54 protein-coding genes, 1 tRNA gene and 1 pseudogene (1 of these 56 cut by a window edge) are annotated in these 55,846 nt (G+C 67.0%); 29 read left to right on the forward strand and 27 right to left on the reverse strand.

The genetic code is table 11. The features are described 5' to 3' along the window. Positions 1–394: 394 nt before the first annotated feature. Complete coding sequence (locus tag G3I17_RS29190; protein WP_239063033.1) at positions 395–1,210, reverse strand: prephenate dehydratase; 816 nt, start codon at positions 1,208–1,210, stop codon at positions 395–397. A 102-nt stretch (positions 1,211–1,312) separates the two neighbouring features. Then, positions 1,313–2,116 (reverse strand): lysophospholipid acyltransferase family protein, encoded by an 804-nt coding sequence (locus G3I17_RS29195; RefSeq protein WP_164600838.1) that lies wholly within the window; start codon positions 2,114–2,116, stop codon positions 1,313–1,315. Between the two features lie 187 nt (positions 2,117–2,303). On the opposite strand from G3I17_RS29195, the gene G3I17_RS29200 reads away from it, so the two are divergent. Continuing rightward, positions 2,304–4,631: a M64 family metallopeptidase gene (locus tag G3I17_RS29200; RefSeq protein ID WP_164600839.1), complete on the forward strand. Its 2,328-nt coding sequence runs from the start codon at positions 2,304–2,306 to the stop codon at positions 4,629–4,631. Between the two features lie 4 nt (positions 4,632–4,635). On the opposite strand, the gene G3I17_RS29205 is transcribed toward G3I17_RS29200, so the two are convergent. The 3 genes from G3I17_RS29205 to G3I17_RS29215 are packed head-to-tail and all read right to left on the reverse strand — an operon-like array spanning position 4,636 to position 6,424. Further along, positions 4,636–5,640, reverse strand: a complete 1,005-nt coding sequence (locus tag G3I17_RS29205; RefSeq protein WP_343238451.1) for an NAD(P)/FAD-dependent oxidoreductase — start codon at positions 5,638–5,640, stop codon at positions 4,636–4,638. Next, on the reverse strand, positions 5,565–5,870 hold the full coding sequence (locus G3I17_RS29210; protein WP_164600841.1) for an FAD-dependent oxidoreductase: 306 nt from the start codon (positions 5,868–5,870) through the stop codon (positions 5,565–5,567). The genes G3I17_RS29205 and G3I17_RS29210 overlap by 76 nt, the downstream gene beginning before the upstream one ends. Further along, positions 5,870–6,424, reverse strand: a complete 555-nt coding sequence (locus tag G3I17_RS29215; RefSeq protein WP_164600842.1) for a TetR/AcrR family transcriptional regulator — start codon at positions 6,422–6,424, stop codon at positions 5,870–5,872. The genes G3I17_RS29210 and G3I17_RS29215 overlap by 1 nt, the downstream gene beginning before the upstream one ends. A 156-nt stretch (positions 6,425–6,580) precedes the next feature. On the opposite strand from G3I17_RS29215, the gene G3I17_RS29220 reads away from it, so the two are divergent. The 6 genes and pseudogenes from G3I17_RS29220 to proB all read left to right on the forward strand — a co-directional run bounded on the left by G3I17_RS29220 (position 6,581) and on the right by proB (position 14,740). Then, complete coding sequence (locus tag G3I17_RS29220) at positions 6,581–7,408, forward strand: TIGR03936 family radical SAM-associated protein (protein ID WP_164600843.1); 828 nt, start codon at positions 6,581–6,583, stop codon at positions 7,406–7,408. A gap of 145 nt (positions 7,409–7,553) precedes the next feature. After that, positions 7,554–10,982 carry an Rne/Rng family ribonuclease gene (locus G3I17_RS29225; RefSeq protein WP_239063026.1) on the forward strand — a complete coding sequence of 1,143 codons (3,429 nt, stop codon included), beginning with the start codon at positions 7,554–7,556 and terminating at the stop codon, positions 10,980–10,982. A gap of 147 nt (positions 10,983–11,129) precedes the next feature. Beyond that, entirely contained in the window at positions 11,130–11,474 is a 345-nt protein-coding gene (gene rplU, locus G3I17_RS29230) for a 50S ribosomal protein L21 (protein WP_164600991.1), read from the forward strand. A gap of 7 nt (positions 11,475–11,481) precedes the next feature. Next, complete coding sequence (gene rpmA, locus G3I17_RS29235) at positions 11,482–11,742, forward strand: 50S ribosomal protein L27 (RefSeq protein WP_020388387.1); 261 nt, start codon at positions 11,482–11,484, stop codon at positions 11,740–11,742. A 180-nt stretch (positions 11,743–11,922) separates the two neighbouring features. Then, positions 11,923–13,314 (forward strand): annotated as a pseudogene (gene obgE / locus G3I17_RS29240) (GTPase ObgE); the annotation flags it as partial. A 304-nt stretch (positions 13,315–13,618) separates the two neighbouring features. Beyond that, complete coding sequence (gene proB / locus G3I17_RS29245; RefSeq protein ID WP_203590930.1) at positions 13,619–14,740, forward strand: glutamate 5-kinase; 1,122 nt, start codon at positions 13,619–13,621, stop codon at positions 14,738–14,740. A gap of 87 nt (positions 14,741–14,827) precedes the next feature. Here the strand turns inward: proB and G3I17_RS29250 are convergent, their stop codons facing one another. From G3I17_RS29250 to G3I17_RS29265, 4 genes are read right to left on the reverse strand one after another with little or no spacing between them, the layout of a single operon-like run. Continuing rightward, positions 14,828–15,238 (reverse strand): universal stress protein, encoded by a 411-nt coding sequence (locus tag G3I17_RS29250; protein ID WP_164600846.1) that lies wholly within the window; start codon positions 15,236–15,238, stop codon positions 14,828–14,830. Position 15,239: 1 nt separating this feature from the next. After that, positions 15,240–16,751, reverse strand: a complete 1,512-nt coding sequence (locus tag G3I17_RS29255) for a tripartite tricarboxylate transporter permease (protein WP_164600847.1) — start codon at positions 16,749–16,751, stop codon at positions 15,240–15,242. Next, complete coding sequence (locus tag G3I17_RS29260) at positions 16,751–17,242, reverse strand: tripartite tricarboxylate transporter TctB family protein (protein WP_164600848.1); 492 nt, start codon at positions 17,240–17,242, stop codon at positions 16,751–16,753. The genes G3I17_RS29255 and G3I17_RS29260 overlap by 1 nt, the downstream gene beginning before the upstream one ends. Then, complete coding sequence (locus tag G3I17_RS29265; RefSeq protein ID WP_164600849.1) at positions 17,242–18,246, reverse strand: tripartite tricarboxylate transporter substrate binding protein; 1,005 nt, start codon at positions 18,244–18,246, stop codon at positions 17,242–17,244. Before G3I17_RS29265 ends, G3I17_RS29260 begins: the two co-directional genes overlap by 1 nt. Positions 18,247–18,401: 155 nt before the next feature. Between G3I17_RS29265 and G3I17_RS29270 the strand changes: the two genes are divergently transcribed. Next, positions 18,402–20,012: a sensor histidine kinase gene (locus tag G3I17_RS29270; RefSeq protein ID WP_203590931.1), complete on the forward strand. Its 1,611-nt coding sequence runs from the start codon at positions 18,402–18,404 to the stop codon at positions 20,010–20,012. Beyond that, positions 20,009–20,686, forward strand: a complete 678-nt coding sequence (locus G3I17_RS29275; protein ID WP_164600850.1) for a response regulator — start codon at positions 20,009–20,011, stop codon at positions 20,684–20,686. Before G3I17_RS29270 ends, G3I17_RS29275 begins: the two co-directional genes overlap by 4 nt. A 154-nt stretch (positions 20,687–20,840) precedes the next feature. Here the strand turns inward: G3I17_RS29275 and G3I17_RS29280 are convergent, their stop codons facing one another. Next, positions 20,841–21,497 (reverse strand): GntR family transcriptional regulator, encoded by a 657-nt coding sequence (locus G3I17_RS29280; RefSeq protein WP_164600851.1) that lies wholly within the window; start codon positions 21,495–21,497, stop codon positions 20,841–20,843. A gap of 74 nt (positions 21,498–21,571) precedes the next feature. Here G3I17_RS29280 and G3I17_RS29285 point away from each other — a divergent pair, with 74 nt between their 5' ends. The 5 genes from G3I17_RS29285 (at position 21,572) to G3I17_RS29305 (ending at position 26,192) form a co-directional block, all read left to right on the forward strand. Then, a complete protein-coding gene (locus tag G3I17_RS29285) occupies positions 21,572–22,696 on the forward strand; it encodes an Ldh family oxidoreductase (RefSeq protein WP_164600852.1) in 1,125 nt (374 codons plus the stop codon). Then, positions 22,693–23,013, forward strand: coding sequence for a putative quinol monooxygenase (locus tag G3I17_RS29290; protein WP_164600853.1), 321 nt, complete (start codon positions 22,693–22,695; stop codon positions 23,011–23,013). The genes G3I17_RS29285 and G3I17_RS29290 overlap by 4 nt, the downstream gene beginning before the upstream one ends. Next, positions 23,010–23,423 (forward strand): cupin domain-containing protein, encoded by a 414-nt coding sequence (locus tag G3I17_RS29295; RefSeq protein WP_164600854.1) that lies wholly within the window; start codon positions 23,010–23,012, stop codon positions 23,421–23,423. The genes G3I17_RS29290 and G3I17_RS29295 overlap by 4 nt, the downstream gene beginning before the upstream one ends. Next, a complete protein-coding gene (locus tag G3I17_RS29300) occupies positions 23,420–24,787 on the forward strand; it encodes an aldehyde dehydrogenase family protein (RefSeq protein WP_164600855.1) in 1,368 nt (455 codons plus the stop codon). The genes G3I17_RS29295 and G3I17_RS29300 overlap by 4 nt, the downstream gene beginning before the upstream one ends. Before the next feature lie 169 nt (positions 24,788–24,956). Continuing rightward, positions 24,957–26,192, forward strand: a complete 1,236-nt coding sequence (locus G3I17_RS29305; RefSeq protein WP_343238460.1) for a glutamate-5-semialdehyde dehydrogenase — start codon at positions 24,957–24,959, stop codon at positions 26,190–26,192. Here the strand turns inward: G3I17_RS29305 and G3I17_RS42280 are convergent. Then, positions 26,182–26,976 carry a 4'-phosphopantetheinyl transferase superfamily protein gene (locus G3I17_RS42280; protein ID WP_164600857.1) on the reverse strand — a complete coding sequence of 265 codons (795 nt, stop codon included), beginning with the start codon at positions 26,974–26,976 and terminating at the stop codon, positions 26,182–26,184. The two genes, G3I17_RS29305 and G3I17_RS42280, sit on opposite strands and share 11 nt — an antisense overlap. Continuing rightward, positions 26,973–27,845 (reverse strand): winged helix-turn-helix transcriptional regulator, encoded by an 873-nt coding sequence (locus G3I17_RS29315; protein WP_343238452.1) that lies wholly within the window; start codon positions 27,843–27,845, stop codon positions 26,973–26,975. The genes G3I17_RS42280 and G3I17_RS29315 overlap by 4 nt, the downstream gene beginning before the upstream one ends. Before the next feature lie 64 nt (positions 27,846–27,909). On the opposite strand from G3I17_RS29315, the gene G3I17_RS29320 reads away from it, so the two are divergent. Next, entirely contained in the window at positions 27,910–28,647 is a 738-nt protein-coding gene (locus tag G3I17_RS29320; protein ID WP_203590932.1) for an MFS transporter, read from the forward strand. Here G3I17_RS29320 and G3I17_RS29325 read toward each other — a convergent pair. After that, on the reverse strand, positions 28,562–29,017 hold the full coding sequence (locus G3I17_RS29325; RefSeq protein ID WP_164600859.1) for an Lrp/AsnC family transcriptional regulator: 456 nt from the start codon (positions 29,015–29,017) through the stop codon (positions 28,562–28,564). The two genes, G3I17_RS29320 and G3I17_RS29325, sit on opposite strands and share 86 nt — an antisense overlap. Before the next feature lie 349 nt (positions 29,018–29,366). Between G3I17_RS29325 and G3I17_RS40085 the strand changes: the two genes are divergently transcribed. From G3I17_RS40085 to G3I17_RS29345, 5 genes are all read left to right on the forward strand, one after another. Next, entirely contained in the window at positions 29,367–29,525 is a 159-nt protein-coding gene (locus G3I17_RS40085; RefSeq protein ID WP_203590933.1) for a hypothetical protein, read from the forward strand. A gap of 17 nt (positions 29,526–29,542) precedes the next feature. Next, entirely contained in the window at positions 29,543–30,163 is a 621-nt protein-coding gene (nadD, locus tag G3I17_RS29330; RefSeq protein WP_343238453.1) for a nicotinate-nucleotide adenylyltransferase, read from the forward strand. A gap of 26 nt (positions 30,164–30,189) precedes the next feature. After that, entirely contained in the window at positions 30,190–30,651 is a 462-nt protein-coding gene (rsfS, locus tag G3I17_RS29335; protein WP_164600860.1) for a ribosome silencing factor, read from the forward strand. Beyond that, a complete protein-coding gene (locus G3I17_RS29340; RefSeq protein ID WP_164600861.1) occupies positions 30,648–31,292 on the forward strand; it encodes a histidine phosphatase family protein in 645 nt (214 codons plus the stop codon). Before rsfS ends, G3I17_RS29340 begins: the two co-directional genes overlap by 4 nt. Positions 31,293–31,641: 349 nt before the next feature. Beyond that, positions 31,642–31,714, forward strand: a tRNA-Ala gene (locus G3I17_RS29345). A 192-nt stretch (positions 31,715–31,906) separates the two neighbouring features. Here the strand turns inward: G3I17_RS29345 and G3I17_RS29350 are convergent. The 3 genes from G3I17_RS29350 to G3I17_RS29360 all read right to left on the reverse strand — a co-directional run bounded on the left by G3I17_RS29350 (position 31,907) and on the right by G3I17_RS29360 (position 33,502). Next, positions 31,907–32,359 carry an Imm1 family immunity protein gene (locus G3I17_RS29350; protein WP_164600862.1) on the reverse strand — a complete coding sequence of 151 codons (453 nt, stop codon included), beginning with the start codon at positions 32,357–32,359 and terminating at the stop codon, positions 31,907–31,909. A 16-nt stretch (positions 32,360–32,375) separates the two neighbouring features. Beyond that, a complete protein-coding gene (locus tag G3I17_RS29355) occupies positions 32,376–33,065 on the reverse strand; it encodes a DddA-like double-stranded DNA deaminase toxin (protein ID WP_203590934.1) in 690 nt (229 codons plus the stop codon). Positions 33,066–33,241: 176 nt separating this feature from the next. Further along, positions 33,242–33,502, reverse strand: coding sequence for a hypothetical protein (locus G3I17_RS29360; RefSeq protein WP_164600863.1), 261 nt, complete (start codon positions 33,500–33,502; stop codon positions 33,242–33,244). Positions 33,503–34,015: 513 nt separating this feature from the next. Here G3I17_RS29360 and G3I17_RS29365 point away from each other — a divergent pair. Next, positions 34,016–35,209, forward strand: coding sequence for a helix-turn-helix transcriptional regulator (locus tag G3I17_RS29365; protein WP_164600864.1), 1,194 nt, complete (start codon positions 34,016–34,018; stop codon positions 35,207–35,209). Next, positions 35,206–35,748, forward strand: coding sequence for a flavoprotein (locus tag G3I17_RS29370; RefSeq protein ID WP_164600865.1), 543 nt, complete (start codon positions 35,206–35,208; stop codon positions 35,746–35,748). Before G3I17_RS29365 ends, G3I17_RS29370 begins: the two co-directional genes overlap by 4 nt. Here G3I17_RS29370 and G3I17_RS29375 read toward each other — a convergent pair. Next, on the reverse strand, positions 35,745–37,388 hold the full coding sequence (locus G3I17_RS29375; protein WP_164600866.1) for a DUF6119 family protein: 1,644 nt from the start codon (positions 37,386–37,388) through the stop codon (positions 35,745–35,747). The two genes, G3I17_RS29370 and G3I17_RS29375, sit on opposite strands and share 4 nt — an antisense overlap. Positions 37,389–37,996: 608 nt before the next feature. Next, positions 37,997–38,836 carry a replication initiator gene (locus G3I17_RS42285; RefSeq protein WP_343238461.1) on the reverse strand — a complete coding sequence of 280 codons (840 nt, stop codon included), beginning with the start codon at positions 38,834–38,836 and terminating at the stop codon, positions 37,997–37,999. A gap of 66 nt (positions 38,837–38,902) precedes the next feature. Between G3I17_RS42285 and G3I17_RS29380 the strand changes: the two genes are divergently transcribed. After that, on the forward strand, positions 38,903–39,280 hold the full coding sequence (locus G3I17_RS29380) for a hypothetical protein (RefSeq protein ID WP_164600867.1): 378 nt from the start codon (positions 38,903–38,905) through the stop codon (positions 39,278–39,280). Positions 39,281–39,597: 317 nt separating this feature from the next. On the opposite strand, the gene G3I17_RS29385 is transcribed toward G3I17_RS29380, so the two are convergent. The 5 genes from G3I17_RS29385 to G3I17_RS29405 all read right to left on the reverse strand — a co-directional run bounded on the left by G3I17_RS29385 (position 39,598) and on the right by G3I17_RS29405 (position 44,488). Then, positions 39,598–40,764 carry an extracellular solute-binding protein gene (locus tag G3I17_RS29385; RefSeq protein WP_164600868.1) on the reverse strand — a complete coding sequence of 389 codons (1,167 nt, stop codon included), beginning with the start codon at positions 40,762–40,764 and terminating at the stop codon, positions 39,598–39,600. 64 nt (positions 40,765–40,828) lie between these two features. Next, positions 40,829–41,266: a DUF6069 family protein gene (locus G3I17_RS41785; protein WP_164600869.1), complete on the reverse strand. Its 438-nt coding sequence runs from the start codon at positions 41,264–41,266 to the stop codon at positions 40,829–40,831. A gap of 56 nt (positions 41,267–41,322) precedes the next feature. Beyond that, complete coding sequence (locus G3I17_RS29395; protein ID WP_164600870.1) at positions 41,323–42,759, reverse strand: HAMP domain-containing sensor histidine kinase; 1,437 nt, start codon at positions 42,757–42,759, stop codon at positions 41,323–41,325. Further along, on the reverse strand, positions 42,759–43,451 hold the full coding sequence (locus G3I17_RS29400; RefSeq protein ID WP_164600871.1) for a response regulator transcription factor: 693 nt from the start codon (positions 43,449–43,451) through the stop codon (positions 42,759–42,761). The genes G3I17_RS29395 and G3I17_RS29400 overlap by 1 nt, the downstream gene beginning before the upstream one ends. 233 nt (positions 43,452–43,684) lie before the next feature. Next, positions 43,685–44,488, reverse strand: coding sequence for an alpha/beta fold hydrolase (locus G3I17_RS29405; RefSeq protein ID WP_164600872.1), 804 nt, complete (start codon positions 44,486–44,488; stop codon positions 43,685–43,687). A 70-nt stretch (positions 44,489–44,558) separates the two neighbouring features. Here G3I17_RS29405 and G3I17_RS29410 point away from each other — a divergent pair, with 70 nt between their 5' ends. From G3I17_RS29410 to G3I17_RS29425, 4 genes are all read left to right on the forward strand, one after another. Next, on the forward strand, positions 44,559–45,206 hold the full coding sequence (locus G3I17_RS29410) for a helix-turn-helix domain-containing protein (RefSeq protein ID WP_203590935.1): 648 nt from the start codon (positions 44,559–44,561) through the stop codon (positions 45,204–45,206). Between the two features lie 167 nt (positions 45,207–45,373). Next, entirely contained in the window at positions 45,374–46,192 is an 819-nt protein-coding gene (locus G3I17_RS29415; protein WP_164600873.1) for an ATP-binding cassette domain-containing protein, read from the forward strand. Next, positions 46,189–46,950 (forward strand): ABC transporter permease, encoded by a 762-nt coding sequence (locus G3I17_RS29420; protein WP_164600874.1) that lies wholly within the window; start codon positions 46,189–46,191, stop codon positions 46,948–46,950. The genes G3I17_RS29415 and G3I17_RS29420 overlap by 4 nt, the downstream gene beginning before the upstream one ends. A 62-nt stretch (positions 46,951–47,012) precedes the next feature. After that, complete coding sequence (locus G3I17_RS29425; RefSeq protein WP_164600875.1) at positions 47,013–47,873, forward strand: DUF4097 family beta strand repeat-containing protein; 861 nt, start codon at positions 47,013–47,015, stop codon at positions 47,871–47,873. Here the strand turns inward: G3I17_RS29425 and G3I17_RS29430 are convergent. Together G3I17_RS29430 and G3I17_RS29435 are read right to left on the reverse strand one after the other, a co-directional pair. Further along, entirely contained in the window at positions 47,843–50,983 is a 3,141-nt protein-coding gene (locus tag G3I17_RS29430) for a BTAD domain-containing putative transcriptional regulator (protein WP_203590936.1), read from the reverse strand. The two genes, G3I17_RS29425 and G3I17_RS29430, sit on opposite strands and share 31 nt — an antisense overlap. Positions 50,984–51,058: 75 nt before the next feature. After that, the gene (locus G3I17_RS29435; RefSeq protein ID WP_164600877.1) at positions 51,059–51,664 is read right to left on the reverse strand and encodes a TetR/AcrR family transcriptional regulator; all 606 of its coding nucleotides are present in this window, start codon (positions 51,662–51,664) and stop codon (positions 51,059–51,061) included. Positions 51,665–51,729: 65 nt separating this feature from the next. Here G3I17_RS29435 and G3I17_RS29440 point away from each other — a divergent pair, with 65 nt between their 5' ends. Then, positions 51,730–52,638 (forward strand): oxidoreductase, encoded by a 909-nt coding sequence (locus G3I17_RS29440; RefSeq protein ID WP_164600878.1) that lies wholly within the window; start codon positions 51,730–51,732, stop codon positions 52,636–52,638. Between the two features lie 906 nt (positions 52,639–53,544). Then, a complete protein-coding gene (locus tag G3I17_RS29445) occupies positions 53,545–54,144 on the forward strand; it encodes a hypothetical protein (protein WP_164600879.1) in 600 nt (199 codons plus the stop codon). 294 nt (positions 54,145–54,438) lie between these two features. On the opposite strand, the gene G3I17_RS29450 is transcribed toward G3I17_RS29445, so the two are convergent. After that, positions 54,439–55,146: a DUF998 domain-containing protein gene (locus tag G3I17_RS29450; RefSeq protein ID WP_164600880.1), complete on the reverse strand. Its 708-nt coding sequence runs from the start codon at positions 55,144–55,146 to the stop codon at positions 54,439–54,441. A gap of 114 nt (positions 55,147–55,260) precedes the next feature. Continuing rightward, positions 55,261–55,846 carry the 3' portion of a sigma-70 family RNA polymerase sigma factor gene (locus tag G3I17_RS29455; protein WP_164600881.1) on the reverse strand. It continues 287 nt past the right edge of the window, so 586 of the gene's 873 nt are visible here — the last part of the coding sequence; the start codon falls outside the window, past its right edge; it ends in the stop codon at positions 55,261–55,263.

The raw sequence follows: 55,846 nt of genomic DNA on the forward strand, positions 1-55,846 counted from the left end.
GCCCGCCGCCCGCCGCCCGCCGCCCGCCGCCCGCCGCCCGCCGCCCACCACCGACCACCACCGACCACCACCGACCACCGACCACCGACCACCGACCACCGACCACCCACCGCCCACCGCCCACCGCCCACCGCCGACCGCCCGCGCCGCCCGCGGCCAGGCTCCACTTTGTGCACGGGCTGAGCGTCCGTCGCCGCGATCCACGCTCACGTCGTGCACAAGGTCGCCCGACCCCTTGCGCCAGGTTTCACTTTGTGCGCGACGTGAGCAACCAGACCCGGGCCAAGTGCTCACGTCGTGCACAAAGTGGCTCGCGGCGCGAGGGGCGCGGCGCGAGGGCGCGGCGAGGGGCGCGGCGGGCGCGCGGGGCGAGGTGGGGGGCTAGTGGTGGGGGCTAGTGGTGCGGGCGGAGGGCCCGGTTGGCGGCTGGTTCGGCGATCTGCTCGCGGAACGGGTGAGCAGGGTAGACGCCGAGCAGGCGGACCTCGACGGAGAAGAAGGCGAGCTCCTCCAGCGCGAGGGCGACGTTCGGGTCCTCGGGGTGGCCCTCGACGTCGGCATAGAACTGGGTCGCGAAGAACGAGCCGCCGAGCTGGTAGCTCTCCAGCTTGGTCATGTTGACGCCGTTCGTCGCGAAGCCGCCCATCGCCTTGTAGAGCGCGGCGGGCACGTTCCGGACCCGGTAGACGAAGCTCGTGATCGTCGGCCCCGAGCCGGCCGCGGGCACCTGCGGCTCGCGGGACAGCACCAGGAACCGGGTGGTGTTGTGGTGCTCGTCCTCGACGTCCTCGGCCAGGATGTCCAGCCTGTAGAGCCCGGCCGCGGCGACCGGCGAGAGCGCGGCGACGGTCGGGTCTTCGAGCTCCGAGACCTCGCGGGCCGCACCGGCGGTGTCGTCGGCGACGACCGTCGACCAGCCGTGCTCACGGATGATCTTGCGGCACTGGCCGAGCGCGTGCACGTGGCTGCGGACGGTCTTGATCGACTCGATCGCAGTACCGGGGGTGGCCAGCAGCTGGAAGTGGATCGGCAGGAAGAACTCGCCGATGATGTGCAGCCCGGAGTCCGGCAGCAGGTGGTGGATGTCCGCCACCCGGCCGGCGATCGAGTTGTCCACCGGGATCATCGCCAGCCCGGCGCGACCAGTGCTGACCGCTTCGAGGGCGTCCTCGAAGGTCGTACAGGGCAGCTGTTCGCGGTCGGGAAACATCTCGGTGCACGCCATCGCCGAATTGGCTCCTGGCTCACCCTGGTACGCGATAGGTCCGTCCACGGTTTCCCAGCCTAGTGCCACCCTGTCTCACCCCTTGACTCAGGTGTCCGACTTGCGGACTTTCTTGGGGGCGCCGGTGGTCGCCCGGCCCTCCAGCGACTTGGCCTTGGTGGCGTACATGTCGACGTACTCCTGGCCGGACAGTTCCATGATCCGGTACATGATCTCGTCGGTGACGGCGCGCAGGATGAGCCGGTCGCCCTCCATCCCCTCATACCGGGAGAAGTCCAGCGGCTCGCCGAACTTGATCGTCGGCGAGGCCAGCGAAGCGACCACCTTGCCCGGGGGAGCGACCACGTCGGTGCCGATCACGCCGACCGGGATCACCGGGACGCGGGCCTCCAGCGCGAGCCGGGCGACGCCGGTCCGGCCCTTGTAGAGCTTGCCGTCGTGGGAGCGGGTGCCCTCGGGGTAGATGCCGAACAGGTCGCCGCGTTCCAGCACCTTCAGGCCGGCTTTGATCGCGCCCTCGGACGCCGAGCCGCCGGACCGGTCGATGGGGACCTGGCCGGTGCCCTTGAAGAAGCCGCGCTGGAACCGGCCCTTGATCCCGGCCCCGGTGAAGTAGTCCGACTTGGCGACGAAGGTGACCCGGCGGCGCAGCACCAGCGGCATGAAGATCCAGTCCGCGTAGGACAGGTGGTTGCTCGCGATGATCGCCGGACCGATCTCGGGGATGTTCTCGCCGCCCTCCACCTTCGGGCGGAAGATGCGCTTGACCGGCGGGCCGACCACGACGTTCTTCAGCACCCAGTAGATGCCCTTGCCATCGCCGTCACCGGCGTTGTCGACCGAGCGCTCCGGCTCCGGCTCGAACTGCGGCGACTGTGCCGGTTCCGTCATCGATGTCCTTTCCTCACGTTTCCCCGAGCCCTCATGATGCCGTACGGCGCCCCGGCCCGCTCCTGGCCGCTGGCAAGTTTCGCCGCGCGGGAACCGCTGACAACTCCGGGGCCGGCTTCGTAGGCTTCTCACGGCGGGCTCGCCGCGAGCCATTCCGGGGCGCTGGGGAACTGGGGAGGGCCGGGTTGTGAGGACTCGTTTCAAGGCCGGACGTCTGATCGCGTTGCTGGGTGTCGCCGCAGCGGCCTTCGGCGGTGTCCCGCTGGCGGCCAGTGCGGGGGAGCCCGCCGCGGCGCCCCTCGTGGCAGGCGCGGCGACGGTGGTGCCGTTGCAGGTGACCGGGCCGGCGTCCTCGCGGTTCAACCTGGTGGTGATGGGTGACGGTTACACGGCCGCCGATCTGCCGAAGTTCCGCGAGCAGGTGGACAAGCACCTGAACGTGCTCTGGAGCATCGAGCCGTTCAAGACCTATCGCAACTACATCAACGTGTACGCCGTCGAGATCCCCTCGCCCGAGAGCGGTGTCGACTGCGACCCCAACCTGACCTCGCCCAAGGTCGACACCCCGCTCCAGATGGGCTTCTGGGGTGGCTGCAACCCGGGGTCCGTCCAGCGCCTCCTCACGGTCAGCGCGACCGCCGCGGCGCAGTACGCCGATCTGGTTCCCGGCACGACCACGGCCAACCGGCAGATTCTTGCTATCGGCAACAGCAACACGTACGGCGGCGCGGGTGGTACCTACGCGACGGCGTCCGGTGGCAACGCGCTCTCCGCGCTGATCACGCCGCACGAGCTCGGCCACTCGCTCGGCGGGCTCCAGGACGAGTACGACTACTACGCTCGCGGCGACCGCGGGGCGGCGTACGAGGGTCCCGAGCCCTCGTCGATCCACCACACGCTGCTGACCGAACAGCAGTTGCTCGACCAGCAGAAGAAGTGGTTCCGCTGGCTGGGGGAGCCGTCCGAATCCGGCGGTCCGATCGGCCGCTACGAGGCGGGCATGTACGCCGGCAGCGGCGTCTGGCGGCCCAGCAAGCACTCGATGATGAAGGTCCTCGGCTACTACTTCGACCAGGTCTCCCGCGAACGCATGACCCAGCGAATCTCCTCCCGAGCCACCCTCATCCAAGCCAGCACCCCACCCGGCCCAGTAACCCCCACCCAGGTCGTCTGGCTCCAAACCCTCCACCCCGCCAGCCACGAGTTGACAGTCACCTGGACCCTCGACAACACCCCCCTCCCCACCAACAACCAACGCTCCATCAACCTGAGCACCGTCCCTCTCACCCCCGCCCCCCACACCCTGACCGCCAAAATCACCGACCCCACCACCTTCGTCCGAGACCCCGCAGTAAAAGCCTCCCCAGCCCTCACCGCCACCCGCACCTGGACCATCACCCCAGCCCCAGCCCCAGCCCCAGCCCCAGCCCCAGCCCCAGCTGCCGCCGCCGTCCAGCCGACTTTCACCACCTCGACCTCTACCGAGCACCCGGTGAATGCGGATGAGGTGGTTTATGTGGAGACGACCCAGTCGGACACCGAGCAGCCCCCGGTCGAGTGGCGGGTCGACGGAGTGGTGACACCCAACCCGGGCAACGACCGCGACCTCCCTCTCGCCCCGCTCAACCTCACCGGCCGCCACACCCTCACCGCCACCACCGGCACGGACACCCGCACCTGGGAGATCGACGGCGCAGGCCCGACCGTCGACCCCACCCTGTCCAAGCCACTCCTCAAGATCACCAAGCCCACCGGCCCGGAGTACATCTACAACGACGCCTTCACGATGGGCCTCAAGGCCACGGACGACAGCGCCGGTTACGTCGTACCGGAGTTCCGCGTCGACGGTGATGGTTGGTACAACTACTACGGCTGGCCCACCGACGCCAACGCCCCCTTCAAGTTCACCGCCGAGGGCACCGAGATCGACCAGCTCGTCTACGGCAAGCTCGGCGCCCCCCGGGTCGTCCCATGGGACAACGTCCCCTCGGGCTACGGCCGCCACCAGGTCGAGTACCGCGCGATCGATGCCCCCGGCAACATCGCCACCCCGGGCCGGTTCGCCGTCACGTTGTTGCGCCCCGCACCGACCTGCACCACCACCATCACCGGCATCCGCAACGGCCCGCTCACAGTGGATTCCGGCGTGACCTGCCTGACCAATGCCACCATCAACGGCCCGGTCGCAGTCCGCGAAGGCGCCTCACTGGTTGCCACCGACACCAAAATCTCCGGCCCGGTCAACGCCACCAAAGCGGCAGACCTCCACCTGCTCCGTACGGCGGTCAGCGGCCCGGTGACCCTCACCGGTACCACCCGAAGCGCAGTCCTGGTCGGTACGACCGTCAGCGGCCCGGTCTCCGTGACCAAGGCGAGCACGTCGGACCCCGTAGTACTGGCCGGCAACACCATCAACGGCCCGCTGACCTGCTCCTCCAACGCGGCCGCACCGAGCAACCTGCAGGCCCCCAACCACGTCTCCGGCCCCCGAGCCGGCCAATGCAGCGGCCTCTGACCGCCTACTCGAAGATGGCCCTGCGCACGGGCGGCACCAATCCGCAGAAGCGGAAGAACCCACGTGCCGTCCGGCGCAGGACCCGGCTCCGGGAAGCCGCCAGTTTCGTGTACCGCTGCGCCTCCGCAGCCGCGCCGAACCCGTGCGCCCGCATGGCCGACTCGTAGCCCCGAACAGCCTCAACCAACGACCGCTCACCGCTCTGTACCGCCGTCAGCGCGGCGCAGAGCGTCCGGGCGTCGAACAGTGCAGCGTTCCCACCAAGCCCGCCGACCGGCGGCATCGGATGGATCGCGTCACCCAACAGCGTCACCGGGCGGCTCTCCCAACCGCTGACTCGCTGCCCGGCGGTGAAATCGAAGCTCTGGATCGACGACGGGTCGGACTCGCCGACCAGCCGCCGGAGGTCGGGATGCCAGCCGCCCAGGCGGGCCAGAACGTGACCCTGCAGGTCGGCCGGCAACGCCGAGCGATGAGCGACATAGGCCCACATCACGTAGTCCGAGTCGGTGGTGTCCGAGGGGTCGCGGCGCCGGAACACCGACGTGAACAGGAAGTCCCGCCGGGGCAGGATCATGTTCTTGCTGCTGGTCAGCTGCACCGGTAGCCAGGCCTCGGTCTCTGGCGTGAGCGCGAGCTTCCCACCGATCCCGATCGCCCGCGGATCGGCGTACCCGGCAGCCGGCAGCAGCTGCCGCCGAACCACTGATCGCACCCCGTCCGCGCCGACCAGTACGTCGCCGGTCGCGGTGCTGCCGTCGTCGAAAGTCGCTGTCACCGCCCCGGATGCAGAGACCTCGTAGCCGGTGAAGACCTTCCCGAAGCGCACGACGGTCCCCAGCCCGGACAACAAGATGGCGCGCAGGCTGACCCGGCTGACCGAGTGCACGGCGCGCACCGGATCCGACGAGTCCGCGTTGCTGTACTCCCGCATCAGCAATCGCAACTGCTCGTCGAAAACCCCATCCCTGGCCCTGGATCGCCTGCTGTAGCGACGAATCGGTCCCACAACGCACTGGGCAGACAGTGATGGAGCGCCTCGCTCCCGACGGGCTCGATGTTCAACCGGTACCCCTGCGTCCGCGCATCGGGTGCGTCGTCGCGCTCGAAGACGGTGACGTCCATACCGGCCCGGTGCAGCCCCTGGGCCAGGCAAAGTCCGCCGATGCCACCCCCGATGACGAGCACTCGAAGGCGGCGCCCGCGATTGTGCTCGTCCCACCCCGCGAGCCGGTCCATCAGCCGGCCAGCCTGAGCGCGAGGGAGCGCAGTACGGCGTCCGCGGTGGCCGGGTTGAGGCTGGCGCCCTTGACCGCGCCGATGATCAGGTCAGCCGTCGTCGTCGCCGGTGTGTCCGGTGCTGCCTGGGCTTCCTCGATCAGCGTGATCAGCGACTTCCGCCACCCCGCTTCGCGGCTCGCCACGAGTTCTGCGACCTCGGGATCGCGCATCGCCCTGAGATCCAGCTCCCGTAGTACGACGAAAAGCTCGGGGTTCTCGGTGATCTTGGCGCCCTGCGTGTGCAGGTGCTCGCGGAGGCGCTCGGCCGGGTCGCCGTCCGCCGGGGTGGCGCGCAACTGAGCGGTCGCGTAGTCGGCGACGGCGGTGATCAGGTCCTGCTTGCCAGGGAAGTAGTGATGGATCGTCGTGTGGTCGATCCCCGCCGCCGCGGCCACCGCGCGCAGCCGCAGCCCACCGATCCCGTGCTCGACGATGCCCTGGAACGCCGCCCGCACCAGCGCCTCGCGACGCTCGACCCCGGCCGCCTGCAGTCCCCGTTTCGTCCCCGCCATCACTTTCCCCTCTCCACCAACCACTTGGTGGAGAGAATGACGGGGGACCGGCCCGGTTGTCAACCACCGCGGCGCCACAGCCTCCCGGTACGCCGGATCGCGCCGAGCTGGGCCGGAGATGCGAGGCGACGGCGGTTCAGCTGCGAGAATGCCGCTGTGGCACCAGTACAGGCTCCGCCGTCCCAGCAGCTCCCCGCGGTCCAGAAGTTGCGGATCCGCTTCGCCAAGCGCGGGCGGCTGCGATTCACCTCGCACCGCGACTTCCAGCGCGCGTTCGAGCGGGCCGTCCGGCGGGCCGAGCTCCCGGTGGCGTTCTCGCACGGCTTCAGTCCGCACCCGAAGATCTCGTACGCCGGTGCCGCGCCGACCGGAGCCGCCTCGGAGGCGGAGTACCTGGAGATCTCGCTCACACACGAGCGCGACGCCGAGCAGGTCCGGGCCGACCTGGACGAGGCATTGCCGCCCGGACTGGACGTGGTCGAGGTGGTCGTCGCCGGGCCGGGAGCGCTGGCCGACCAGCTGGAGGCCAGCGAGTGGCTGATCGCATTGCCAGGCGTGGATCCGGCCGAGGCCGAGCCGGCCGTCGCGGCGTTCCTCGCCCGGGAGGAAATTCTGGTCGAGCGCATGACCAAACGGGGGCTTCGCTCGTTCGATTGTCGGGAGGCCGTTCTCCGACTCACCGTCGGCAGTGAACCGGTGCCGGTTGCGACGTGTGCGATACTGCAAGTGGTGTTACGGCACGGAACCCCGGCCGTGAGACCCGACGATGTTCTCGCCGGCGTACTGCAACTAGCGACGCTCCCGGTGACGGGCCCGGCTCTTCTGACCAGGCTCGCCCAGGGCCCGCTCAGCGCGGAAACCGGCACTGTGGACGATCCGCTCGCTCGTGACCGCGACGCCACCCAGGCGACCGCGACCGGCCAGGCGGTTGACCAGCAGACGCATGTAGCGGAGGGCGACGCCGCCGCTCCAGTAGTGCCCTGAGGGCGCTGCAAGGAGCGGATCCAGAAGGCTTCCGCCGTACCGGATTTGCACCCGGCAGCGGCGAACCGTGACCGCCAGCTGGCAGCGCCGGACCCGTGACAGGGGCCGCAGGGTGCGCCGGAGGGCCTGAGGAGACCCGCACCACATGCTCGACAACGAGCCGACCACCAACGAGGCAGCCGACACGGCCGCCACCGCCCCCACAACCAGGCGCGCTGCCAAGCAGCCCGCCGCCAAGCAGGCGCCGGCCAAGAAGGCGACCGCCCGCAAGCGCACGACCAAGAAGGCTGCTGCGGCCGTCCCGGCTGAAGCCGAGGCCGTCAGCACCCAGTCCGATGCCGAGACCGCTGACCCGGCGCCCGCGCCGGCCAAGAAGGTCACGGCCAAGCGCACGGTCAAGAAGGCGGTCGCCAAGCGCCCCGCCAAGAAGGCCGCCGCGAGCGCCACCACCCAGGACTCGCTCCTGGACACGGGCGACGCCCCGGCCGCCGAGACCGCTGAGCAGCCTGCTCCGGCGCGTACGGCGAAGAAGACCACCACCCGCAAGCGCACCACGAAGAAGGCCGCCGCTGCCCCGCAGCCCGACCTCCTCTCCGCGGACACTCCGCTGACCGACGGCCCAGTAGCCGCCGCCGAGCTCCCCGAAGAGCAGCTGACCGAGGAAGAGCTGGCCGCCGCCGAGGCAGCAGCGGCCGAGATCGCCGCCGCGGAAGCAGCAGCGCTCCTAGCAGCCACCGAGGCTCCGGCTCGTAGGTCGCGCCGCCGCGCTCCGGCAGCCGCTGCCGTGCTGTTCCAGGCTCCGACTGAGGTGCCCGCAAAGGCCGCAGCAACCAGCGCGGTCGAGGCCACGCCGGAAGCCACGCCCGACGAGGCGCCCGCCGGCCGTCGTACCCGCCGTCGTTCCACGGCCGCCGAGCGTGCAGCCGAGGCCGCCGCAACCGCCGAGGTAGTCGAGGTCGAGGCGCAGGAGACCACCGAGGTTGCCGACGAGCAGCCCAGCACGACCCGTCGTCGCCGCAGCCGGCGCACGCGGGACGCCGAAGAGGTCGCCGCGGACCGCGCCGAGCCCGTGCTCGACCAGGCGCGTGACACCGAGGCCGATGACGACACCGACGAGAACGATGCCGAAGCCGACGAGAACGACGGCGAGGAAGGCGAAGCGACCCGTCGTCGCCGTCGCCGCCGTGGTGGCCGTCGCCGCCGCAAGGCCGGTGAAACCGACTCCGACGACAACGCCGACGAGGTCGACGAGTCCGACGAGGACCAGCAAGACGATGACTCCGAGGACGGCGACCAGAACGCCGAGTCCGACGACGAGGCAGAAGGCTCCGGTACTTCGTCGCGCCGCCGCCGTCGCCGTCGTCGCCGCAAGGGCGAGGATGCCGGGATAGCCGCCGACGACCCGGACGAGACGGTCGTCCGCGTTCGCGAGCCGCGCAGCAAGACCGTGAACAACGAGATCACCGCGGTCGAGGGCTCGACCCGCCTGGAGGCGAAGAAGCAGCGCCGCCGCGAGGGCCGCGCCGCCGGTCGCCGCCGCGCGCCGATCGTCACCGAGGCCGAGTTCCTGGCCCGGCGCGAGTCGGTCGAGCGGACGATGGTGATCCGGGTCCGTGGTGACCTCACCCAGATCGCGGTCTCCGAGGACAACGTCCTGGTCGAGCACTACGTCGCCCAGGAGGAGCAGGTCTCGCTGATCGGCAACGTGTACCTGGGCCGCGTCCAGAACGTGCTGCCCAGCATGGAGGCCGCGTTCATCGACATCGGCAAGGGCCGCAACGCGGTCCTGTACGCCGGTGAGGTGGACTGGGCGACCCTCGGTGGCGCCAACGGCCCGCGCAAGATCGAGTCGGTGCTCAAGTCCGGTCAGGCGGTCCTGGTCCAGGTGACCAAGGACCCGATCGGCCACAAGGGCGCCCGGCTCACCAACCAGATCAGCCTGCCCGGCCGTTACGTCGTGTACGTACCGCGCGGCGGCAACGGCGGGATCAGCCGCAAGCTGCCCGACACCGAGCGCAACCGGCTCAAGGGCATCCTCAAGGACATCGTCCCGGACGAGGCCGGCGTGATCGTGCGCACCGCGGCCGAGGGTGCGACCGAGGAGGAGCTGACCTCGGATGTCAGCCGCCTGCAGTCGTACTGGACCGAGATCGACAAGCTGTCGAAGGGTGGCCAGGCGCCCGCGCTGCTGCACGGCGAGCCCGACCTGCTCATCCGGGTCGTCCGCGACCTGTTCACCGAGGACTTCTCCAAGCTCGTCATCTCTGGTGACGAGGCCTACGACCAGGTCAAGGAGTACGTCGCGTACGTCGCTCCGCACCTGGCCGACCGGGTGGAGAAGTGGGACGACGGCAGCTCCGGCGACGTCTTCTCGAACTACCGGATCGACGAGCAGATCAAGAAGGCGCTGGACCGCAAGGTCTGGCTGCCGTCGGGTGGTTCGCTGATCATCGACCGGACCGAGGCGATGACGGTCGTCGACGTCAACACCGGGAAGTTCACCGGCTCCGGGGGAAACCTCGAGGAGACGGTCACCAAGAACAACCTGGAAGCGGCCGAGGAGATCGTTCGCCAGCTCAGGCTGCGCGATATCGGCGGCATCATCGTGATCGACTTCATCGACATGGTGCTGGAGCTCAACCGCGACCTCGTACTGCGCCGGCTGGTGGAGTGCCTGGGCCGCGACCGGACCAAGCACCAGGTCGCCGAGGTGACGTCGCTCGGGCTGGTCCAGATGACGCGCAAGCGGATCGGGACGGGCCTGCTGGAGGCGTTCAGCGAGAACTGCGACCACTGCGGTGGCCGTGGGCTGATCCTGCACGACGAGCCGAAGGAGTCCCGCCGCCGGCAGGACGACGGCCGCGGTCGTGGCCAGCAGCAACAACAGCACTCGCACGACCAGAAGCCCGAAGGCGAAGCCGCCAAGAAGACGAGCCGGAGCCGCAACCGCGGCAAGGGCCGTCGCGACGGTGGCGAGGAAGAGTCGACCCACAACGGCGACGCAGCCCAGCGCCTGGCCCAGATCGCTGCCGCGTCGAACGGCGAGCCGGCTGCTCCGCACGCCGAAACGCCGGCTACTTCGTACGCCGGCTCAACTGCGGAGGGGTCGGCAGCGACTCACTCCCAGGGTGGGGCCGACGACGCTCACGCCGCGAGCGGTCAGCCGCAGGCTGACGCTCACGCCGCGTCCGACGCGCAGGCCGAGCAGGTCTCGGCGGGCGAGGCTGCCGCTGAGGGCGACAAGCCCGAGGGGACGAGCCGTAGGCGCTCCCGTGGGCGGCGCTCGCAGGGCGGCCGGTCGCAGGGCGATCAGCAGGCTGAGCAGGCCGGTGGCGACCAGCCCCAGGCCGCGCAGGACGACCACTCGCAGGGCGATCAGGCCCACGGCGACCAGTCGGAGGGCGACGACGGTGAGAAGGCTCAGCAGAACGGTTCTGGGCGTAATGGGACCCCTCGCCGGCGGCGGAGCAGCCGTGGGCGGGGTAAGGCCGCGGACAGCGGTGACAGTGATTCAGGTAACAACGGATCCGACACCGGAGTGAGCACTCCGGAGCTGGCGTCCACCCCAGTTTGACCCACTCATGACGCGCGCCGTATTCTTGTCTTTCGGCGCGCGTCATGCGTGCCTCCTTTTTTGTGGCACGAGCGTGGGCCGCAGAAATTTGGCGGCCTGTGCAGGCCCCTTGTTAAGACTTCCGAACAATAGAGAGTGAGATCCACGGTGTACGCGATCGTGCGCAGTGGCGGCACCCAGCAGAAGGTCGCCGTCGGCGATGTCATCGAGATCGACAGCCTGACGGACCAGGTCGGCGACAGCGTTTCGCTGACCGCAGTCCTCGTCGTCGATGGCGACACCGTGACGACCGATGCCGCCGCTTTGTCCAAGGTGGCCGTCTCGGCTGAGGTCCTCGGCCGTACCAAGGGCCCGAAGATCCACATCCTCAAGTACAAGAACAAGACCGGTTACCGCAAGCGCCAGGGGCACCGCCAGCACTACACCCAGGTCAAGGTCACCGCGATCGACGCCAAGAAACTGTCTTCTTCCGGCGAGAAGAAGGGGAGCTGATTCAAAAATGGCACACAAAAAGGGAGCAGCGTCGACCCGTAACGGTCGCGACTCCAACGCGCAGCGGCTCGGCGTGAAGCGCTTCGGCGGCCAGCTGGTCAACGCCGGCGAGATCATCGTTCGCCAGCGCGGCACCCACTTCCACCCGGGCACCCTGGTCGGCCGTGGTGGCGACGACACGCTCTTCGCGCTCGCCGAGGGCAAGGTCGAGTTCGGCGTCCGTCGCGGACGTCGCGTCGTCAACATCGTCCCGGCCCCGGCGGAGTAACACCGCCACCCGGTTCGAGTCACAAGCCTTTTCGAAGGGCGGGTCCGCGGAATAGCGCGGCCCGCCCTTCGGCTATGTACAGAGAGCTTTGCGCAGCCAGCTGCGTACGGAGCCTGTCCAGAGGCCGTTCCACAGCAGAAGTAAGTTCTCCCAGCAGGAAGTAGAGATACACCGATGGCGATCCCCAGCTTTGTCGACCGGGTCACGGTGCACGTCACCGGCGGCAACGGCGGAAACGGCTGCGCCTCGGTGCACAGCGAGAAGTTCAAGCCACTCGGTGGCCCCGACGGCGGCAACGGCGGTGACGGCGGCAGCATCATCCTGCGCGTCGACCTCGACCAGACCACGCTCGTCGACTACCACCGCTCCTCGCACCGCTCCGCCACGAGCGGTATGCAGGGCAAGGGCGATCACCAGGCCGGCAGCAGGGGCGGCGACATCATCCTGCCCGTCCCGGACGGCACAGTGATCAGTACTCCGGAAGGCGAAGTGCTGGCCGACCTGATCGGCGCCGGCTCCGAGTACATCGCGGCCGCCGGCGGCAAGGGCGGTCTCGGTAACGCCGCCCTGGCCAGCTCCAGCCGTAAGGCTCCCGGCTTCGCCCTGCTCGGCGAAGACGGTGAAGAGCGCACGATCGTGCTCGAGCTCAAGGTCGTCGCGGATATCGGCCTGGTCGGCTTCCCGAGCGCGGGCAAGTCCTCGCTGATCGCCTCGATCAGCCGGGCCCGCCCGAAGATCGCGGACTACCCCTTCACCACCTTGATCCCCAACCTGGGTGTCGTCGTCGCCGGTGAGCACATCTTCACCGTGGCCGATGTGCCGGGCCTGATCGAGGGTGCGAGCGAGGGACGCGGTCTCGGCCACGACTTCCTGCGCCACGTCGAGCGCTGCGCCGCGCTGGTGCACGTGATCGACTGCGCGACGTACGAGCCCGGGCGGGACCCGCTGAGCGACCTCGACACGATTGAGGCGGAGCTCAAGGCCCACGGCGGCCTGGAGGACCGGCCACGGCTGATCGCCCTGAACAAGATCGACGTGCCTGATGCCAAGGAGATCGCCGAGATGGTCACGGCGGAGCTCGAAGCGCGCGGCCTGAAGGTGTTCTCGATCTCGACGGCGAGCCACGAAGGCCTGGACGGGCTGAAGTTCGCGATGGCCGAGATCGTCGCCAAGCGTCGCGCCGAGGAGGAGAAGCCGGACACCACCCGGATCATCATCCGGCCACGCGCGACCGGTGGCCAGGAGTTCAAGGTCAAGAAGACCCCCGAGGGCGGCTGGCTGGTCCAGGGCGACAAGCCCGAGCGCTGGGTCCGGCAGACCGACTTCACCAACGCCGAGGCGACCGGCTATCTGGCAGACCGGCTGAACCGGCTCGGGGTCGAGCGCGAATTGCTCGAGCTGGGCGCGGTGGCGGGCGACGAGGTGACGATCGGCGACGGCCCGAACGCGGTCGTCTTCGACTTCGCTCCCGAGGTCCAGGCCGGTGCGGAGCTGCTGTCTCGCCGTGGCGAGGACCAGCGGCTGGACGAGGACCGTCCGGCGGCGCAGCGCCGCAAGGACAAGGACTACCAGTACCACGCACTGCGGGAGGGCGAGGTCGAGCGCCCGGCCGACCTCTCGGAGTACGGCAAGGGCTGGGTCGAGGACGAGGTCGACCTGACCCCGGCGGAGGCGAAGGCGGCTCAGAAGGCGGCCGAGAGGCTGGCGCGCAAACAAGCCCGCGAGCAGGCCGCCGCCGACGAACTGGAGTCCGAGCGCCTGTACGCACTCGGCGAGGTCATCGACATCGATGCCGAGAGCAACAACTAACACACACCTGACCGGAGGCCGCCGACGACGCCGGCCTCCTCTCAGCTCCCACTAGTCAGGAACACTGATGCGGGACATGAAACAACGGGTTGAGGTCGTCAAGGCCGGGCGGATCGTCGTGAAGGTCGGTTCGTCGTCGCTCACCCAGCGCGGCCGGATCGATCTCGACCGGCTGCGGCTGCTCGTCGACGCGATCGCCGCGCGGTGCGTCGAAGGTACCGAGGTCGTGCTCGTCTCCTCCGGGGCGATCGCGGCCGGCCTCGCGCCGATGGGCCTGCGGTCGCGACCGCGTGACCTCGCGACCCAGCAAGCGGCCGCTTCGGTCGGCCAGGGCCTGCTGATGGCCCGCTACAGCGACGCCTTCGCCGCCCACGGACTCCGCGTCGGCCAGGTGTTGCTGACCGTCGACGACGTCACCCGCCGAAGCCACTACCGCAACGCCTACCGCACCTTCGCCCGCCTGCTCGAGCTCGGTGTCGTCCCGATCGTCAACGAGAACGACACCGTCGCAACGACCGAGATCCGCTTCGGCGACAACGACCGGCTGGCCGCGCTGACCAGCCACCTCGTCCACACCGACCTGCTCGTGTTGCTCTCCGACGTGGACGGCCTGTACGACGGCGACCCACGCAAACCTGGTACGACGATGATCACCGACGTCCACGGACCCGCTGACCTCAAGCCGCTCCAGATCGGCCGCACCGGCAGCTCCGGCGTCGGCACGGGCGGTATGCAGACCAAGGTCGAAGCCGCCGCAATCGCCACCGAGGCAGGGATCCCGGTCGTACTGACGTCCGCCGCCCGCGTCGGCGAAGCCCTCCGCGGCGACCCGGTCGGCACCCTCTTCCACCCGACCGGCCGCCGCCGCAAAACCCGCCTACTCTGGCTCGCCCACGCGACCTTGGGGCAAGGGCGCCTCCTGCTCGACGAAGGCGCCGTCCGAGCCGTCACAGAACGCCGCAGCTCCCTGCTCCCAGCCGGCATCACCGCCGTCGAGGGCACCTTCTCGGCCGGCGACCCGGTCGACCTCATCTCACCCGCAGGCGCAGTAATCGCCCGCGGCCTGGTCAACTACGACTCCACAGAACTCCCCGACCTCCTAGGCCGCTCCACCCGAGACCTAGCCCGCGAACTCGGCCCAACCTACGAGCGCGAAGTCGTGCACCGGGATGACCTGGTGCTTCTCTGACCTGTCTCGTACATACCGACAGGAAGTAGTCGGCCGTGTGGCCGGTCGCCACGCTCATCGAGGCGGCGGCCGGCCGCGGTATCGGCACTACATCCTGTCGGTATGTACGGGAGACTTCACTGCCAGCACTGGGCATTCGGCTTCCAGGAGGATGGTTTGGGCCTGGCTGCCGAGGATGAGTTTGCCGACCGGGGTGCGGCGGCGGAGGCCGATCACGATGAGTTCGGCGTTCAGCTCGTCGGCCAGCCGGAGGATCTGATCGGCTGCATCTTTGCTCGCCACCAGTTGGGTCAGCTCGTGCTCGACGCCCGACTCCGCGAGCCGCTGTTCGACCGACTGCCACTCGGCATCGGACGCGAATCGCTTGTCCACCAGGGATTCGCCGCGGGACGAGTTCACCACCACGAGCCGTTGCCCGCGCAGCTTTGCCTCGTCGATGGCGCTGTCCAGTGCCGCGACGCCTTCGGGGGTCGGCACGTAGCCGACTACGATCGCCATCTCAGTCTCCTACCTTGGCCAGTTCGGCGGGCTCGCGCTTGCGGAGTCGCGCGACAAGCGGCGGCACCACGAGTACGAGCAGGATCACGAAGTACACGATCTTCGAGAACCACGTGTTGGTGAGTCCGCTGACATGCCCGTCGCTGATCTGCAGCGCCCGGCGCAACTGCTCCTCGGCGGTCGGCCCGAGGATGATGCCGATGATCGCGGGTACTACGGGCAGCCCGAACCGCCGCATCCCGAACCCGAGCGCGCCCAGGATGAGCAGCAGCCACAGGTCGAAGGTCGACAGGTTGGCCGCGTAGGCCCCGATGCTGGCGAAGAACAGGATCCCGGCGTACAGGTACGGCCTCGGGATCCGCAGCAACTTGGCCCACATGGGTGCCAGTGGCAGGTTCAGCAGGAGCAGGATCACGTTGCCGATGAACAGGCTGGCGACGAGACCCCAGACCAGCTCGGGTTGCGTCTGTAGCAGCCGCGGCCCCGGCTGGATGCCGTACCCCTGGAAGGCGCCGAGCATCACCGCGGCGGTCGCGGTGGTCGGGATCCCCAGCGTGAGCAGGGGAACCAGACCACCCGCGGCCGACGCGTTGTTCGTCGCCTCAGGACCGGCGACGCCCTCGATCGCACCGTGACCGAACTCTTCAGGGTGCTTGCTCAGCTTCTTCTCGGTGACGTAGGACAGGAAGGTCGGGATCTCGGCGCCACCGGCCGGGATCGCGCCGAACGGGAAGCCGATCACCGTCCCGCGCAGCCACGGTTTCCACGACCGGCGCCAGTCCTCCCGGCTCATCCGGGCGGCGCCGACGGTGATGATCTCGGCCGGCGTACGGCGCAGGTGGGCCGCGATCCACAACGCCTCGCCGACCGCGAACAGGCCAACCGCGACCACCACGACATCGATGCCGTCGGCAAGCTCCGGCAGGCCGAGGGTGAGCCGTTGCTGGCCGGACGTCGGGTCGATCCCGATGGTGCCGACGAGCAGGCCGATCGCGAGCGCCGCCAGGCCACGGATCTTCGACGAGCCGAGCACGGTGGTGACCGCGATGAAGGCGAGCACCATCACGGCGAAGTAGTCCGGAGCGCCCATCTTGATCGCCAGCTTGACGATCCCCGGCGCGACCAGCGCCAGTGCGAGCGTACCGATGGTGCCGGCGATGAACGACCCGATCGCAGCGGTGGCCAGAGCGGCAGCCGCTCTGCCCTTGCGGGCCATCTTGTTGCCTTCGATCGCCGTCACCACCGACGCGCTCTCACCCGGGGTGTTGAGCAGGATCGAGGTGGTCGAGCCGCCGTACATGCCGCCGTAGTAGATCCCGGCGAACATGATGAACGCCTGGGTCGGTTCGAGCGTGTAGGTGAGGGGGAGGAGCAGCGCGATCGTCATCGCCGGGCCGATCCCGGGCAGTACGCCGATCGCAGTGCCGAGCAGGACGCCGACGAAGGCGTAGAGCAGGTTGGTCGGATGGGCCGCGGTGGCGAAACCGTTCAGCAGTTCGGTGAGCGAGTCCATCAGAGGATTCCCTTGAGGATCCCGACCGGCAGCGCGATGCCGAGGCCGAGGTTGAACAGGTACCAGGTACTGACCGACAGGGCGACCGAGATGATCGCGTTGCGGATCAGGTGCCGGCTGCCGAGCGCGAACGTCGTACCGAAGAACAGCACGGCGCCGGAGACGGGCCAGCCGAGCCGGTCGATCAGCAGGATGTTGGCGACGAACGCGACGACCAGCAGCCCGAGCGTCTTCCAGTCACTGCCTTGCGACAGGTCGACGTCCTCGCCTGCTTCCTGCTCGCCGCGGCCGCCGCGGAGGATGTCCACCGCGAGCAGGACCGCCGTGACGACGAGCAGGATGCCGACCGCGACCGGCACCGTCTTCGAGCTGACCGGGCTGCGGCTCACCAGGTCGGGCAGCCGCGACGCGTCGATCAGGGCCCAGGCGCCGAGGACCAGGAGGAGGAGGGCCACCCCGAGTTCGGAGCGGCCCTGCTTCACGACGCTCATCAGGCGACGAGACCCAGCTCTCGCAGTACGCCGGCGACCCGGTCGTTCTCCGAGTTGAGGAAGGCCTTGAACTCGTCACCGGTCTGGAACGCGTCGGTCCAGCCCTGGTCGGTCAGAGTCTTCTTCCACTGCTCGGAGCCGTGCATCTTGGTGAGCAGGTCGATGTACTGCGCCTTCTTCGCGTCCGGCAGCCCGGGCGGCGCGACGATGCCGCGCCAGTTGGTGAAGACCAGGTCGACGTTCAGGCTCTTCAGCGTGGGCGCGTCGATCCCTTCGACCTTGTCCGCGCTGGTGACGGCGAGGATCTTCACGTCACCGGACTTGGCCTGCTCGGCGACCTCGCCGATACCGGTGGCGGCGAAGGAGACCTTCTTGCCGAGGATCGCGGTCAGCAGCTCGCCGCCGCCGTCGTACGGGACGTAGTTGACGTCCTTCGGCTGTACGCCGACCGCCTTCGCCAGCAGCATCGGGGTCAGGTGGTCCGGGCCGCCCGCGTTGGACGCGCCGCCGACCGGCACCTTGCCCGGGTCGGCCTTCCAGGCCGCCACCAGCTGGTCCAGAGTCGTGTACGGCGAACCCTTCGGTACGACGATCGCCTCGGCCTCCTCGACCATCTTCGCGATCGGGACGGTGTCCTGCAGGGTCGCCTTGGACTTGTTGGTGAAGACGGCCCCGACGACGCCGAGGCCCATCTGCATCAGCAGGTCCTCTTTGCCCTGCTCGTTGACGAGGCGCTGCAGACCGACCGTGCCGCCGGCGCCGGCGGTGTTGAAGACCTCGACGGTGTCGGACAGCTTGGCGTCCTGCATCGCCTTGGCTGCGGCGCGGGCAGTGGTGTCGTAACCGCTGCCGGGGGAGTTGGGGACGAGGATGCGCAGGCCCTTCACCGGGCCGGAGCTGGAGCCGCCCGAGGCGTTGTCGTCGGCGCTGACGCCACAGCCCGCCGCTACGACGGCGAGCGTTGCGACAGCGGTGATACTGGTGAACCACGTCCGTGCTCGCACGGCAGTCTCCTTGCTTTCGGCTTTCGGTGGTGCGGGTTGCCCGTCAGCGTGGCGTGGTCCGGTTACGGTGTCATCGTTACTACCGCAAACTCAGTTGTGTTCATTGTGCTCACGCGATGATGGCGCTCCGGGGCTCTGCCGAGCACAATCGGGGCGTGAAGACCAGGCGACGAGTGGTACTACGGCGGCGGTGGACGCTCGCCGGGCGGATGCTCGCCGTCCAGCTGCTGATCGTGCTGGTCGTCCTGGTCGGCGTCGCGGCGGTCTCGCTGGCGCAGTCGAACGCGCGCTTCCGCGAGACCGAAGGCAATCGTGCGCTCGCGGTGGCGGAGCGGCTCGCGGTGACCGCCGGGGTTCGCGAGGCAGCGGCGGGACGTGGCCCGGAGTTCGTCAGTCAGGCGAAGTCCGTGGTGGAGTCCGGGCGGACCTTCTCCGGTTCGACCTACGTCGTGGTGGCCTTGAGCAACCGCGAGATCATCGCCTCGACCGATCCGCTGCCGCTCACCGGCAAGCCGTTGCTGCAGGAGACCGACGCGTTCCTCGGCCGGTCCTGGGTGGGGCGGGACGAGATCACCGGGGCCGCGCTCGCGATGGCGCCGATCATCAACGCGGAGACCCGCGAGACCGACGGCGTGGTCGCGGTCGGCCGGCAGTATCCGTCGTGGACGGCCAATCTGGCGGCGGCCCGGGCGAATCTGCTGACCTACCTGGGGATCGCGAGTCTGCTGGGCGTGATCGGATCGTTGCTGTTGGCAAGGACGGTGAAGCGGCAGACGCTCGGACTGGAGCCGCGCGAGATCACCGGCCTGGTCGAGCAGCGGGAGGCGTTGCTGCACGGCATCAAGGAAGGTGTGCTTGCGGTCGACCTGGATCGGCGGATCACGATGGTCAACGACGAGGCGGCCCACCTGCTCGGCGTACCGCTCGCGTCTGCTGGCCGTTCCCTCGGGGATATCGATGACACCGGCCGGTTGGGGGAGATCTTCGACGGCACGGACATCGCGACCGATCGGATCCTGCCGCTGCACGGGCGGGTGCTGACCCTGAACCGGATGCCGGTACGTAGCCATGGCCGGCATATCGGGTGGGTCGCGACCTTCCGCGATCGGACCGAGTTGCTCGAGTTGCAGCGCGAATTGGATCTGACCAGGAACACGACCGACACGTTGCGGGCGCAGGCGCACGAGTTCAGCAACCGGATGCATATCGTCAGTGGGTTGATCGAGCTGGGGGAGTACGACGATGTTCGCCGTTATATCCAGCGGGTTGCGGCTGACCAGACCGAATTGACCGCTGGGATCACCGCGCGGGTGGCCGATCCGGCGGTGGCCGCGCTGCTGATCGCGAAGTCGAGTCAGGCGGCCGAGCGCGGAGTGAGTTTCGTCGTCGACCAGGGGACTTGGCTGCCGCGGCTGGACGAGCGGCTCGCGACGGATGTTTCGACCGTACTGGGGAACCTGGTGGACAACGCGCTCGATGCGGCGACGGGTGCGCGGGACCCGTTCGTCGCGGTCGAGGTGCTGGAGGCGGCGGGCGCGGTACGGATCGAAGTACGGGACTCTGGGCCCGGTGTGGACAGTGCGATGCAGAATCGGGTGTTCACGCACGGGTTCAGCACGAAGGACAATGCCGGGGACGATCGGGGGATCGGGCTGGCGCTGGTCCGGGTGATCTGCCGGAAGCGGGGTGGAGATGTGACGGTGCACAACGAGAACGGGGCGGTGTTCGTGGCGACGCTGCCGATGCTCGCCCAGGCGCGCACGTGATCCAGGTCCTCGTCGTGGACGACGACTTCATGGTGGCGCGACTGCACTCGAGCGTGGTCGCATCCCAACCAGGCTTCGAGGTCGTCGGCGCCGCCCGATCCGGTATGGACGCGCTCGCCGCCGTCCGGACCCTGCGCCCCGACCTGGTGTTGCTCGACATCTACCTGCCCGACATGAGCGGCCTGGAAGTGCTCCGCCGCTTCCGCGAGTCATCGTCGGACTACCCCGTCGACGTGATCGTCATCTCCGCCGCCCGCGACCTGGAAACCCTCCGTACTGCGCTGCGCGGCGGCGTCTTCCAGTACTTGGTCAAGCCCTTCGAGGTCGAATCCCTCCGAGCTCGCCTGGAGGACTACGCCGGTCACCAGGCGTCGTTGCACCACCTCACCGAAGCCCAGCAGGACGAGGTGGACCGAGTCTTCCGCACCACCACCACCCGAACCCCACCCCCCAAAGGCATCAGCCCCGAAACCACCACCCTCGTCCTCCGAGCCCTCGCCGAAGCCCCCGAGCCAGACCTCTCCGCCACCGAATGCGCCGACCTCACCGGCCTGTCCCGCAGCAGCACCCGCCGCTACCTCGAACACCTCGTCACCATCGGCCGAGCCGAAATGCACCCCCGCTACGGCGTAGCCGGCCGCCCCGAGCGCCGCTACCGCCTACTCCCCAAGTAACGCGCTCGGAGTGCACCCATCGGCTTTCGTGCATCGCTCCCGTGGGCTGTGCCTACCGACAGGACATAGTCGGTCGTTCGGGCGGGCGCCACGCTCACGGCGGTGGCTGCTGGCCGCTGTACGGGCGGTATGTCCTGTCGGTCGGCACGCGCGTCTAGGGCAGGCGTTCGCCGATGGCGGCCAGGGCTGTGTCTCGGGCGTGCAGGACGTGGGCCTCGGCCAGTTCTCGGGCGCGGGGGGCGTTTCCGGTGATCAGGGCTTCGAGGATTGACTCGTGTTCCTGGAGTGCTGCGGTTCGGCGGGGTTGGGACTGGTTGGTGAAGGCTCGGTAGCGGGCCATCTGGCCGTCGACCTGTTCGTGCAGGCGGGCGGCCCAGGAGTTGGTGGCGATTTCGGCGATCTTCAAGTGGAAGGCGTGGCCGGCGTTCATTGCGTCGTCGGCGATGTCGACCAGGCGGCGATTGCGGGCTATCAGGAGCTTCAGGGCTTCGGCTGACTCGTCTGTCATGCGGGTTGCCGCCTCGGCGGCCATCAAGCCCTCGAGTGCCGCGCGGACGGAGTACAGCTCCTCGATCTCCTCGGGGGATAGCGAACGGACGACCATGCCGCCGGTGGGGAGTTGCTCCAGCAGGTCTTCGGCGAGGAGGAGGCGCAAGGCCTCGCGGAGGGGGGTGCGGCTGACCTGGAGCTGCTGCGAGAGCTCTGGCTCGAACAGGCGCCGGCCCGGGGGCAGATCGAGCGACAGGATGCGTCGCTTCAGCTCGGCGTAGACGACCTGGCCACCGGAGGCGCGTCGCACTCTGTCCGTCATTCGAACTCTCCTTTGCGTACTTGTATACAAGTATGCTTCTCTGACACCAGTCTCGCACGTGATCGGAGCAAGGCATGGTCCAGCTGTCCCCGCCCGGCGCGCTCCGCGCATTCACCTCCGGCGTACTCCGCTCCGAAGGCGTTCCCGCCCCCGACGCCGACCTGCTCGCCGACACCCTCGTCATGGCCGAACTCTGGGGCCACGCGTCCCACGGCATGCTCCGGCTGCCCTGGTATGTCGCCCGCCTCCGCAGCGGCGCCACCCAGCGAGTCACCCGCGTCACCACCGTCCGAGACACCGGCGCCCTGCTGGTGCTCGACGGCGGCCATGGCATCGGCCAGGTCATCACCGACCAAGCGGTCACCCACGGCGTCGAGCGAGCCAAGGCCCACGGGGTCAGCGCGGTCGGCATCCGCAACTCCGGCCACTTCGGCACCGCGGCGTACTTCACCCGGCGAGCCGCCGAGCAAGGCTGCATCGCCCTCCTCTGTACCAACGCCAGCCCCGCGATGGCTCCCTGGGGTGGCAAGCAGAAAAGCATCGGCACCAACCCGTGGTCCATTGCAGCCCCCGCCGGCAAGCGAGGTGTGCTGGTGATGGACCTCGCCAACACAGCCGTTGCCCGAGGCAAGGTCTACCTGGCGGCCGAACGCGGTACGCCGATCCCGCCGGGCTGGGCGGCCGACGCCGAGGGCAGCCCCACCACCGATCCGCGCGCCGCGATCGAAGGCCTGATCCGGCCGATGGCCGGGCCCAAGGGCTACGTCATGTCGTTCATGTTCGACGTCCTGGCCGGCGTCCTTACGGGAAGCGCGTTCGGTGACGAGGTGGCCGGCCCGTACCAGCCGACGGAGACGAGCGGTGCGGGCCACCTCCTGCTCACGATCGACGTCGCCGCGATGGCAGACCCAGCCGAGTACGCCGCGCGGGTGGAAGCCCTCGTCGACGCCACCCGCGATGCCCCCAAAGCCCCGTGGGCCACCGAGATCCTCGTCCCCGGCGAACTCGAGGACCGCAACGCCGAACTCAACAGCCACGGCATCGACCTCGCACCCGCCACCTGGACAAGCCTCGTCACCCTCGCCGCCGAGTCCAACGTCCCCTTGCCGCCAACCAAGGAAGCCGCCCCGCCGACCGAGCAGGCAGCCCTGCCAATCGAGGAAGTCGCCCCGCCGTCAACAGAGGACGTGCCCGCATGATCACTCTCACCGTCTCGTTGCAGGTTCTGCCCGACCATCTCGAGCCGTTCGTCGAAGCGATCCGGACCAACGCCGAGCGTTCCTTCACCGACGAGCCCGGCTGCCTGTCCTTCGACGTCAGCCAAGACCTCACCGATGATCACCACTTCATCCTCAACGAGAACTATGTCGATGAAAAAGCAGTCGAGGAACACCGCTCCACCCAGCACTTCAAGCAATGGCGCGAAGCGGTCGCCCAGCACGTAGTACCGGGGACTCAGGCCAACACCCTGGCGAACCGGCTCTTCCACCACCACAGCCCGGAGGCCGACCGATGAACCTGTTGATCCACCCCGACCAGGTCACGCCGTTCGACCGCGGCAACGGCGTCGTCACGATCCCGTACGTCGGCCGCTGGAACGCCGACGCCAACCGGATCACCACCGGCCAGACCAGCTTCGCGCCCGGTACCGGACTGCCCGTGCACAGCCACAACGTCGAGGAGTCCGTGCTGATCCTCGAGGGCGAGGCGATCGCCGAGATCGACGGCGAGCGCTTCGACCTGGTAGCGGGTGAGGCGACCTGGGTGGAGGCAGGCATCCCGCATCGCTTCCTCAATCGGGGCGACGGCCCGATGCGGATCTACTGGGTGTACGGCGGCCGCGACGTGACGCGCACGATCACGGCGACCGGCGAGACCTTCGAGCACCTGTCCGAAAGCGATCGGGGCGGGCTGACCACCAAATGATCACCACGACCAACCCCGCCACCGGCCAGCCGCTCGCGTCGTACGAGCCGATGACTCCGGCCGCGCTCGAAAACGCCGTCCAGCAAGGCTTCACCACCGCAGCAACCTGGGGTGATTCAAGCCTTGAACTACGCCTTGAATCACTCACCCGATTGGCCGGCGTGCTCCGCGTCGAGTCGCCCCGACTGTCCGCTCTCATCACCGCCGAGATGGGCAAACCGATCGCCGAGGCAGCGGGCGAGATCGAGAAGTCGGCGATCACAGCCGAGTACTACGCGGCGCACGCGCCGGCCATCCTCGCCGATGAGCGGGTCGACGTAGGGGCGGCGAAGGCCTGGATCGCGTACGAACCGATCGGCCTCGTCCTGGCCGTGATGCCCTGGAACTTCCCCGTCTGGCAGGTACTGCGGTTCGCCGTCCCAACCCTTGCCGCAGGCAACGGAGTCCTGCTGAAGCACTCGCCGAACGTGACCGGCTCAGCCCTTGCCCTGCAGCAACTCTTCCTCGACGCCGGCTTCCCCGACGGCTTGATCACTACCTTGATCATCGACGAGGAAAAAGTCCCGTCGACGATCGAAGCGCTGATCGCCGACGACCGGATCGCCGCTGTCACCCTGACCGGCAGCAACCGCGCGGGCGCGGCGGTCGGCGCGGCGGCCGGTCGCGCATCGAAGCACTCGGTCCTCGAACTCGGCGGCTCAGACGCCTTTGTCGTGCTGGCCGACGCCGACCTCGAAGCGGCCGCGACAGCAGCCGTCAAAGCCCGCTTCACGAACTCCGGCCAGAGCTGCGTCTGCGCCAAGCGCTTCATCCTCGAGGAAGCCATCGCCGACGACTTCATCGAAGCCTTTGTCCAAGGCGTGAAGGAACTCCGGCCGGGCGATCCGGCAGACCACTCGACCACCCTCGGCCCGCTGGCCCGCGATGATCTCCGCACGGCCCTGCAACGCCAGGTCGACGAGTCGGTCGCGGCCGGCGCCAAGGTCCTCACCGGCGGCCGGCCAATCGACGGCCCTGGCTACTACTTCGAGCCCACGATCCTCACGAACGTAGCTCGAGGCATGCCCGCCTTCGACGAGGAGACCTTCGGCCCGCTCGCGGCAGTCACCATCGCCGCCAACGCGGAGGAGGCGATCAGCTTGGCCAACAGCACGCAGTACGGGCTGGGCCTTAGTGTCTGGTCGGCAAACCACGGCGTCGAGACGGCCCGCCGAATCACCTCAGGCGCCGCCTTCATCAACGCCATCGTCGCCTCCGACCCCCGCCTCCCCTTCGGCGGTACCAAACGCAGCGGCCACGGTCGTGAACTCGCCACCGCCGGCATCCGCGAATTCACCAACACGAGGACGTACTGGCTGGCCTAGGCAACACCCGTGGGCGAAGGCGATTGGAGAGACTGATCCCCCCCGTCCGGGCGACGATCCACCCCGGCGCCCGCAACAAACCTCCCCAACTCCCGGCCGCGCCGATCGTGGGGTTGAGACGGTTGGGCGGGCTGCGGGTGGGCCGCCCTACGATGGGGTTGTGAGCGAGATCATCGAATTGTGCCGGCAGGCGCGCGAGGCTTCCTACGCGTTGGCCGCGGCATCGCGGGCGACCAAGGACGCAGCGCTGCATGCCATGGCGGCGGCGTTGCGGGCCAATACCGAGCAGATTGTCGCGGCGAATGCGAAGGACGTCGCGGCGGCGCGCGAAGCCGGTACGCCGGAATCGACCGTTGATCGGCTCGCGCTGGACCCATCCCGGGTGGACGCGATGGCGGCCGGGCTCGAGCAGCTCGCCGGGCTGACCGACCCGGTGGGCGAGGTCGTCCGCGGGTACACGCTGCCGAACGGGCTCGAGCTTCGCCAGGTCCGGGTGCCCTTCGGCGTCGTCGGCATCATCTACGAGGCCCGCCCGAACGTCACGGCCGACGCCGCCGGCATCTGCCTCAAGTCGGGCAACGCTGTGCTGCTGCGCGGCTCATCGTCGGCCGCCGAGTCCAACGCGGCGATCATCGCCGTACTGCGCTCCGCCGTGGTCGAGACTGGTCTGCCGGCTGACGTGATCCAAGGCGTGCCCGGCGACCGCGCTGCCGTCAAGGAGCTCATGCAGGCGCGCGGCTTGGTCGACGTACTGATCCCTCGCGGCGGCGCCGGCCTGATCCAGACCGTCGTCTCCGAGTCCACCGTGCCCGTGATCGAGACGGGCGTCGGCAACTGCCATGTGTACGTCGACGCCGAGGCGGACCTCGATCTCGCGCTGACGATCCTACTCAACTCCAAGACCCAGCGCCCGAGCGTCTGCAACGCGGCCGAGTCGCTGCTCGTCCACGCGGACGTAGCGGAGGAGTTCCTGGCGAAGGCGCTGCCCGCGTTGGCGGAGGCGGGTGTGACCGTCCACGGCGACCCGACGATTGTTGCCGCTGGCAAGGACATCGTTGCGGCGACGGAGGAGGACTACGGCACGGAGTACAGCTCGCTGGATCTGTCCGCGGCCGTCGTGCCGGATCTGGAGGCGGCGGTCCAGCACATCCGCAAGTACAGCTCGGCGCACACCGACGCGATCATCACCCGCTCGCAGGCGGCGGCGCGACGCTTCGTGCAGGCGGTCGACTCGGCGGCGGTCGTGGTGAACGCGAGCACCCGGTTCACCGACGGCGGCGAGTACGGGTTCGGCGCCGAGATCGGGATCTCGACGCAGAAGCTGCACGCCCGCGGGCCGATGGGGCTGCCGGAGATGACGTCCACGAAGTACGTCGTGATCGGCGAAGGCCAGATCAGAGCCTGAGCAGCGGTCCCGCGTCGAACGACCGCACCTCGGGGCTCTGCTCCGACAAGATCGCCAGCGCTGCGGCGTACTCCACTCCTGCCTGCAGATCCACCAGCCGCACCGGCCCGTCGTACCCGGCCCATTCCCGCAGCGCGGCCGGCTGATCCGGCGCGCTGACGATCACCTTGCGCAGGTCCGCGCGGATGCCGTCACCGGTCGCCTTCACGACGGCTTCCTTGCGAGTCCAGTACTGCGTGAAGGCGCGGGCGCGGGCCGCTGGTTCGAATCCAGCGAGCTCGGCGGCCTCCACGTCGGACAGGCTCACCGAGGCGAGCGAGTCGGCGTCGATCGCGGGATTGATCAGCTCGACATCGACACCCACCGGCGCCGACGGGTGGAAGGCGACGACGATGCGATCGCCCGAATGCGACACCGAGACCTGCATCCCGTCGACGCTCACCTTGCCGTGCTGGCGGCCGCAATCGGGGCAATTGCGGTCCAGTACGACGTCAGCCGGCGACAGGTCGAGCTTCGTCGCGAGCACCCGCCTGACGATCGTGGCGCCGACCAGGAAGCGGTTCTTGTCCTCGTCGCGCGCATAGGCGGTCAGTCGCTCGACCTCAACCGCGCTGAGCTCACCGACCAGGCCGGGCCGCGCGTCCGCAGTACGGGCCCACCAGACCTCGACCGCCGCGATCCCCGCAGCCGCCGCGCCACCTGCTGCCGCTGCGCCACGTGCTGCGGCGCCACCTGAAGCTGCGGCGCCACCTGCTGCCGCTGTGCCACCTGCTGCCGCCGTCACAGCTGGCGAGCCGTGTCGTAGGCCCAGCTGATCGCTTCGGGGATGTCGGTGATCGGGTAGTGGACGGCCTTGATCTCGCGCGTCGGCGCGACGACCAGCATCAACCGCTTGAGGCGCTCATAGCCACCGGCCCGGAAAGCCGGCAAGCGGAGCGCGGCGGTCAGCGTGAGTTCGGTGTCGGAAAGCAGCACGTGCGGGATGTTCTCCAGTTCGGCGAAGGCCAGTTGCTCGTCCGGACGCTGGGTGCTCACGCCGTGGACTGCGATCTTTGCAGTGGTGAAGTCAGCGGCGCGCTCGGCGAACAACTTGTTCTCCAGCGTGCAGCCCGCGGTCCCAGCGATGGCGTCCCAGCCCTCCGGCAACTTACTCGGCCGGCCGGTCGCCGGATACCCGAAGATCACGGTCGCCCGCGCATCGAGATCCACAACATCCCGCAGTACTGCGCCTGCCGGAAGCTTCAGCCCTTCGGGGATGCGCCGGCCAACCAGCTCGTGGATGCGGTGCGCTGGGGCTTCCTCTGGCGAATTGGTGCCGGTGAGCTCGCCGTCACCAAGGACCCAGCGGTCGCCCCAATCCTGCAGCGCGACGAGGACGGGGAGCAGAGCGCGGCCGCGAGGGGTCAGTTTGTAGGCGTGGCGCGTCGGCCGCTCCTGATAGACCACCCGCTCGACGACTCCACTGTCGCGCAGGCTGCTCAGCCGCTCGGTCAGCACTTTGCGAGAGATCCGCAGCGACTCGGCCAGCAGCTCGAACCGGTCCAGCCCCCGCGCGAGGTCCCGGACGATCAGCAACTCCCACCCATCACCAACCACCCCGAGCGACTGGGCGATCGCACAGTCGGGCTCGGGGGAGTAGCTACTACGCCGCACGACAGCCTCCTCTGCTTGCTCCCACGCTATCCGGCCGAGTAAGTTTCCCTTAGAAACTGACACCGTGGAACTGACTGTACGACGGTCCGGGGCCGTCTCCAGCGTCATCCTCGCCGCCGTGATCTGGCGGTACGTCCCGAGCGCGACGCGAGTGGTGTCCGCCCACGTGTCAGGCGTGTGGCGAGCGCTGCGTCAGGACAAGTCGATCCTGGTACTGCTCGCGTCGATCGTCGTCATCGACACCGTCTATCGCCAGCTCTTCGCGACCCTCCCGCTGCTCCTGCACGATGCGGGCACACCTGCCGTCGCGTACGGCGTACTGATCGGCCTGAGCTCAGTCGTCATCGTGCTACTGGAGGCGCCGCTCGCCATCCGCCTCCGCGACCACCATGCCTCCCGGGTAATCGCCGTCGGCTTCGCTCTGGTTGCAGTCGGCCTTGCAGTCCTGGGCATCTGGCCCGTCCTCTTCGGAGCGGCCCTGGCGGTGGCGGTCATCACCGCCGGCGAGATGCTCTACAAACCCACCGCCACAGCCCAGGTCGTCGATGCGGCTCCCGCCGGCATGACGGGGCGCTTCTCCAGCCTGTACGCCGCAGCCTCGATCTCCGGTATGACCCTGGCCCCCGCGTTGGGTGGTGTCGCCTACCAACACCACCCGCATCTCCTCTTCCCACTGGCGGCGGTCGTTGCTCTTGCCGCCGCCGTAACCGTCTACTTCACGGCCCATCCGGCAGCGGCGCCGGCCTCGCCTCCCAGCGGGTCGACAGGATCACCGTCGTCCGCGTCCGTACGACGCCGTTGATCCGCCGCAGGCTGCCCACCACCGCCTCCAGTTGCGTCACGTCCGCCACACGTACCTTCACCATCAGCTCCTGGTCGCCGGCCACGAACCAGCAGTCCTCGACCGCGGGGATCTCCCGTACGCCCACGACCACGTCATCGGTCTCCACGTCGTCGCGCTGGAACAGCCCGACCAGCGCACTCGTCCCCAGCCCGACCTGGTCCGGCGCGACCACCGCCTGGTAGCCGAGCAGCACGCCACGCTCCTCCAGCCGCTTCACGCGCTCCTGGACGCTCGGCCCTGAAAGCCCCACCACCCGGCCGAGCTCGGCCCAGCTGGATCGCCCGTTGGCGCGCAGCCCCTCGACCAGCTGCCGATCGATCGCGTCCATGCAACCCTCCGTTTACCGCAGATTCGTAGGGAGATCAGCTGATCTACCTTCAATTCGTTTGAGTCCTAGCAGAATTCGGCGTACTATTTCAACTATCGAAGCCACCCGCTCCGAGACCCGCTACGACCTTGTGAAGGAAACATGATCACCCCCGATGTTGCCCGTGCCACTATTGACGAGATGCGCCGTGTCGCTGCGATCCATCAGCGCGACTACGTCGGTCCCTCCGCCTGGCGCCGGCTGCTGACGCGCTACATCCGGCACAGCTGACCCACCTCCCGCGCGACCGGCAGGGCTTCGGGCCCACCGGTCGCGCTCTTGTCGGTGGGCAAGGGATAGGCTTCGCCTCATGTTCGCTACCTTCCTGCCGCAGCTCGTGGCCGCCGAAGAAGCCTCCAAAGAGGCCTCGCACATCTCGCCTTGGTGGTACGGCGGGTTCGCGCTGTTCGTCCTGGTCGTGATGCTGCTCGTCACCGTGATCCTGGGCAAGGGCCGGCCGCACGCCTGAGCGGCTGGTGAGCTGACGTGGATTCCCCGGAGAGGGTGCGACCAGGCCGCCGCCTCGGCGTGATGGGCGGCACGTTCGACCCGATCCACCACGGCCACCTGGTGGCGGCGAGCGAAGTACAGTCGTACTTCGACCTCGACGAGGTGATCTTCGTCCCGACCGGGCAGCCCTGGCAGAAGCTCGACCGGGCCGTCTCGCCGCCCGAGGACCGCTACCTGATGACGGTCATCGCGACCGCCTCGAACCCACGGTTCTCGGTCAGCCGGGTCGACATCGACCGGCCCGGCCCGACGTACACGATCGACACCCTGCGCGACCTGGCCCGGCTCTACCCGGACGCGGAGCTGTTCTTCATCACCGGTGCCGACGCGCTGGCCCAGATCCTCACCTGGCGCGACGTCGACGAGATGTTCAAACTGGCCCAGTTCGTCGGTTGTACCCGGCCGGGGTACTCCTCCCAGGAGTTGCCGCTGGACCGGCTCCCGATGGAGCGGATCACGCTGCTCGAAGTACCGGCACTGGCGATCTCGTCGACCGAGTGCCGCCAACGCGTCGCGAAGGGCAACCCCACCTGGTACCTGGTGCCCGACGGGATCGTCCAGTACATCGCCAAGCGTGACCTTTACACCAACCACTAAGCCTGCATCACTAGCAAAGGACTGCAATGCCAGCCACCGAACGCGCCATCGAGCTGCTCACCGCGGCCGCCGAGGCGGCCCACGACAAGAAGGCCGAGAACGTTCTCGCGTTCGACGTCTCCGAGCAGCTCGCCATCACCGACGCGTTCCTGGTCGCCTCCGCCTCCAACGACCGTCAGGTCCGCGCGATCGTCGACGCGATCGAGGACAAGCTCCGCGAGGACTTCGACGCCAAGCCGGTCCGCCGCGAAGGCGCCCGCGAAGGCCGTTGGGTGCTGCTCGACTACCTCGAGATCGTCGTCCACGTCCAGCACGACGAGGAGCGCAACTTCTACTCCCTCGAGCGGCTCTGGCGCGACTGCCCGGCCATCCCGCTCCCGGGCGCGGACGGCACCATCGCCGTACCGGTCGTCGCCGACCGGTCCGCCGACGAGGACCCGACCCCGGCCTCGGCGCCGTCCTCCGCGCCGTCCTCTGCGGCCGAATGACAGCGGGCCGGCTGATCGTCTGGCGCCACGGCCGGACCGAGTGGAACCTGCAGGACAAGATCCAGGGCCAGGCCGACATCCCGCTGGACTCAGTGGGTGTCGCCCAGGCGCGCGCCGCAGCCGCTCGTCTCGCCTCCCTGGCGCCCACCCGCCTCTTCTCCAGCGACCTCCAGCGCGCGGCAGCGACCGCGGGTGAGCTCGCCGCGCTGACCGGCCTGAAGGTCGAGTACGACGAGGCGTTGCGCGAGATCAACGTGGACGACTGGGCCGGCATGACGATGGACGAGCTGGCCGCCATCCATCCTGAGGCCGCCGCCCGGATCCGCTCCGGCGAGCCACAGCGCCGCGGTACTGCCGGCGAAACCGTCGAAGAGGTAGCCGAACGCTTCGCCCCAGCCCTGGCCCGGGCGATCGAACACGGCGAACCCTCCGACACGATCGTGGTAGCCACCCACGGCCTGGCAGCCCGAGTAGGCATCTGCCTCTTCCTAGGCATCCCCAAAGCCCACTGGCCCGCCTTCGGAGGCCTCTCCAACTGCAACTGGGTCTCGCTACTCCCCGGCCGCCACGGCTGGCGAATCGAAGAGTGGAACGCCGGCTCCCTCCCCGAACCAGTCATGAGCGACGACCACCAACGCTAAATCCCCACACGCCCGCCGCCGTCCGCTCCTGCGTCGCTCCCTGCTCTGGGCGCTCCCACCCACCCGTGAGACGCTCCTGCGTCGCGGCGGTGCCCAGGCGCGGCTTTGCCCACTGCCGGAGGACCGGGAACTCGAAGTGCTCACCTGTGCCCACATGAGCAAACCGGAGGCCCAGTTCCTCCGCCCTCTTCGCGCATCTGCTTCCGCACTCGCGTATCACCGATAGGGACGGCCACCCGCGCCAACCCACCCACCCCAGCCGTGCTCTTCCTCACCCCCGCTCCCACCCCACCCGATTTTTCTTTCCAACCCTCCATCCGCTAATATTTCGGAGTCCGCAAGACACCGCGGGGCTTTGGCGCAGTTGGTAGCGCGCTTCCATGGCATGGAAGAGGTCAGGGGTTCGAATCCCCTAAGCTCCACCGAAAGTAAGCAGGCCGGTCTCCTCAAGAGGCCGGCCTTTTGCTTGTATTGCGACTCCCACGCGCCCGCCGCCGCTCGCTCCTTCGCCGCTCCCAGCTCTGGCCGCTCCCACGCAACTGACTTTTGCCGCTCCTTTGTCGCAGCGGGTGCCAGGGTGCGGCTCGTCTCCTACCGGGTTTTGTCGGAGGTCCTCAGGCGACGTTCACTGGCCAGGCTTGCCATGTGATCGAGGCTGGGCGCTCGCCGCCGCTACGAAGGAAGTCCTTGACCGCCAATCGGATCTGGTCGAGGCACAGTTCGGAGTCGAGAGGAAGGGTTTCCGGATGCCCGGCGTACTCGTAAACAACCTCATCGTGCTGTGCCAGTGCTCCGGCGGCGTACCAAACGCCTGCTGACCCCTCGACCGTTCCGGCGAACTTGATACCGCCAACCTTGCGCTCGGCGTTGATGCCGACCCGAAAATCGTGATCGGGGTAGCCCTGCTCCGTCCGCGGACGCTCGGCCAAGTACAGCGCAGCCATCGTGTGATCGAACGACTCGGCCAACAGATCGTCGACCAACCGCTCAACGTCAGCGTCGGTGCGGATCACGACAGGTCGGTCGTCGTGTTCGTGACGGTAGTAAGCCTCGATGCTGTAGCTCATCTGTCTGCGAGCCTTTCTACTCGGGATAAGTGCGATTGAAGTTGTCCGGGCCGTACACCGTCAGTCGGGCGCCATCGGGAAGAAACCTCCACAGGTTCCGATGACAACCGTACGGGCCGGGGCAGGGCTTGTTGTTGATCGTGATCGTCGCGTCGGTCAGACCCTCTCGACGCATCCGCATGGCGAACTTGACCTCAACATGCGATCCAAGCGTGTCAGCGCCCGGCGCGATCCTGATCCGGTGCTCCTCCATGAACCGATCGACATCAGCGGTGTAGTCGTCAACCCCACTGATCAGGTCATGCTCTTGACCATCGGCATCGACCCAGATGCCGCGGGTCTTGTCTGTCGGATCCCTGGTGGGTAGACGTTCCAGAATCTCGCGGGCAACGGGCTCGAACGCATCGGGATCATCGCTTGCAGGTGCGTTGGTCGGCTTGGGTGCGTCGACGGGGATCGTCCTGCCGCGAGCGGCCGCGATCTTGCCGTGTTTCTCCGGCTTCGACGAGTCCTCGTTCTGCCGGCGCTCCGCGGGAGTTTTCCTCCCAGCAATGCCTGCGGGCCATTGCGAAATGCTTCCACCGGTCGGTTCCGCCGCGCGTCCGCCGCTGACCATCTGCTCGGCCCAGCGACGAGCCGTCTGTGGGGTTTCGGCGAGGTAGTGAGCGGCTTCCTCGCAGCGCCGTGCGGCATCGTCCAACTGCATCGCGGCCATCTGAGCCGCGGGGTTCTTGGACAGGTGGCCGACGTAGCCCGCGTTCTCCCGGCACTTCTGCGCAGTACGGAGCAGGTAGTCCACGACCCTTGGCGCCTCGTCCAAGGCAGCAACCAGCGCCTGAGCCACCCGCTGGAGTTCGGAGGGCATCGCCGTGCCTTGTCCAGCTAGATCCGATCGGCGTAGCTACGGCAGCCTTGCGCCGCAATCTGCAACGATTCAACCGCTTGCTCAAGCGATCGCCCGGCAGCGTCCAGCAGTTCGGAGATATCGCGGTCGGCGCCAGTGGCGGATCCAGCGATGAGAGCCTGCACTTGGGCACCTGTCTGTCCGAACCGCTGCCGATAACCCGACAGGCTGCCTGCGCCTTGCTGGGCCTCGGTCATGAGTTGGTAGAGCTGAGCCTTCAGCCGTTGGACGTCGGACATCTCTGCCTCACTCTCGACTGGCAGGACGCCAGTGCCTCGGCATTGCCATTGCAGATGGTGATCGGGGACTGCACGTAGTGCGGGTCGGTGCATTCGTTACGTGGAACGGCTGGCGCAGAGCGACCTCGCTCGCCACGCCGCGCCAGCCGGCAATTGGGTTTGCATCTCGGGCGGTGATGACCTTCAACTGCCCGCCTCACCGCTCAGTCGGTGAGAGTTGATGGCTCGTCGGCAACGAGGATGCGCGCGCCGATCGCGCTCTCAAAGTGCTCCCTGAAACGTGAAGTCGTCGTCATGAGTGCCCAACGACTGACCCGCCGATCGTCTCGAACTCGCCGGCCCGACATCTCGCACCGTCGTCGGTGCACTCGTGGATCGACCTGGTGTCATGGACTCAGAGTCGGGCGACATGGCCCGTCCACTGCGCAGTCAGCACCTTGCGTACTTTTTTGCGCATTACGACGTCAGACTGACGTTGAATAGAAGCACCACGGTCGCGGAGGGTTGGTCGAGATGCACATCGGAGAGCGAGTCGCGGCGTACCGCAAGCGTCGCGGTATGTCGCAGGATGCCCTGTCCGGCCTTATCGGCATGTCACGATCCTGGCTCTCGCAGGTCGAACGCGGCATTCGGGGCGTCGATCGCCTGTCCACCTTGAATGACCTAGCAACCGTTCTGCGTATCGAGGTTGCCGATCTCATCGGCCGCGACTGGGTACTTGCGCCTGACGCCGGAGAGCAGGTGACGGCTGTGGATGCAGTCCGCAGTCAGCTTGCTGGCTATCACCATCTGTTGGGGGAGCAGGTGACGCCTTGGCCGCTCCCGCAGCTCCGCAACGGCGCTGTCCTGGCGCACCAGGCCTACCAGGCCGCTCGATACCGGTCGGCGACGGCGATGCTTCCCGATCTCATCCAAGCCGCAGACTCGTACGACGGCTACCAGGGCCGCGACGGGCGAGAGACGCACCTTGCGCGCTGCTCGGTCTACTCAGCCGCAGCGAAGCTCCTGACGAAGGTGGGGGAGCACCAGCTCGGCTGGCTCGCCGCCGATCGAGCGACCCATGCCGCCATGGCTGCCGAGTCCAAGACCGCGCAGGGTATGGCCGCCTACCAGGTCGTCTGTGCACTCCTGCGGAGCCAGCGCACCGACGACGCGGAGCGCGTCGCTGTCCGATCGGCAGAAAGCCTCATGCCACTCACGAGCTCCGATGCCCCTGACGCCGTCTCTCTGGCTGGTTCGCTGTGGCTCATCTCAGCAGTGATCGCGGGCCGCCGTTCTGACCGTGCAGCCTCCACCGAGCGTCTGGCGACTGCGGGCCGCCTCTCCGGCCTGCTAGCCCACGATGGCAACCACTGGTGGACGGCTTTTGGACCTACCAATGTCCTGATCCACCAGGCGTCCGTAGCGGCCGAGTTCGGAGACCCTGCCGGTGTCCTGCGGGTAGCAACGGAGATCGACACCGAGACTTTGCCGGCCGGACTCCAAGGCCGCCGCTCCCGCCTGCATCTCGACCTGGCGTGGGCTCAGGCTCAGGCGAAGAACGACATGGAAGCGATCCTCCACCTACAGCAAGCCGAACGAGTAGCCCCCGAGTCGATCCGCTACCACACCATCGCCCGCGAGCTGGTCCGCGAACTCCTCAAGCGCTCCCGCAAACCCACCCCAGCCCTAACCGCAATCGCAACCCGCGCAGGAGTCCTCGCGTGACCAACCGAACGCTCTACATCGTCGTCTGTGGCGCACCCCTCGCGTCACGCACTGCAGACGGCGTCCAGGCCGCCCGCGCCAACGGCTGGGACCCCTACGTCATCCCCACCGACGCAGCTGCTCCCTGGCTGGTCGACCAGCTAGACGGTGCCCCGGTCATCACCGGCAACCGCACGCCAGACCAGCCCAAGCGGACTCCACCCGCAGACGCCGTCGCTGTCGTCCCCATGACTTTCAATACCCTCAACGCCTGGGCCAATGGCAACGCTTACAGCTACCCACTCACGACCTTGTGTGCATCGTTGGGCGCACGAATCCCCACCATCACTGTCCCGTTCGCTAAGCACGATCTTGCTGGCCATCCAGCTTGGCTGGCTTCCTTGGCTGTACTGCGGTATGCGGGGATAAAGGTCTTGGATCCTCATGACGGATCCACATCAAAGGTTGAGCCCGTCGCATCGGGGACCGGTGATCAACTCTCTGCTCAATTCCGCTGGGAGTGGATCTTCGCAAATCTCGACAGAGGCCAAGAGGCCTAGGTTGACTTTCTCTTTTTCTTACGCGGTTTGCGTGTCTTAACCTTCCCGCTTCGATTCGCCTCGTCCTTGACGAAGCCACAGAGCACTGGGACGTCCATGCTGTCCAATGTTCGCAAGCTGCGCCGGAGTGATATCTTCGAGAATAGTGGAAGATTTACAGATCTTTCTGCCGCGTCTTTATGGGTGATGATCGCATACATCACTGAGTAGCGACGGGCTCTAATGGAAGTGACTATCTCGGCTATTTGGTCACCTACTTTGCCGCGATCCTCAACGATCTCTTCGAGGTTCTGGCGTGCTTGAGGGTTGCTTTTGAGTAACTCAGATGAATTCGTGCCTTGGTTAAAGAGATGGCTGAGTTCGCGTGCGCTGGTACCGATCTTTACATGAATAAGCAATGCGCGACCATCCTTGAGAGTAATCAGGTCGCATGGCTCGATATTGGTCGCTCCAGTTGGGCTGATGTCCGTACGATCCAAGCAAACGTAGCCGTCCAACTTGCCGGTCTCTTCGTTGTAGTCACCTTCAAGATGCTCGATGCAGTCACGGAGATCTATGTCTGTGATCCTGGCGTCCAGGTAGGTGGTCAACTCTTCAAGGAATTCTTTCTCAACTCGGTACCAGCTTCCATCTAGGCAGTGATAGGCGGCGGAGTCCCCAGTAAGGGTGGTCTCGAACACAAAGCAGCGATGCGCGCTAAAACTCCGCTTCACATCGTTGTCCGAGTTGATCAACCGCGTCTTGTGTTTCTGTAAGGTCGCGAATACGAGCGTTGCGAAATCGAAGCTATTATCGTTCAGATACTCGTAATATGCTCCGATCGAGACGTCATCGTAGACCTGGCTCGGACCTGCTCCACTAAAATCGGAGAATAGACCATCGCGGTACTCCACCAGATCTGGAATGGCCATCATTACACTGGCCGACTGGCCTTTGATTGCTTCTACCAAGGAATCGTTCAACCCGGTAATAACAATGGGATCTTTTACTGGCTGAATATTTCGAATGCTTGGGAATCTGGTCTGGTATTCAGTGCTCTCGTATAGGCCGACTAGCTCGCCTAGCAGGGCAGCCAAAGAATTCGCGTCTGCGCGAGTGCTCATTCGTAGACTATTTGTGCCTGTCGCGCTTCCGATTTTCTCTTTGTAGTCATCCCGCACTTTTCCTGTAAGCGCCTTCAGGATCGTTGCATCCCCATCGACGTCAAAGAATGTGAGGTCTGAATCGCTTGGCATCTGCGTGCGTTGACGGCGAGCTGAATCGGCAGAAACCGAGTCCGTGTTTCTAATCTTGTCTGGATCTATGCAATTCAAGGTAACCCTTAAGCCGAAATCGTATTCGTAGCTTTCGTCTTTCAGGTGGTTGTAGCTATTCCCGAATGACACTGCGAAATAGCGATTCTCGGCTTCCAGGAAAACGAGGGACCCTTGGAATATCTGAGGAAGATCGTCTTTGAGGTGAAAGTATGCCTTCCACCAAGGCGGCTTTGCCTGGCCTTTGAGGATGAAAACCCGTTTAACCCCTGGAATTGATATTGCTAAATGACTTTCCTCCAGTTTGTGCCCAGGATCCAGCGAGTTGGATGCGTCGTAACCGTTCTTGAGTAGGTAGACAGAGAATGAGTGTGCCTTCTGAGTCATAGTCCCCCTGGAGCGTAAGTGATGACTCCCCAAGCGTGAGTGTGCCAGTCTGTGCACGCAGAGTGAAGGGTCTGAGGCCCTGCTGCCTAGGGTCCGTTGGCACGCTGCTTGTGCATTCCACTCGGGCCTGGTGCAGCCGCGATCGGTGGGGTGCAGTTCAAATAGACAGGCCACAGTCGTCCGAGCTTGACGGCGGCGCGTCAAGGCGAGTGTCTAACTGATGAGTGACCACCGGCGTGTGTTGGTACGGACGATTAGGGACTGTGCAGGACTCAGGGGCCGGATGGGCGGGTCCGGGGTATGGCGCCGCTTAGGCAGCAAAAAGGCAGCGAGCGGGGTGGTTATCGGGGTTCCACTGTGACCACGGGTGGAGCTCTTGCAGGCGTCAACGAACGGTTTCGCAGCTGTTGGTACGGAAGATCCGCCTTCACACCGAAGAGGTCGCTTGGCAGCCGACAGGGCGGGCCGCGCGAGTGTCTAACTGAGTGACAACCGACGCGTATCGACTCGGACGTCGTCGGACTGTGCCGGACTCCGGCTCATCCTCTGGCAGGGCAGCGGGCGGGCCGGGTGTGAATGGCATGGAAGAGGTCAGGGGTTCGAATCCCCTAAGCTCCACAAGCAGGATCCGCAGGCCAGGAGGCACTTTCGCCGCCTGGCCTGTTTTCGTTTGTGAGGTCAGTGGGAGAGATTTGGGAGAACCACTCGCCTCCCACGAGCTTGGCGGCCTGCATCGCCGCTCCTTCGTGCGCCGTCTCGACGGTGTCCTTGATCACAGGCACCCAACTGGAGCGCGCTTTGCGAAGCGCCTTGGGGATGGTCGAGTACTGGCGACTCCTGGTGGAAAAGTGGCCGCCGAAGCCGAGTATGTGTGCCCAACGGTGGAGCCGCCGGTAGGACAGTCGTCCGGAGTTCTTCGCTGCTTCGGCTTCGTTGAGGTCGGAGCTAGGCATCCGAGTCTCCAGCAAGCGTCGACCAATCGGCCGGCATGGGTGTGCTGGCCGGCGTAGCGGCGGACACTGGCATCGGTGAGCCGTGCGGATGAGTGCCCCGTGGCCTCGGCCGCCTTGGTCGCGTATTTGGCGAGGTCCGGCAACGGCGGTCGCGGTGATGACGCCGTGAACGGCTTGCCGCACCGGGCGTACGTCGAGTTGGGTGCCCCATCCGATCAGCAAGGCGTCGGGGTTGTCGGCGGAGACAGGGAACGGAATCGGGTGCCTTCGACCGCTGTACGGGTCGCGGGTGAAGTAGCGCGTAGTCGGCCGACAGGTGGGGTGCGGCGAAGCCGTGGGGTGCGGCGGGATCGACGCCGTCGAGCCGGACGAGGGCGTGGAAGCCTGCACTTCAGTTGGCCGTCGAGCCTGGCGTTCAGGGGGCGATGTATTCCCAAGATCACCAGGAATCCGTAGCCTCAGATGAAAGCGCACGGTGACGCATTCGGGGTACATCAAGTGCCACAGCCACCCAAGTCATATCTATTAGTGACGTCGCGCAGATCCGGGGGGATCAGGCAGATGAGCGCCAGTGAATGGGCAAGCGAGTCAGGCAAAGGACTAGTCGACATCGCCTCCAAAGGTGCAGGGGGCGGTGGGATTCTCGGCTTGATCGCCGGAATCATTGCAAGCCTCATTTACTCTGATCAGCCTGCGAAGGCTTACATCTGCCCACAGGCAGGTGGCATCAAGGTCAGGGTTGAACCCGACGCTCTAGGGCGTCCGCCGTCCGGTTCCATTCTTTGCGACAAGGTCATCAATGGAGGACCTTTTGGCGAGTGGTCGAGTTGGAACGAGGCTGGGTTGCAACTCGGCTTCGCAGTCCTTCTCATCGTATTTGTAGCGGCAGTCTGGATCATGATCGCGCAAATGTCGCCCGAGGAACGAGCGAACATGTAGGCCTCAACTCGCGGTGGACGACGGTGCGGCGGCCGGTTCGGGCGATCCTCGCGGCGGTTGAGAACAGCTGGGGTGCCGCGGTCGGGCTGAAGCCGCTGGCCCTGAGGATGTGTAGCCGCAACCGTTGCGGCTCGGCTATCCGATGGTCAGGTCAGCTTCTCGCGGAACTGTCCACGAGGTTGATAGGCGACCCGGTCCCCGGAGATCGGGGACCGGGTCGCTTTCGTCGTTTTGTGCGGCTGCGCTTGCCTCGAGCGGGGGCTCCGCCACCCCGCCGGTCCGTGACGATGGGGGGTCGCGGAAAGGGTGTTATCCCGTCAGTTGGTGCCGCTGGATGGGTGGATGAATGTTCTGATCAATGCGCGGTAGCGTTCCACCGCGGCGCGATCGCGCAGGAACTCGCGGAAGCCGTTGATCGGGCTGTTGTAGTCGGTGATGTGGCCGGCGGGGACCGTGACGTCGCGGCGACTCGGCCACTGCAGGACAGCGCTCTGTCGTTCCAGCGTCAGTTGCCACGCGAGGTAGAGTTTCGCGGCCGCTGGATGACGCGCCGCGCGGAAGATTGCCGCTGTTCGTGGCCAGCTCATGAACTGGTCCGTCCGCGGCGCAATGTATCGGACGGACTGCCCTGGAGGCGGTGCCAACGACGAGACGTTGGCGAGACTCGCAGTGCGCTGGCCGCTGGCCAGCGCCGCCGTGGTCGCTGGTGAATTCGCGACGATCAGGGGTCGCTGCTCCATAAACCGCTCCATGAATTGCAGACCATATTTCTGCGTCACCAGATAGATCGCAAACAGGACGGCGTCGTCGGCGGTGGGGTCCGGAATCACGATCTTGTCGCGGAACGCAGGCTTCAGAAAGTCGACGGCGTCTCTGGGCATCTCGGCTTCGGAAAGAAGGGCAGTGTTGACGACTCGGCCGAAGGACTGGACGCTGATGCCGATGTAGGTGTCGTCGGGATCCCGGTACTGCTTGAACACCGCTTGTGCGCCCGGCGGCCGGTACGACAGAAGTGCGTTCTTGGCCTTCCAGTGGTCGAAGTCGTACAGGGTCTGCAACTGAACGATGTCCGGTTCCAGACCGCCGAGGGCCAACTGCCGATCGATCAGGGCGCTGTGCTCGGTGCTGTAGCGGACGGTGATAGAGGTGTCGATTCCGGGAAAGGCGGTGGTGAAGGCCTGACGTGTCCGGTCCTCCTGAGTGGGGGAACTCCCGCCGGCCCACACGACAAGGCCGCCGCCCTCGTCGAGCGCGTCGCGGTACAGCTGCTGCAGCTGCGCAGCCGGATCGGCATCGCCGCTGACCACGGCCGGCGGTCGAGGAGCGGCGAGGGCGCCGGTCTGGGCGAATGCCGAGGCGCTCACGCCGACCGCGCCGGCCGCGGCGGTATACCTGAGAATGGCTCGTCGTCCGAAGCTACGCGTCGCCGGATCAGAATTGTTCAACGTGCTCTCCGTTGTCTCGTTGTGGTCGAATCCGCGCACGACAGGATCGAGTGCTGCCGCCGCATTCTTTGAGGTGAAGCAGTTGTGCAGTAAGAAGGCCCGATCAGCGTGCTGGTCGCGGGGGCGCGATCCGGGTCAGGGCGAAGTAGGCGGCCAGTCCGACGACGACGTGCATGACGAGCAGTACGGCGACTCCGGCCGGGGACTGGCCGGTCACCAGCAGCGCGACGTCGGCGAGCATTGATACCGGCACGATGATGACGGCCAGTTTGCGGAGCAGGGCGACCGGCTTGGCGGCTTTGGCTGCGATGGCGGACCAGGCGACCGAGGCGCCGACGATGCTGATGACGGTCAGGAAGATGTAGGCGCCGGGCTGGAAGCCCTTGAAATCACCGGGGACCGAGAAGGCCGACTTGCCGATCAGCGCGAGCAGGGCGTTGCCCAGGCTCGCCACCACGATGGCCAGTACGGCGGCGCAGGCGAGCTTTCCGGGATGCGGGGAGCGAGTGCGAACACCGCCGACCGTGGAGAGGGTAGTCACGCAGAACCTCCTGGGAGTCGCCCGGTTTCTCCGGACACTTCTCCCAGGAAACGGCCTCAGCCTCTGAACGACATCGGTGTCACCTCAGAGTCAGCTGAGAACTCGGCGACAGGGGCCGCGGGAATCATCACCCTGAGCCAGGCTCCGCCGCGATGTGGCACCACTGTCGCGGAGCCCTGGTGGGCGGCGACGATGGCGGCCACGATGCTGAGACCGAGGCCGCTGCCTTCCCCGGTGCCCGCGACGCGATGCCGAGCCGTGTCGGCGCGATAAAAGCGTTCGAACACCTTATCCGCCTGGTCGGGCGCGATACCCGGCCCATGATCGATGACGTCGACAAGTTCGTCGGACCCGTCACGTCGTACCCGTACCTCGGCCGCGGTGCCAGCGGGCGTGTGTGCGCGGACGTTTGCCAGCAGGTTCCCTAGTACCTGGCTCAGCCGATGCTCGTCTCCCACGACCGGATGCGCGCCAGGCTCGATGATCAGCGTCAGCGATCGGTGCGGATCGGCGGCCCTGGCATTCTGTACGGCGGCCGTGACCAGCTCGGCAAGGTCCAGCTCGACCCGGTCGAGCGGACGTCCCTGATCCAGCCGCGCGAGCAGGAGCAGCTCGTCGACCAGGCTGGTCATCCGGTGGGTTTCATCCTCGACCCGCCGCATCGCATCGTCGAGCTGCTCGGGCTCGCTCAGCGCCCCTTTCCGGACGAGCTGCGCATACCCCGTGATCGCGGTGAGCGGCGTACGGAGCTCGTGACCGGCATCGGCGACGAACCGCCGCAGCCGGTCCTCGGCGAGCTGCCGCTGAGTGAACGCGTGCTCGATCCGGCCGAGCATCTGATTCATCGACTGGCCAAGTACGGCGACCTCGGTCGGAGCCCCGGCGAGCTCGACCCGGTGGGACAGCTCCCCGTCGGCGATCCGCGTGGCCGTGGCGGACATCGTGTCCAGCGGCTTGAGCACGAACCTGCTCACTGCGACAGCGAGCGCCACGGCCAGTGCCAGCGCTATCAGCGTGACGGCGAGCTGGATGAGGATCAGCCGGTAGACCACCGCGTCCGACCAGGCCGTGGATTCCGACACCAGCAGGTAGCGCCCGCCCGGGAGGGTGGCGACCTGAATCCGGTGATCCTGCCCTGCGGTGACAGTCACCGGGCCTCCCGTGGCCGCGTACCGCGCGAGGTCTACGACGGACGGTGTCGGCAGCGTCTGTACGGCGCCTGCGTGCGAGAGTTGATTGCCTGTGGCATCGATGACCGCGATCGAGCAGTTGCCCGCCTCGGGCGAGGCCGACAACAGCTGCCCGTCCGGGCCCAGCGTCCGCTGGTTGTCGGACAACGCGATCTTGAGTTGCTGATCGGTCCGCTGGTGCAAGTAGGACCGCAGTGCCGTCACACCGACGATGGCTGCCGCCGCGAGCCCGATCGCGGTCACCGCAAGCACGCCGACCAACAGCCTGCTGCGCAGCGATCGCAGCCACGGTCGCCTCGCCATCAGGTCGCCGTACGGAGCAGGTAGCCGGCTCCGCGAACTGTCCGGATCAGCTGACCGTCCGGCCCGTCCAGTTTGCGCCGCAGGTAGTAAACGTAGGTCTCGACGATGCCCGAATCACCCTGGAAGTCGAATTTCCACACATGGTCGAGGATCTGCGCCTTCGACAGCACCCGGCCCGCGTTGAGCATCAGGTAGTGCAGCAGCTGGAACTCCGTCGCGGACAGGTCCACCAACTCGCCACCACTCCACACCTCATGCGTGTCCGGGTCGAGCTCAACCCGCCCCGCCCGAAGCCGCTCTCCCGCCTGCCGAACACTCCGGCCCCGCTTCAGCAACACCCGGATCCGCGCCACGAGCTCGTCAAGGTCGAACGGCTTGGTCACATAGTCGTCACCCCCAAGGGTGAGCCCGGCAACCTTGTCCTCCCGAGCGTCCCGAGCAGTCAGAAACAGCACCGGCGCGTCTACCCCGTCCCGCCGCAACCGCCGGCAGACCTCGAAACCATCCAGGTCCGGCAGCATGACATCCAGCACGATCACCTCGGGCCGGAATTCGCGCGCCCGGTCGAGCGCCTCGCCACCCGTCGCCGCGGAAGCGACGGCGAAACCGGCGAACCGCAAGGTCGTGGTCAGCATGGCGAGAATGTTCTCCTCGTCATCAACCACCAGCACTCTGGCTTCCGGCATGATCATCTTCCCGTTGGACAGCACTCCAACCCCACGATAAACACCAAACCTCAAAACCAGCTCAGAACTCCGACAGTCGACCGAGCTTTCGACGTACGTGAGGTCACGCAGACCCAACGCCCACTCGGCTAGCGCCGGTCGCCTTCATGGTTGCGATGGTGAGTTTCGAGAGCGTTTGATGGTGAGTTTCGACAGCGCCTGAACCTCTGCGCTGTGGTGATGTGGTTTGTCGTGGTGCCTTAGTCCGTGTAGAACCGCGACAGGAACGGACCTAGGAGTTGTGGATCAGCGACGTGCCCGGCGACCTCGATGGTGAGCCGGTGGGCGTCTGGCAGGCATGCGGCGGCCGCGTCGGCGGCGGCGCCGAAGAAGTCGAACGGCAATCCGGCTGAGTGTGGGTCCACGGTCGCGCCGGTGCTCAGCAGCACAGGCTGAACCACCTTCGCCAGTCGAGCAGCGGGTGGTGGGCCGTCGCCGAGGCAAGCGGCGTCGTACCGCAGCGTCGGCGCGAGCGCCACCAGCGCCGGCCATACCGCGGCCGCTTCGGCGCCCGCGATGTCTTCCTCCGAGGAACCGGCCAGCCTCATGAACAACCTCAGCGCCTGGGCGCGGTCATCGGCGTCCAGCGCGGTGCCGAGGTCGTCGACGTAGGCCCGCCAGCTCGCGACCTGCTCGTCGCCCAGCAGGTAGGGCACCTCATGAGTGGCGATCCTGTCGATAGGCACGCCGGCGGCGGCTGCCTCCAGCGCGAGCGCGCCGCCGGAGGACGCAGCGAACACGTGGGCCCGGCCTCCGACCGCGTCGATAACAGCTGCGAGGTCCTCGACCTCGCGTTCCACCGCGTACGGCGCGGTGTCGCCACTGTCTCCACGCCCGCGGCGCCGATAGTTGACCACGGCGAACGTCGCGGCCAGCCAGTCACCCAGCGGGACATTCTCGGCGCCGTCGTCGAGACCGCCGCCGACGAGCACCAGCGCGGGGCCGTCGTCGCTCAGGCGGTCGTATCCGATTGTCGTGCCATCAGCTGAGGTCACGTGCGTCATGTTGATCCTTTCCAAGTAGTTACTCCTACTTTAGGAGCAAAGAGTCCTTGATGGGAAGTATGCTGGGGATATGCGTAGCTATCGCGACCTCTGCGGTATCGCCCGTGCCTTGGACCTGGTGGGTGAGCGGTGGGCGTTATTGGTGGTCCGCGAACTGTTGTTCGGGCCGAAGCGTTTCGCCGACCTGCACCGTGGGCTGCCCGGGATGAGCCAGAACGTGTTGACGCAGCGGCTACGCGAACTGGAGGACTCCGGTGTACTGACCCGGCAGCGAGCGCTCCCGCCGGGCGCCGGTCTGGTCTACACGCTCACTGACCACGGACGAGCGCTCGAACCGGTGCTGCTGGCGCTCGGGCGATGGGGCAGCCCCTTGCCGCCGCTGCCGGACTCGGCTTCGGAGCTCAGCCCGGATGCGCTGATAGTCGCGCTGCGCACCACGTTCACCCCCACCGCGGCGGGCGACTATCGCGGCTCCATCCAACTTCAGCTACCCGGTGACGCATTCCACCTCGTCGTCAACAACGGCAGGCTCGAGGCAGTCCGGGGCGAAGCAGCCGCCGACGCCGTCCTCACCACTGGAGTACGCACAATCCAAAGCCTCGTGTTCGACGGACACGAACTGGACGACGTCATCCGATCCGGGGACGCCACCGCGGAAGGCGACCTAGCCGGGCTGCGACGTTTCCTCAGAGTGTTCAACGACCACCGCGCCAGCTAGCTTCAGACCGTCGCAACAGGCGTTCGATCAGCTGCGGGCGCGGACGGACCATGTCCGCGGCCTGAACCGCATGTCTGAGCGTCTACGCCACGCTCTGCGCAATGAGGGAGAACGCCGTGTCAGGGGCGTGGCGGAGGCGTGTCAGGGGCGGCCGCGATGGTAGTCACATGACTAGTACAGCGAATGCAGCATCCGAGCTGCCGGTCCGCGAGCCTGCGATCCGGGTGCAGAACCTAGAGAAGTCCTACAAGGAGTTGCACGTCCTGCGGGGCGTGGACTTCGAGGTGGCACCGGGCAGCATCTTCGCCCTGCTCGGCTCGAACGGAGCAGGTAAGACCACGATCGTGAGGATCCTGTCCACGCTGCTGAAATCGGACGCCGGCACCGCCGTCGTCAATGGATTCGACGTTGCGGCGGAGCCGCTCCGAGTCCGGGAGTCCATCAGTCTGACCGGACAGTTCGCCGCGGTCGACGAGATCCTCACCGGTCGGGAGAACCTGGTGCTGGTTGCCAAGCTGCGGCATCTGAAAGCCCCCGGCCAGGTGGCGGACGAGCTTCTCGCCCGCTTCAACCTCACCGATGCGGGGTCGCGGCGGGCGGCGACGTATTCAGGAGGCATGCGCCGTCGCCTGGACATCGCCATGAGCCTGATCGGGCAGCCGAAGGTGATCTTCCTCGATGAGCCGACCACGGGGCTCGACCCCGAAGGACGCCTCGAGGTGTGGCAGGTAGTCAAGGAGCTCGCCAAGCAGGGCACCACCGTTCTGCTCACCACGCAGTACCTCGACGAGGCCGAGCAACTCGCAGACCGGATCGCCATCCTCCACGAGGGCAGGATCATTGCGAACGGCGCTCTCGCCGAGCTGAGGCAACTCCTCCCGCCGGCGAAGGTCGAGTACGTCGAGAAGCAGCCGACCCTGGAAGACATCTTCCTCGCGCTCGTCGGGAACGACGGCAAGGACGCCACGAGTAAGGACCAGTCATGACCACACATTTCTTCGGGGACACGGCCGTCTTGCTGGGCCGCTCCATGCGTCACATCTTCCGCAGTGTCGACACGATCATCACGACCGCGGTCACGCCGATCGCCATGATGCTGCTCTTCGTCTACGTGCTCGGCGGGGCCATCGAGACGGGCACCGACAACTACGTCAACTACCTGCTCCCCGGGATCATGCTGATCGCGATCGCGTCGGGTCTGGCCTACACCGCCTTTCGTTTGTTCACCGACATGCAGAGCGGCATTTTCGAGCGATTCCACTCCATGCCGATCGCACGGTCGTCAGTGTTGTGGGCCCATGTTGTGACCTCGATGGTGGCCAACGGGCTCACGGTCGTCATCATCGTGCTGGTCGGCCTCGTGATGGGATTCCGTACCTCGGCAGGCGTACTGGCGTGGCTGGCTGTTGCCGGAATCCTGGCGCTGTTCACCCTGGCGCTCACCTGGATCGCAGTTCTCGCCGGCCTGTCAGCGAAGACCGTGGACGGTGCTGCCGCATTCTCCTACCCGCTGATCTTCCTGCCATTCATCAGTTCGGCCTTCGTCCCCACGGACACCATGCCGGGTCCCGTGCGCTTCTTCGCCGAGAACCAGCCGGTCACGTCGATCGTCAACACGATCCAGAACCTGTTCGCACAGCAACCGGTCGGCAACGACATCTGGTCCGCACTCGCCTGGTGCCTCGGCATCCTCGTCCTCGGCTACGTCCTCGCCATTCGTTCCTACCGGCGCAAGATCAGCTGAGGCCGTTCGGACAAGCTCCCTCCCCACCAACACCTCACGTACGAGATACAAGGAGAATCGCCATGCCCACATTCGCCACGCCAGAGCCCATCGTCGCGACCGTGGAGGTCGGGGGAGCCCAGGTGCGGGTCACTGCGAGCGACCGGACCGACACCGTCGTCCTGGTCGAACCCATCGACGAAACGAACAAGTCGGATGTCAAGGTGGCCGACAAGACCAAGGTCGAATTCGCCGACGGCCAGCTGTCGGTCAAAACGACCGTCTCCGGGAACAAGTCCGGGTCGGTCGCCATCACGATCGACCTGCCTACCGGCTCCAGCCTGGTTGCGTACCTGGCCCACTCGGCCGTGCACGCCGACGGCTCGTTCGGCGAGTGCGCGGTGCACATGGCATCGGGTCAGGTCCAGCTGGAACGCATCGACGCGCTGCAGGCGAACATCGCCTCCGGTGAGGTCGCGATCGGCCACATCGCCGGACCCGCCAAGATCGACGGCGGGGCGTTCGCGCTGCGGATCGGCGAGGTCGAGGGTCCGGTCGGGCTCTCGGCCACTGGCGGGCAGACCTGGATCGGCCACGCCTCGGCAGACCTCGATCTCGGCAGCAGCAGTTGCGACTTCGACATCGACCGCGCCGACGGCAACGTCACCGCCACGACAGCCAGCGGTGCCATCCGGATCGGCCGGATGACGGACGGTCAGGCGAAGCTGCTGAACGGCTCAGGAAACATCGAGGTCGGTATCAGCGAGGGCACCGCTGTCTCCACCGACGTCAACAGCGAGCGCGGGGCGGTGCACAACTTCGTTTCCTCGCAGGCCGAGCCGGGCCCGGCCGACGCCAAGGTGTCGGTCCACGCCCGCACCCGGCACGGCGACGTCACCATCCAGCGCGCGGCTCACGAAGCGAGCGTGGCCTCGACCAGGTGAGACCAGTCCGCCTGCGTACCTTCCTGCGTCACCTCGGCGAATCGTGCTTCGCCGAGGTGATGTCGCACGTCCAGCTCGATCCTGGCCGCATCCGATTGCGAGAGATCCGCCAGCCCCCGGATGCCGACGCTGGCCGCGAGCAACCGCCCCGCCAGTTCGTACTGATCGAGGCGAACTGCCAGGTCCGCGAACCCGACGAGGATCGGGCCGAGCAGGAATGGGTGTCCCAGCTCGGACGCCGCCTGCCAGGCAGCCACGCGATGGGTACGGGACTCCCGGAGATCGTCGGCCAGGTAGCCGTGCAGGTTGTGGATCTGTGCGCGAAGGTTCGCCTGCTCCGAGATATCGCCCAAGAGGGCGGTCGCGAGGCCGAGCTGACGGCGGGCCTCCTCGGCGTGGCCGCCCAGGCGAGCAAGGCTCGCCTTGGCAAGCGCCAAGGAGACCAGCGCGTACGGCCAGGTGACACCGTCGGCACTTCGCTCGGCGGCGGCGATGGTGGCGGCGCTGGCGTCGCGATCGCCGTTGAGCCAATACAGCAGGGCCTGTTGGGTCCGCACCTCGATGACATCCTCGACGGCGCCGAGCTCGCTGAGGGCTGCGTCCGCCTGGTCGTAGTACTCGCAGGCTCTGGCGAGTTCACCCCGCTGGGCAAGCTGGCTCGCCAGCTCGGACAGGACCAAGAACATCCCGAACCGTTCGCCGAGCGTCCGGAACTCCGCGAGCGCCAGCTCCAACTCGACCTCCGCATCCGGGCCGTCCTGGCCGAAGATGGCGCGCATCTTGACGACCTGCCACCGTGCCATGGCGCGTACCCAGGGGTCATCGCTGTCCAGCAACGACTCGAACGCGGGCACTGCTTCCTCCGGTGCCTGTAGGAGGCGTTCCAGCGGGATCGCGAATGCCAGCAGCGGATTGTCGCTCCGGCTGAGCTGGCTGAACCGATACGCCTTGTGGATCCACTCCGCGCCCAGGTGTTCGTCGCCTTGCCCGGAGGTCACGTAGAGCACCACCAGCCCGTACGTCATGGCGCGGACGTCGTCGGACACCTCGCCCGGGAGGTTGGCGGCCGCGATCAGCAACTCAAGGCCTTCGGTCCGGCGCCCGCCCAGCCACCAGTACCAACCGGCGGCGGAGGCGAGCCGCATCGCCGCCTGTGCGTCGCCGGCCGCGATCGCCCCCCGCAGCGCGGCGCTGAGGTTGTCGTGGTCGGCCTCGAGCGTGGCGAGCCATTCCAGTTGGTCGGCGCGGCGCAGATGTGGCTCTGCGGTCTCGGCGAGCTCGGTGAAGTAGCTGAGGTGCGCCTGCCGGGTCCGGTCTGATTCGCCCGCTTCGGCGAGCCGATCCGCGGCGTACTCCTTGATCGTGGTGAGCATCCGATAGCGCGGGGCCCCGTCGCCCGCGGTGACCAGCAGCGACTTCTCGGCCAGCGAGGTGAGCAACTCCAGTACTTCGTCTCGCTCGACGGGCCGATCTTGCTCATTGGAGGGGCCGACGCAGACGTGCTCGGCTGCCTCCAGGCCCGCTCCGCCCGAGAACACCGACAACCTGCGCAGTACCGTCCGCTCGGCATCGGTGAGCAACTCCCAGCTCCAGTCGACCACCGCGCGCAGCGTCTTGTGTCGCGGCAACGCGGTACGGCTCCCGCTGGTCAGCAGCCGGAATCGGTCGTCCAGCCGGTTGGCCAGTTGCTCGATGGTCATGGTGCGCAACCGGGCGGCAGCGAGCTCGATCGCCAGCGGCATTCCGTCCAGCGCCCGGCAGATCCGCACCATCAATGCCTTGGTGCGTTCGTCGATCCCGATGTCCTTGCGTACCGCGCCGGCCCGGTCCTGCAGCAACCGGAGCGCCGGCGAGGACGCGACCTCGGCCAGGCCGGCACCGGTCGGCAGGGCCAGCGGCTCGACCTGCCACAACGCCTCACCGGTGATGCCGAGCGGTTCCCGGCTGGTCGCCAGGATCCGCAGCCGCCGGCACTCCCCGAGCACGCGTTCGGCCAGCGCCGCCACCGACTCGATCAGATGCTCACAGTTGTCCAGGATCAGCAGCATCTCCCGATCGCGCAGCGCAGCGATCAGCCCGTCCACGGGATCCGAGCTCGGTGACGCGCCCAGCAGGGCGTCTCTGAGCCCGAGTCCGGCCAGCGCCGTCTGCGCCACGTCACCGTCGGTGCCGACGGGGGCGAACTCGACCAGCCAGATCCCGTCCGGCAGGTCGCCGCTCATCGTCCGCACGGTTTCCGTGGCCAGCCTGGTCTTGCCCGAACCACCCGAGCCGATCAGGGTGGTCAGCCGATGCTCGGAGATGAGTGCGCGGACGGCGGCGACATCAGCCTCCCGGCCGACGAAACTCGTGAGCTCCGCACGTACGTTGGTTTTCTGGGTCTCCTCTCGCCGGCCCAACTCGCCCCGCAGCAACGCGACGTGCAAGCCCGACAACTCCGGCGAGGGGTCGACACCCAGCGCATCGGCCAGGGCTTCCCTCGTACGCTCGTACACGAGTAGTGCCTCGCTGTCGCGACCGGCTGTCGCGAGGGCACGCATCAGCGCGGCAACCAGTCGCTCTCGCACCGGATGCGCAGTCACCGCGTCGGTCAGTTCCGGGACCAGCTCCGCACCTTGGCCGAGGCTGACTTCGGCTTCGAACCGATCTTCCATTGCTGTCAGGCGTAGCCCCTCAAGCCGGGTCACCGCCGCGTCGAACGCTGCGCTGTCCTCCAGACCGACATCCGCACACGCCGCACCACGCCACAGGGTGAGGGCCTCGCGCAACAGCCGTACCTGCCGCAGGCCCTCTTCGTTGCGGGCCTGACCGACGAGGCGTTCGAACTGCACGGCATCCACGTCGTCCGGTGCCACCGTCAACCGGTAGCCGCCCGGCTGCCCCTCGACCACCCCGGCCGGCAGCGCCTTCCGCAGCCGGGAAACCAAGCGCTGCAAGGCATTCGTGGCTTCGGCGGGCGGATGCTCACCCCAGATCCAGTCGACCAGCGTCGCCTTCGGGACCAGGTGGCCTGGGTTGAGTGCGAGCGCGATCAACAGCCCGCGAAGCCGCGCACCCGGTACGTCGGCGAAGACGCCGTCGCCTAGGCGAACTTCGAATGATCCCAGCATCCCGATCTGCACCTGGCTGATCCTGCCATGAGCGTTTGGCAAGCGCGCGCGAGATGCCGGCAGCGGGCCACTGCACTACGCGAGCGGGCGGGCTCCTCGCAGGAACTGTTCGACCGCGGTCTCCACGAGACCGTCGAGGAGGTCCGGATTGACGATGTCGCCGTTGATGATCGTGGCGATGCCCTGGACAGTCGCGAACAGGACGATCCCGATCCGCTCGGGATCGCCGGTCTGGAGCGCGCCCTGAGCCTGTCCTTGCACGATCAGATCCCTCATCAGCTCGAACGGGGCTTCGGCGGCCTTGATGATCTGCGTGGCACCCGGCCGGTGTTTGCTCGTGTACATCAGCTCGAGGAGCGCGGCGTTGTCGGTGGCGAAGCGGGCGTACGCCGTCATGGTGGCCAGCAACTGTGACGGGAAGTCTTCGTCCGTGCCTGCCAACGCAGTGCGCAGGGTGGTGTCCAGCCGGGTGAACCCGGCTTCGGCGAGCCCGTCGAGCAGTGCCTGACGGTCCGGGAAATGCCGGCGCGGCGCGGCGTGGCTGACGCCGATCTCCCGGGCCAGATCGCGCAGCGACAACTGGTCGGCGCCGTGCTCCCGCAGGCGGCGCTCAGCCGCGTCCAGCAGGGCGGTCCGAAGTTTCCCGTGGTGGTAGGGCCGCTCGTCGGTCGCATCTGGCACAGGGCGCACGATAGCGGACAGTGTGTCCGTTGACAACATAGTTGTCAGTGACTACTTTGTAGCTCATGACAACATTCAGTGTCTCGGACATACCATCCATGGCTGGGCGCACCGTCGTCGTCACCGGCGGGAACAGTGGGATCGGTCGCGCCGCCGCCCGCGCCCTCGCCGCCGCAGACGCCCACGTCGTGCTGGCCGTGCGCAACCCCGAGAAGGGCCGCGAGGCCGCCGCTGCGATGACCGGCCATGTCGAGGTCCGGCGGCTCGACCTTGCCGACCTTGCCTCGGTCCGTGAGTTCGCCTGGGACTTCACCGAGCCTGTCGATGTGCTGATCAACAATGCGGGCGTGATGATCCCGCCGCTGTCCCGTACGGCCGATGGCTTCGAGTTGCAGCTCGGGACCAACCACCTGGGACACTTCGCACTGACGAACCTGCTCCTGCCGCGAATCCGGGAACGGGTCGTCACCGTCTCCTCCGGCGGCCACCGGATGGGCTCGGTCGACTTCGGCGACCTCAACTGGGAGCACAAGCGGTACCGGGCGATGGCTGCTTACGCGCAGTCCAAACTCGCCAACCTGCTGTTCACCTCGGAACTCCAGCGGCGTCTCGCCGAGGCCGGCTCACCGGTGATAGCGACCGCGGCGCACCCCGGCGCGTCGGCCACGAATCTAGTGAGGTTCGACGGCCGGCGCCGGGCGCGCTACCTCGTCCAGAAGGCGATGGTCGGCCTTTTCGCGCAGAGCGACGACGCCGGCGCTCTGCCCACGCTGTATGCGGCCGTCGCGGATCTTCCGGGCAACAGCTACGCCGGCCCGAACGGCTTCATGGAGTCGCGCGGCAAACCGAAGCTGGTCGGCCGCTCGTCGAGGGCGCAGGACTCCGAGGTGGCACACCGCCTATGGGAGGTCTCCGAGGAGCTGACGAAAACTGCCTTCCCGCGGCACTCTCTCCGAGTCGACAGCGGCTCATAAGGGCGCAGTACCGAGTGCAGGCCGGCCGTGATGGTGATCCAGTGACGGGTCGATCCAGGCGATGCGGCGCAGGATGCGTGCCAGCACCGCGACGAGGTCCGGTTAGCCCGGTCGCATCGATAGGCAAGTGACCTTGCTCAATCGCACGCGGCGCGGCCGCGTCTTCGAGTGCTCAGCTGCTTGTGAGCAGTCAAAAGGAGAGGCGCAATGTCGGTGTGGCGATATCTGACAGGCCGGCCATCGCGCCAGGAAGTGACCAGACCGGCGGCTTCCATTAGCGAGATGCTGACTCACGCCGGCAGGCGACAGACCAAGAGCTGCAGCCAGTGTGGTGGTCGTGCCGGGTAGCTCGAGGGCTTCCAAGACTCTGCTACGAGTCCTACCGAGCAGTTGACCTACAGCATCTCCCCAACGGCTCGCTCCTCCCAGAGCGTCGCCGCCGCACGGGCACCGTAACTGACGATCGGAACGCGGTGCGCAATCGACAATGACAATCTCGGCCAACGGAAGACTGTCGGGAGTACGGACTCAAATCCTGTACAGCTGCCGCTATTCCGGCGCTGGTGATAATTGATGCCCGATACGCGAGTTCGGCCGTCGCAACTGACAGGTCCACTCCGCCTGCCGTTTGTAGCTGACTTGAGGGCGAGACGCCCGCCTGGCCAGGAGGCGCTGGCATCAACGTGTCGGCCAGTGTGCCTCTTGGTGGGTGCAGCGTAGCAAGATTTAGTGGTAGTTGAATCCTTGACTCGGCTCTTGTGGCCGTGCCCGCGCGACCATTAAATCCAAGACGAATGCGTGACCTGGCAAGCACTGCATGCCCAATATTGACGGACTCGCGCTCCGCCCGGTGCGCGAGTCCGTCAAGCGTAAGGGAAAGCAGTGACTTCTCGATCAAGGATTCGGATGGGTATCGCAGCCGCGTTCACGGCGCTCGTCGCAGGCGTTGCCGTCGTACCAAATGCCTCCGCCGGCGCTGTCGCGGGGCCGAGCAGTGACGAAATCGCCCAGTCTGTGTACAGCGCTCCAGATGCGGCCATCGCGTTCGCCGCACTTTCGGAACACCAGCAGGTGATGTTCGCGGCCCGAACGTCGCAGTGGAAAGCAGTCGAGGTCGAGACCAGGACCTCGAAGGTGACCCCGACCAAGCAGCAACTCAAAGCGATGGGTCCCTCGACTGCTGCCGGAGGCTGCTGGTATGTGTATAAGTACCACGACTGGTACGACGTGTGGATCAAAACTGGTTCTACCTGGATGACAGCTACCTGGTGCTCGAACGGATCGACAATTACCTCCTACAACCTGTCCGGTCAGGGTGGGCAGGGCTACAAGGGGATAAAGTACGAAGGCCTCGGGTCCAAGTACGTCCATAACGTTGGCTGGGAAGTCCGACAGGCGCAGCAATTCAAATTCAACCTCGGCTGGGCCAATTTCAACCCGTGTATGCAGATCCGCGGCGGGGCGACCGGCCTCTACTCGTTCCAGCCTCACTGCAACCTCGGCTGATTTTGAGGGGGTGCCCGCCGTGAGCGGGCACCTCTTCTTCGCGGGAATTCCTTGGTGTACCGACGTCGACGACGATCTCGATCAGATGGCCAGTGAGTCCCGGAGTGAGCGCAGCCGCGGGAGGATTTACCCTTATGTAAATCCTCGCTTTGTGTACCACGCAACGCGTGCATCGCCGACCGATGTCGAGATGAGCTCATTGGTGTCCATTAGCAAGAGCATGCAGGGCGCTTTCTCAGGTGTCCAACATGTAGTTAGTCCACTTTCGACAACTTCAGTGCATGACGATTTCTTTTACCCGCCGGCTCTGGCTGGGGTGGGGTTGGTGGCGACGGGGGTTGCTGAGCGGTGCCGGGCCAGGAGGGCGATTCCGGCGACTAGCTGGGCGGCTATGAAGGTGTAGACCGAGCCGCGTTCGAAGGTTGATGAGATTTGGTGGCCGCTCGTTGCTCCCATCACGACCAGGGAGAGGAGGCCGAGGGCGCCGAGGGTGATGCCGGTGAGGCCCAGTCGCTTGTGGGTGTTGAGCAGTTGGCGGCCGACGACGATCGCGGCTGCGTTGCCGCCGAGGATGAGGAGGGCCGCGCCGAAGATGTGCACCGCCATCGAGCCGTCCATCCCTGCTTCCGGGGACCCGTGGAACAGGCCGACCAGCGTGAAGCCGATCCCGTGTACGACCGCCAGGACTGGGTAGATCCACTGCCGAGGACCCGGCAGCAGGCGGAACAGCAGCAACGCCGCCAGGGCGAACAAGACGCCTTGCACGATGAAGCCGGTGTTCATCACCGTGTGCAGGGGCGAGCAGATGACCCGGCCATCGACTTTGCCTCCGCAAGAAGGCACTCCGAGGTCACTGATGTTGTTGTGGGCGTAGCTGTACGTCGGGTTGTCCCACGCCGCCGCCGTCACCGCTTCCAGTACGACGTACTGGATCGCGGCGACGATGAGCGCACAAGCACCCGCCGTCCGTGCGATCGACGTGGTTGAACTCGCATCCGCCATTGCCCGTCCTCCGATTGCGTCAAGAGACCTGAGGGCGGGGGTCTATCTCTGTGCGTAGTGCAGTGCTGACAAATTGTAAACACCCGAGGTCGCGATCACGCGGAAGCGACGTCCTCAGGCGGAGCGTTTCGGGAGGTTCATCGCCGCCAGGTGGTCGGGGTCGGTGATCGACAGCATCTCGACGATGCGGCCGTCGACGACGGTGCAGGCCATCACGACGCGGGGTTCGTCGTTCGCGTCCCAGGCGATGATTCCGGGGTTGCCGTTGACCAGGACGTTGCTTGCGGTGAGCTTGGTGTGCATTCCGCGCTGGGCCTTGGCCACGACCTCGGTGGCGCCCAGCCGGACGATCACGCCGCGGGCGGTGTGGGTGCGCCAGGTGACGTCAGGGTCGAGTACGCGGAGCAGACCTTCGAAGTCGCCGGTTCGGGCTGCGGTGAGGAAGGCGTCGACGACTGCGCGTTGCCGGCGGCGGTCGTCGGCCGGTGGTGGGGTGCCCTGGACTTTGCGGCGGGCGCGGCTGGCGAGCATCTTGGTGGCGTCGGTGGACTTCCCGAGGATCTGACCGATCTCGTCGTACGGCACCGCGAACAGGTCGTGCAGCACGAACGCGAGTCGGGCGGACGGGCTGAGGGTGTCGAGCACCACCAGGAGCGCGAGTCCGACCGAGTCGGCCAGTACCGCGGTGTCCTCGGCGGAC

Source organism: Streptomyces sp. SID13031 (genome assembly GCF_010548305.1).
In the GTDB taxonomy this organism is placed as follows: Bacteria; Actinomycetota; Actinomycetes; order Propionibacteriales; family Kribbellaceae; genus Kribbella.

Bases quoted from the DNA above. Each gene is read 5' to 3' on its own strand.
- G3I17_RS29190 (WP_239063033.1), bottom strand. From the start codon at position 1,210: ATGTTTCCCGACCGCGAACAGCTGCCCTGTACGACCTTCGAGGACGCC.
- G3I17_RS29195 (WP_164600838.1), bottom strand. From the start codon at position 2,116: ATGACGGAACCGGCACAGTCGCCGCAGTTCGAGCCGGAGCCGGAGCGC.
- G3I17_RS29210 (WP_164600841.1), bottom strand. From the start codon at position 5,870: ATGGACCGGCTCGCGGGGTGGGACGAGCACAATCGCGGGCGCCGCCTT.
- G3I17_RS29215 (WP_164600842.1), bottom strand. From the start codon at position 6,424: ATGGCGGGGACGAAACGGGGACTGCAGGCGGCCGGGGTCGAGCGTCGC.
- G3I17_RS29225 (WP_239063026.1), top strand. From the start codon at position 7,554: ATGCTCGACAACGAGCCGACCACCAACGAGGCAGCCGACACGGCCGCC.
- rpmA (WP_020388387.1), top strand. From the start codon at position 11,482: ATGGCACACAAAAAGGGAGCAGCGTCGACCCGTAACGGTCGCGACTCC.
- proB (WP_203590930.1), top strand. From the start codon at position 13,619: ATGCGGGACATGAAACAACGGGTTGAGGTCGTCAAGGCCGGGCGGATC.
- G3I17_RS29250 (WP_164600846.1), bottom strand. From the start codon at position 15,238: ATGGCGATCGTAGTCGGCTACGTGCCGACCCCCGAAGGCGTCGCGGCA.
- G3I17_RS29255 (WP_164600847.1), bottom strand. From the start codon at position 16,751: ATGGACTCGCTCACCGAACTGCTGAACGGTTTCGCCACCGCGGCCCAT.
- G3I17_RS29260 (WP_164600848.1), bottom strand. From the start codon at position 17,242: ATGAGCGTCGTGAAGCAGGGCCGCTCCGAACTCGGGGTGGCCCTCCTC.
- G3I17_RS29280 (WP_164600851.1), bottom strand. From the start codon at position 21,497: ATGACGGACAGAGTGCGACGCGCCTCCGGTGGCCAGGTCGTCTACGCC.
- G3I17_RS29285 (WP_164600852.1), top strand. From the start codon at position 21,572: ATGGTCCAGCTGTCCCCGCCCGGCGCGCTCCGCGCATTCACCTCCGGC.
- G3I17_RS29290 (WP_164600853.1), top strand. From the start codon at position 22,693: ATGATCACTCTCACCGTCTCGTTGCAGGTTCTGCCCGACCATCTCGAG.
- G3I17_RS29295 (WP_164600854.1), top strand. From the start codon at position 23,010: ATGAACCTGTTGATCCACCCCGACCAGGTCACGCCGTTCGACCGCGGC.
- G3I17_RS29300 (WP_164600855.1), top strand. From the start codon at position 23,420: ATGATCACCACGACCAACCCCGCCACCGGCCAGCCGCTCGCGTCGTAC.
- G3I17_RS29325 (WP_164600859.1), bottom strand. From the start codon at position 29,017: ATGGACGCGATCGATCGGCAGCTGGTCGAGGGGCTGCGCGCCAACGGG.
- G3I17_RS40085 (WP_203590933.1), top strand. From the start codon at position 29,367: ATGTTCGCTACCTTCCTGCCGCAGCTCGTGGCCGCCGAAGAAGCCTCC.
- rsfS (WP_164600860.1), top strand. From the start codon at position 30,190: ATGCCAGCCACCGAACGCGCCATCGAGCTGCTCACCGCGGCCGCCGAG.
- G3I17_RS29340 (WP_164600861.1), top strand. From the start codon at position 30,648: ATGACAGCGGGCCGGCTGATCGTCTGGCGCCACGGCCGGACCGAGTGG.
- G3I17_RS29350 (WP_164600862.1), bottom strand. From the start codon at position 32,359: ATGAGCTACAGCATCGAGGCTTACTACCGTCACGAACACGACGACCGA.
- G3I17_RS29355 (WP_203590934.1), bottom strand. From the start codon at position 33,065: ATGCAGTTGGACGATGCCGCACGGCGCTGCGAGGAAGCCGCTCACTAC.
- G3I17_RS29360 (WP_164600863.1), bottom strand. From the start codon at position 33,502: ATGTCCGACGTCCAACGGCTGAAGGCTCAGCTCTACCAACTCATGACC.
- G3I17_RS29365 (WP_164600864.1), top strand. From the start codon at position 34,016: ATGCACATCGGAGAGCGAGTCGCGGCGTACCGCAAGCGTCGCGGTATG.
- G3I17_RS29375 (WP_164600866.1), bottom strand. From the start codon at position 37,388: ATGACTCAGAAGGCACACTCATTCTCTGTCTACCTACTCAAGAACGGT.
- G3I17_RS42285 (WP_343238461.1), bottom strand. From the start codon at position 38,836: ATGTACCCCGAATGCGTCACCGTGCGCTTTCATCTGAGGCTACGGATT.
- G3I17_RS29380 (WP_164600867.1), top strand. From the start codon at position 38,903: ATGAGCGCCAGTGAATGGGCAAGCGAGTCAGGCAAAGGACTAGTCGAC.
- G3I17_RS29395 (WP_164600870.1), bottom strand. From the start codon at position 42,759: ATGGCGAGGCGACCGTGGCTGCGATCGCTGCGCAGCAGGCTGTTGGTC.
- G3I17_RS29400 (WP_164600871.1), bottom strand. From the start codon at position 43,451: ATGATCATGCCGGAAGCCAGAGTGCTGGTGGTTGATGACGAGGAGAAC.
- G3I17_RS29405 (WP_164600872.1), bottom strand. From the start codon at position 44,488: ATGACGCACGTGACCTCAGCTGATGGCACGACAATCGGATACGACCGC.
- G3I17_RS29410 (WP_203590935.1), top strand. From the start codon at position 44,559: ATGCGTAGCTATCGCGACCTCTGCGGTATCGCCCGTGCCTTGGACCTG.
- G3I17_RS29415 (WP_164600873.1), top strand. From the start codon at position 45,374: ATGACTAGTACAGCGAATGCAGCATCCGAGCTGCCGGTCCGCGAGCCT.
- G3I17_RS29420 (WP_164600874.1), top strand. From the start codon at position 46,189: ATGACCACACATTTCTTCGGGGACACGGCCGTCTTGCTGGGCCGCTCC.
- G3I17_RS29425 (WP_164600875.1), top strand. From the start codon at position 47,013: ATGCCCACATTCGCCACGCCAGAGCCCATCGTCGCGACCGTGGAGGTC.
- G3I17_RS29430 (WP_203590936.1), bottom strand. From the start codon at position 50,983: ATGCTGGGATCATTCGAAGTTCGCCTAGGCGACGGCGTCTTCGCCGAC.
- G3I17_RS29440 (WP_164600878.1), top strand. From the start codon at position 51,730: ATGACAACATTCAGTGTCTCGGACATACCATCCATGGCTGGGCGCACC.
- G3I17_RS29445 (WP_164600879.1), top strand. From the start codon at position 53,545: ATGGGTATCGCAGCCGCGTTCACGGCGCTCGTCGCAGGCGTTGCCGTC.
- G3I17_RS29450 (WP_164600880.1), bottom strand. From the start codon at position 55,146: ATGGCGGATGCGAGTTCAACCACGTCGATCGCACGGACGGCGGGTGCT.